The 57,671-nt window shown below is 63.5% G+C and carries 48 protein-coding genes and 4 tRNA genes (2 of these 52 running past the window's edge); 14 read left to right on the forward strand and 38 right to left on the reverse strand.

Annotated features, from left to right (window positions below):
* The 6 genes from pstC to L0U84_RS14240 all read right to left on the reverse strand — a co-directional run.
* Positions 1–215 carry the beginning of a phosphate ABC transporter permease PstC gene (gene pstC / locus L0U84_RS14215; protein ID WP_233850653.1) on the reverse strand. It extends 787 nt beyond the left edge of the window, so 215 of the gene's 1,002 nt are visible here — the first part of the coding sequence; its start codon is at positions 213–215; its stop codon lies beyond the left edge, outside the window.
* 158 nt (positions 216–373) lie between these two features.
* Positions 374–1,405, reverse strand: a complete 1,032-nt coding sequence (gene pstS / locus L0U84_RS14220; protein ID WP_233850655.1) for a phosphate ABC transporter substrate-binding protein PstS — start codon at positions 1,403–1,405, stop codon at positions 374–376.
* A 709-nt stretch (positions 1,406–2,114) separates the two neighbouring features.
* Positions 2,115–3,473, reverse strand: a complete 1,359-nt coding sequence (gene glmM / locus L0U84_RS14225; RefSeq protein WP_233850657.1) for a phosphoglucosamine mutase — start codon at positions 3,471–3,473, stop codon at positions 2,115–2,117.
* A 29-nt stretch (positions 3,474–3,502) separates the two neighbouring features.
* Positions 3,503–4,402 (reverse strand): dihydropteroate synthase, encoded by a 900-nt coding sequence (gene folP / locus L0U84_RS14230; protein ID WP_442794004.1) that lies wholly within the window; start codon positions 4,400–4,402, stop codon positions 3,503–3,505.
* An 83-nt stretch (positions 4,403–4,485) separates the two neighbouring features.
* Entirely contained in the window at positions 4,486–6,375 is a 1,890-nt protein-coding gene (ftsH, locus tag L0U84_RS14235; protein ID WP_129958219.1) for an ATP-dependent zinc metalloprotease FtsH, read from the reverse strand.
* 189 nt (positions 6,376–6,564) lie between these two features.
* The gene (locus L0U84_RS14240; RefSeq protein WP_233850659.1) at positions 6,565–7,227 is read right to left on the reverse strand and encodes an RlmE family RNA methyltransferase; all 663 of its coding nucleotides are present in this window, start codon (positions 7,225–7,227) and stop codon (positions 6,565–6,567) included.
* A 197-nt stretch (positions 7,228–7,424) separates the two neighbouring features.
* On the opposite strand from L0U84_RS14240, the gene L0U84_RS14245 reads away from it, so the two are divergent.
* Positions 7,425–7,952, forward strand: coding sequence for a YhbY family RNA-binding protein (locus tag L0U84_RS14245; protein WP_233850661.1), 528 nt, complete (start codon positions 7,425–7,427; stop codon positions 7,950–7,952).
* 205 nt (positions 7,953–8,157) lie between these two features.
* Here L0U84_RS14245 and L0U84_RS14250 read toward each other — a convergent pair whose 3' ends face one another.
* From L0U84_RS14250 to gloB, 7 genes are all read right to left on the reverse strand, one after another.
* Positions 8,158–8,667 carry a DUF4149 domain-containing protein gene (locus tag L0U84_RS14250; RefSeq protein ID WP_233850663.1) on the reverse strand — a complete coding sequence of 170 codons (510 nt, stop codon included), beginning with the start codon at positions 8,665–8,667 and terminating at the stop codon, positions 8,158–8,160.
* A gap of 20 nt (positions 8,668–8,687) precedes the next feature.
* Entirely contained in the window at positions 8,688–9,164 is a 477-nt protein-coding gene (gene greA, locus L0U84_RS14255; RefSeq protein ID WP_233850665.1) for a transcription elongation factor GreA, read from the reverse strand.
* Positions 9,165–9,317: 153 nt separating this feature from the next.
* On the reverse strand, positions 9,318–12,572 hold the full coding sequence (gene carB, locus L0U84_RS14260) for a carbamoyl-phosphate synthase large subunit (RefSeq protein WP_233850667.1): 3,255 nt from the start codon (positions 12,570–12,572) through the stop codon (positions 9,318–9,320).
* 169 nt (positions 12,573–12,741) lie between these two features.
* Entirely contained in the window at positions 12,742–13,896 is a 1,155-nt protein-coding gene (gene carA / locus L0U84_RS14265; protein WP_233850668.1) for a glutamine-hydrolyzing carbamoyl-phosphate synthase small subunit, read from the reverse strand.
* Between the two features lie 456 nt (positions 13,897–14,352).
* Positions 14,353–15,594 (reverse strand): MFS transporter, encoded by a 1,242-nt coding sequence (locus tag L0U84_RS14270; RefSeq protein WP_233850669.1) that lies wholly within the window; start codon positions 15,592–15,594, stop codon positions 14,353–14,355.
* Positions 15,595–15,857: 263 nt separating this feature from the next.
* Positions 15,858–17,537, reverse strand: a complete 1,680-nt coding sequence (locus L0U84_RS14275; protein ID WP_233850670.1) for a transglycosylase SLT domain-containing protein — start codon at positions 17,535–17,537, stop codon at positions 15,858–15,860.
* Between the two features lie 157 nt (positions 17,538–17,694).
* Positions 17,695–18,486: a hydroxyacylglutathione hydrolase gene (gloB, locus tag L0U84_RS14280; protein ID WP_233850671.1), complete on the reverse strand. Its 792-nt coding sequence runs from the start codon at positions 18,484–18,486 to the stop codon at positions 17,695–17,697.
* A gap of 18 nt (positions 18,487–18,504) precedes the next feature.
* Between gloB and L0U84_RS14285 the strand changes: the two genes are divergently transcribed.
* From L0U84_RS14285 to L0U84_RS14305, 5 genes are all read left to right on the forward strand, one after another.
* Positions 18,505–19,386 (forward strand): class I SAM-dependent methyltransferase, encoded by an 882-nt coding sequence (locus tag L0U84_RS14285; protein ID WP_233850672.1) that lies wholly within the window; start codon positions 18,505–18,507, stop codon positions 19,384–19,386.
* Entirely contained in the window at positions 19,383–19,829 is a 447-nt protein-coding gene (gene rnhA, locus L0U84_RS14290; RefSeq protein WP_184028269.1) for a ribonuclease HI, read from the forward strand. Before L0U84_RS14285 ends, rnhA begins: the two co-directional genes overlap by 4 nt.
* A gap of 82 nt (positions 19,830–19,911) precedes the next feature.
* On the forward strand, positions 19,912–20,646 hold the full coding sequence (gene dnaQ, locus L0U84_RS14295) for a DNA polymerase III subunit epsilon (protein WP_233850674.1): 735 nt from the start codon (positions 19,912–19,914) through the stop codon (positions 20,644–20,646).
* A 48-nt stretch (positions 20,647–20,694) separates the two neighbouring features.
* Positions 20,695–20,769: transfer RNA gene (locus tag L0U84_RS14300), tRNA-Val, on the forward strand.
* 518 nt (positions 20,770–21,287) lie between these two features.
* Positions 21,288–23,162: an ABC transporter ATP-binding protein gene (locus L0U84_RS14305; protein ID WP_233850676.1), complete on the forward strand. Its 1,875-nt coding sequence runs from the start codon at positions 21,288–21,290 to the stop codon at positions 23,160–23,162.
* Positions 23,163–23,246: 84 nt separating this feature from the next.
* On the opposite strand, the gene L0U84_RS14310 is transcribed toward L0U84_RS14305, so the two are convergent.
* The 3 genes from L0U84_RS14310 to L0U84_RS14320 all read right to left on the reverse strand — a co-directional run bounded on the left by L0U84_RS14310 (position 23,247) and on the right by L0U84_RS14320 (position 26,055).
* Positions 23,247–23,711 carry a DUF2214 family protein gene (locus L0U84_RS14310; protein ID WP_233850678.1) on the reverse strand — a complete coding sequence of 155 codons (465 nt, stop codon included), beginning with the start codon at positions 23,709–23,711 and terminating at the stop codon, positions 23,247–23,249.
* Between the two features lie 150 nt (positions 23,712–23,861).
* A complete protein-coding gene (locus L0U84_RS14315) occupies positions 23,862–24,716 on the reverse strand; it encodes a hypothetical protein (protein WP_233850680.1) in 855 nt (284 codons plus the stop codon).
* A 274-nt stretch (positions 24,717–24,990) separates the two neighbouring features.
* A complete protein-coding gene (locus L0U84_RS14320) occupies positions 24,991–26,055 on the reverse strand; it encodes a glycosyltransferase family 4 protein (RefSeq protein WP_233850682.1) in 1,065 nt (354 codons plus the stop codon).
* A gap of 696 nt (positions 26,056–26,751) precedes the next feature.
* Here L0U84_RS14320 and L0U84_RS14325 point away from each other — a divergent pair.
* Positions 26,752–28,587 carry an ABC transporter ATP-binding protein gene (locus L0U84_RS14325; protein ID WP_233850684.1) on the forward strand — a complete coding sequence of 612 codons (1,836 nt, stop codon included), beginning with the start codon at positions 26,752–26,754 and terminating at the stop codon, positions 28,585–28,587.
* Between the two features lie 84 nt (positions 28,588–28,671).
* On the opposite strand, the gene otsA is transcribed toward L0U84_RS14325, so the two are convergent.
* Positions 28,672–30,150: an alpha,alpha-trehalose-phosphate synthase (UDP-forming) gene (gene otsA / locus L0U84_RS14330; RefSeq protein WP_233850686.1), complete on the reverse strand. Its 1,479-nt coding sequence runs from the start codon at positions 30,148–30,150 to the stop codon at positions 28,672–28,674.
* Between the two features lie 52 nt (positions 30,151–30,202).
* The gene (gene otsB / locus L0U84_RS14335) at positions 30,203–30,952 is read right to left on the reverse strand and encodes a trehalose-phosphatase (protein WP_184006249.1); all 750 of its coding nucleotides are present in this window, start codon (positions 30,950–30,952) and stop codon (positions 30,203–30,205) included.
* Between the two features lie 489 nt (positions 30,953–31,441).
* Between otsB and L0U84_RS14340 the strand changes: the two genes are divergently transcribed.
* The 3 genes from L0U84_RS14340 to L0U84_RS14350 are packed head-to-tail and all read left to right on the forward strand — an operon-like array spanning position 31,442 to position 33,470.
* Complete coding sequence (locus L0U84_RS14340) at positions 31,442–32,056, forward strand: SCO family protein (RefSeq protein ID WP_233852026.1); 615 nt, start codon at positions 31,442–31,444, stop codon at positions 32,054–32,056.
* Between the two features lie 28 nt (positions 32,057–32,084).
* Positions 32,085–32,546, forward strand: coding sequence for a copper chaperone PCu(A)C (locus L0U84_RS14345; RefSeq protein WP_233850688.1), 462 nt, complete (start codon positions 32,085–32,087; stop codon positions 32,544–32,546).
* Between the two features lie 39 nt (positions 32,547–32,585).
* A complete protein-coding gene (locus tag L0U84_RS14350; RefSeq protein ID WP_233850690.1) occupies positions 32,586–33,470 on the forward strand; it encodes a cytochrome c oxidase assembly protein in 885 nt (294 codons plus the stop codon).
* 5 nt (positions 33,471–33,475) lie between these two features.
* On the opposite strand, the gene L0U84_RS14355 is transcribed toward L0U84_RS14350, so the two are convergent.
* From L0U84_RS14355 to ltrA, 10 genes are all read right to left on the reverse strand, one after another.
* Entirely contained in the window at positions 33,476–33,991 is a 516-nt protein-coding gene (locus L0U84_RS14355; protein ID WP_233850692.1) for a GNAT family N-acetyltransferase, read from the reverse strand.
* A 136-nt stretch (positions 33,992–34,127) separates the two neighbouring features.
* A complete protein-coding gene (locus L0U84_RS14360; protein WP_233850693.1) occupies positions 34,128–35,108 on the reverse strand; it encodes a GGDEF domain-containing protein in 981 nt (326 codons plus the stop codon).
* 140 nt (positions 35,109–35,248) lie between these two features.
* A complete protein-coding gene (locus tag L0U84_RS14365) occupies positions 35,249–35,998 on the reverse strand; it encodes a TraB/GumN family protein (RefSeq protein WP_233850695.1) in 750 nt (249 codons plus the stop codon).
* A gap of 327 nt (positions 35,999–36,325) precedes the next feature.
* The gene (locus L0U84_RS14370; RefSeq protein WP_233850697.1) at positions 36,326–36,655 is read right to left on the reverse strand and encodes a hypothetical protein; all 330 of its coding nucleotides are present in this window, start codon (positions 36,653–36,655) and stop codon (positions 36,326–36,328) included.
* Between the two features lie 93 nt (positions 36,656–36,748).
* Positions 36,749–36,822, reverse strand: a tRNA-Cys gene (locus L0U84_RS14375).
* 129 nt (positions 36,823–36,951) lie between these two features.
* A tRNA-Gly gene (locus tag L0U84_RS14380) sits at positions 36,952–37,027 on the reverse strand.
* A 63-nt stretch (positions 37,028–37,090) separates the two neighbouring features.
* A tRNA-Gly gene (locus tag L0U84_RS14385) sits at positions 37,091–37,166 on the reverse strand.
* Between the two features lie 197 nt (positions 37,167–37,363).
* Positions 37,364–37,957 (reverse strand): CDP-diacylglycerol--glycerol-3-phosphate 3-phosphatidyltransferase, encoded by a 594-nt coding sequence (gene pgsA / locus L0U84_RS14390; protein WP_233850699.1) that lies wholly within the window; start codon positions 37,955–37,957, stop codon positions 37,364–37,366.
* 204 nt (positions 37,958–38,161) lie between these two features.
* On the reverse strand, positions 38,162–40,375 hold the full coding sequence (uvrC, locus tag L0U84_RS14395; RefSeq protein ID WP_233850701.1) for an excinuclease ABC subunit UvrC: 2,214 nt from the start codon (positions 40,373–40,375) through the stop codon (positions 38,162–38,164).
* 267 nt (positions 40,376–40,642) lie between these two features.
* On the reverse strand, positions 40,643–42,343 hold the full coding sequence (gene ltrA, locus L0U84_RS14400; protein WP_233850703.1) for a group II intron reverse transcriptase/maturase: 1,701 nt from the start codon (positions 42,341–42,343) through the stop codon (positions 40,643–40,645).
* A gap of 1,222 nt (positions 42,344–43,565) precedes the next feature.
* Between ltrA and earP the strand changes: the two genes are divergently transcribed.
* The 4 genes from earP to L0U84_RS14420 all read left to right on the forward strand — a co-directional run bounded on the left by earP (position 43,566) and on the right by L0U84_RS14420 (position 47,763).
* Positions 43,566–44,759 carry an elongation factor P maturation arginine rhamnosyltransferase EarP gene (gene earP, locus L0U84_RS14405; protein WP_233850705.1) on the forward strand — a complete coding sequence of 398 codons (1,194 nt, stop codon included), beginning with the start codon at positions 43,566–43,568 and terminating at the stop codon, positions 44,757–44,759.
* 393 nt (positions 44,760–45,152) lie between these two features.
* Positions 45,153–45,710 carry an elongation factor P gene (efp, locus tag L0U84_RS14410; RefSeq protein WP_233850707.1) on the forward strand — a complete coding sequence of 186 codons (558 nt, stop codon included), beginning with the start codon at positions 45,153–45,155 and terminating at the stop codon, positions 45,708–45,710.
* 276 nt (positions 45,711–45,986) lie between these two features.
* Positions 45,987–46,193: a CsbD family protein gene (locus L0U84_RS14415; protein ID WP_233850709.1), complete on the forward strand. Its 207-nt coding sequence runs from the start codon at positions 45,987–45,989 to the stop codon at positions 46,191–46,193.
* Positions 46,194–46,380: 187 nt separating this feature from the next.
* A complete protein-coding gene (locus L0U84_RS14420; protein ID WP_233850711.1) occupies positions 46,381–47,763 on the forward strand; it encodes a sigma-54-dependent transcriptional regulator in 1,383 nt (460 codons plus the stop codon).
* Positions 47,764–47,873: 110 nt separating this feature from the next.
* On the opposite strand, the gene nagZ is transcribed toward L0U84_RS14420, so the two are convergent.
* The 10 genes from nagZ to L0U84_RS14470 all read right to left on the reverse strand — a co-directional run.
* Positions 47,874–48,902 (reverse strand): beta-N-acetylhexosaminidase, encoded by a 1,029-nt coding sequence (gene nagZ / locus L0U84_RS14425; RefSeq protein WP_233850712.1) that lies wholly within the window; start codon positions 48,900–48,902, stop codon positions 47,874–47,876.
* Between the two features lie 67 nt (positions 48,903–48,969).
* Positions 48,970–49,437 (reverse strand): holo-ACP synthase, encoded by a 468-nt coding sequence (gene acpS, locus L0U84_RS14430; protein WP_233850714.1) that lies wholly within the window; start codon positions 49,435–49,437, stop codon positions 48,970–48,972.
* A gap of 24 nt (positions 49,438–49,461) precedes the next feature.
* Positions 49,462–50,226 (reverse strand): pyridoxine 5'-phosphate synthase, encoded by a 765-nt coding sequence (gene pdxJ / locus L0U84_RS14435; RefSeq protein ID WP_233850716.1) that lies wholly within the window; start codon positions 50,224–50,226, stop codon positions 49,462–49,464.
* Positions 50,223–51,128 carry a DNA repair protein RecO gene (gene recO, locus L0U84_RS14440; protein ID WP_233850718.1) on the reverse strand — a complete coding sequence of 302 codons (906 nt, stop codon included), beginning with the start codon at positions 51,126–51,128 and terminating at the stop codon, positions 50,223–50,225. Before recO ends, pdxJ begins: the two co-directional genes overlap by 4 nt.
* Positions 51,115–52,014 (reverse strand): GTPase Era, encoded by a 900-nt coding sequence (gene era, locus L0U84_RS14445; protein ID WP_233850720.1) that lies wholly within the window; start codon positions 52,012–52,014, stop codon positions 51,115–51,117. The genes recO and era overlap by 14 nt, the downstream gene beginning before the upstream one ends.
* A gap of 54 nt (positions 52,015–52,068) precedes the next feature.
* Positions 52,069–53,352: a ribonuclease III gene (gene rnc, locus L0U84_RS14450; protein WP_233850722.1), complete on the reverse strand. Its 1,284-nt coding sequence runs from the start codon at positions 53,350–53,352 to the stop codon at positions 52,069–52,071.
* A gap of 196 nt (positions 53,353–53,548) precedes the next feature.
* Positions 53,549–54,442, reverse strand: a complete 894-nt coding sequence (gene lepB / locus L0U84_RS14455; RefSeq protein ID WP_233850724.1) for a signal peptidase I — start codon at positions 54,440–54,442, stop codon at positions 53,549–53,551.
* Positions 54,443–54,460: 18 nt separating this feature from the next.
* Positions 54,461–56,254, reverse strand: coding sequence for a translation elongation factor 4 (lepA, locus tag L0U84_RS14460; protein WP_233850726.1), 1,794 nt, complete (start codon positions 56,252–56,254; stop codon positions 54,461–54,463).
* A gap of 210 nt (positions 56,255–56,464) precedes the next feature.
* Complete coding sequence (locus L0U84_RS14465) at positions 56,465–56,737, reverse strand: glutaredoxin family protein (RefSeq protein WP_233850727.1); 273 nt, start codon at positions 56,735–56,737, stop codon at positions 56,465–56,467.
* Positions 56,734–57,671, reverse strand: partial view of a DegQ family serine endoprotease gene (locus L0U84_RS14470; protein ID WP_233850728.1) — the 3' portion only. Its footprint extends 586 nt past the window's final position; only the last 938 of its 1,524 coding nucleotides appear in the window; its start codon lies off the right edge, out of view — the gene reads right to left on this strand; the stop codon is at positions 56,734–56,736. The genes L0U84_RS14465 and L0U84_RS14470 overlap by 4 nt, the downstream gene beginning before the upstream one ends.

Raw genomic sequence — 57,671 nt, forward strand, 5'->3', positions numbered from 1 at the left:
CACAGGAACGCGAGACCGAACTCGCGAATCGACGGCATCGAGGCGACGATCAGAGACACGATGATGCCGCCGAGCAGCAACAGCGTGACGATGGCGGAAAGGCGTGCGAGGCCGCCGAAGATCACATCGCCGGAGCGGCCAGGCGCCTTTTGCTGCGACGCGCTGCCAGGCGGAGTGGCCCGGCTCGTGCCGGACGCTAAATGAATATCGGACATGAGAGCCTGAGGGACCTGTTTCCAGTTGCCGGACGACACATGTCGGGCGGTCGGGGTGATGCATGCGGCGCATGCCGCGTGAAAGTCACAGGCCGTCCTCGCACGAGGACGGCCGGGGTGCTACAGGGCGCGGTCCGGACCGCGCCAGCATACGCCTGTTACTCGGCGAGCGTCTTGCCTGCCGAATCCTTCACCTTCTGCTTCCACTGCGTCTTGATTTCCGAAACGACCGACTGCGGCAGCGAGATGTAGTCCAGATCGTTCGCAGCCTGACCGCCGTTCTTGAACGCCCAGTCGAAGAACTTCAGCGTTTCCGTGCCTTGCGGTGCCTTGTCCTGCGTCGTGTGCAGCAGCACGAACGTCGCGCCGACGATCGGCCATGCGTTCTTGCCCGGCTCGTTCGTCAGGATCTGGTAGAACGACTTCGACCAGTCGGCGCCAGCAGCCGCTGCCTTGAACGTGTCGGTCTCCGGCTGAACCACGGCGCCCGATTCGTTCTTCATCGCGACATAGTTCATGTGGTTCTGCTTGGCGTACGCCCATTCGACGTAGCCGATCGCGCCCGGCAGACGCTGCACGAATGCCGCAACGCCGTCGTTACCCTTGCCGCCCGTACCGGTCGGCCAGTTGACCGTCGCGCCTTCGCCGACCTTCGTCTTCCATTCCGGGTTGACCTTCGACAGGTAGTTCGTCCAGATGAAGCTGGTGCCCGAACCGTCAGCGCGGCGCACCACGGCGATGTCCAGATCCGGCAGCTTGGCCTTCGGGTTCAGCGCGACGATGGCCGGGTCGTTCCACTTCTTGATCTTGCCCAGATAGATGTCGCCGAGCACTTCACCCGACAGCACCAGTTCGCCCGGCTTCACGCCCGGCACGTTGACTGCCGGCACCACGCCGCCGACCACCGTCGGGAACTGGAACAGGCCTGCCTTCGCGAGTTCGTCGTCCTTCAGCGGAGCGTCCGAACCAGCGAAATCGACCGTCTTCGCCTCGATCTGCTTGATGCCGCCCGACGAACCGATACCTTGGTAGTTAACCTTGCCGCCGCCGGTCTTCTGATAAGCGTCGGCCCACTTCGTGTAAATCGGTGCCGCGAACGTGCTGCCCGCGCCGGTGATGTCTGCGGCTTGCGCTGCGATTGCGAAGAGCGCGCCAGCGACGCCAGCGAACACGGTTTGCATCAATTTCATGAGACCTCCAAGAGGGGTGTGAGCGTGTGGTGTGAGCGTGAAACTCGAACACCGCGAAGCTTAGGGTCTCTTTATGACAAAAACGTGACTAATCATGAATCAGATGTGACAGTAATATTACCCAGTGAAAGGTGCCGGAGCCGGTGAATTGGCGCACTCGCGATGCACGTTGCATCGCCTTTTTCAAGGTAGACGAAAATGATGGGGCGCTAACGTTTGCGCTCAGCGTGGAGGGTCGTTTTTGTGCGGGACGTGCCGACCTTTTGGCGGATTCGGCGAGGGGAGTTTGTTGGGGTGAAGAAGGAGCCTTCGTTGGGGATGAAACCCGGCCACGCAGTCCGTGAGGCCCACCGACACTTCTGGTGGCGACGCTCAGGCAGGCGGTGGGCGGTGGGCGGTGGGCGGTGGGCGGTGGGCGGTGGGCGGTGGGCGGTGGGCGGTGGGCGGTGGGCGGTGGGCGGTGGGCGGTGGGCGGTGGGCGGTGGGCGGTGGGCGGTGGGCGGTGGGCGGGGCCCCCCGCCCCCCCCCCCCCCCCCCCCCCCCCCCCCCCCCCCCCCCCCCCCCCCCCCCCCCCCCCCCCCCCCCCCCCCCCCCCCCCCCCCCCCCCCCCCCCCCCCCCCCCCCCCCCCCGCCCCCCCCCCCCCCCCCCCCCCCCCCCCCCCCCCCCCCCCCCCCCCCCCCCCCCCCCCACCGCCTGCTCGGGAAGCGATCAGGCCGTCGCTACCCGCACGGCTTCGGCAATCGCTTCCGAATGTGCGACCGCGTCCGCAGCGTTCTGCGCCTCTACCATCACGCGTAGTACCGGCTCGGTGCCCGACGCGCGGATCAGCACGCGACCACGGCCGTCGAGCGCGCCTTCAGCCATCTTGATCGCGCTACGAATCGTCTCGCTACCCTTCCAGTCCGCGCCGGGCTTCATGCGCACGTTGATCAGCTTCTGCGGGAACAGCGTGACACCGTCGAGCAGATTCGCGAGCGACTTGCCGCTTCGCTGCATCGCCGCCAGCACGAGCAGAGCGGAGACGATGCCGTCGCCGGTCGAATGGCGATCGAGTGACAGAATGTGGCCCGAGCCTTCCGCGCCAAGCTGCCAACCGTGCTCGCGAAGCTGTTCGAGCACATAGCGGTCGCCGACCGCGGCGCGCACGAACTTGACGCCGGCTTTCTGCAGCGCGACTTCCACGGCCATGTTGGTCATCAGCGTACCGACCGCACCTTCCACTTGGCCGGCAGTCGCGATCCGGTCTTTGACCAGCACGTACAGCAGCTCGTCGCCGTTGAACAGGCGGCCGGATGCGTCGACGACCTGCAGACGGTCGGCGTCGCCATCGAGCGCGATACCGAGGTCCGCGTGATTTGCCCGCACCGCGCGAACCAGCGCATCCGGCGCGGTTGCGCCGACGCCGTCGTTGATATTGAAGCCGTTCGGCGAGACGCCGATCGGGATCACTTCCGCGCCGAGCTCATGGAACACATGCGGCGCGACGTCGTACGCGGCGCCATGCGCGCAATCGACGACAAGCTTCATGCCGCGCAGGTCGTAAGCGGCCGGGAACGTGCTCTTGCAGAACTCGATGTAGCGGCCGGCCGCGTCGTCCAGACGGCGTGCCTTGCCCAAACGCTCGGAGGGCGCGCACGCGAGCGGCAACTCGAGCTGCTCCTCGATCAGCGCTTCGACATCGTCCGGCAGCTTGTTGCCGTCGGCCGAGAAGAATTTGATGCCGTTGTCGTAGTACGGGTTGTGCGACGCGCTGATCACGACGCCGGCGGCAAGCCGCAGCGCGCGCGTCAGATAGGCGATGCCGGGTGTCGGCATCGGGCCGGCCAGCATCACGTCGACGCCGGCCGCTGAAAAGCCCGATTCGAGCGCGGCTTCGAGCATGTAGCCCGAGACCCGCGTGTCCTTGCCGATCAGCACGGTCGGGCGGGTGCCTGTTTTCGCCCATCGATCGGCGCCCGCGAGCACCTTGCCGGCCGCGTAGCCGAGACGCAACACGAATTCCGGCGTGATCGGACCTTCGCCGACCTTGCCTCGAATGCCGTCCGTTCCGAAGTAACGACGTGCCATATTTGTTCTCCCTGTATGTGGCTGCGGGTTCAACCCTGCGCGCGGCTCTGATTGGCTGCGTCGCGCAGAGTTGCCCATACTTTTAATGCATCGACTGTTTGTGCGACGTCGTGTACGCGCAGGATCGCGGCGCCCCGCTCGGCCGCGCACACCGCCGCGGCGATGCTGCCGGCCACGCGCTCGGGCGCCGGCCGCCCCGTCACCGCGCCAATCATCGATTTGCGCGACATGCCCGCAAGAATTGGATATGGCGATGCGGCGCGCGGTGCCGTGTCGCGCAGATGCGCGAGCAACGCGTAGTTGTGCTCGACGACGACCTTGCCGAAGCCGAAACCGGGATCGACGCTAATGCGTTCGCGCGCAATCCCCGCCTGCTGCAACGTCGCGACACGCTCCTCGAGGAATTGACGCACCTCGCTGATGACGTCGGCGTAGTGCGGCTCGCCCAATTGCATGGTCTGCGGCTCGCCGAGCATATGCATCACACAAAGGCCGCAGTCGCTGTCGCGCACTGCGTCGATCGCGCCGGGCATGCGGAAGCCCCAGATGTCGTTGATCAGGTCGGCGCCCGCGCTCAACGCATGACGCATGACTTCCGGCTTGTACGTATCAACCGACAACGGCACGTTCGCACCACGCAGTTGCTCGACGAGCGGTATCACCCGCTCGAGTTCTTCGTCGAGCGGCACCGGCGGCGCGCCCGGACGCGTCGATTCCCCGCCGATATCGATGATGTCCGCGCCTTCGAGCATCATGCGCTCGGCCTGGCGCAGCGCATCGCCGCGCATGGCGAACTTGCCGCCGTCGGAGAAGGAATCGGGCGTGACGTTCAGGATGCCCATGATCAACGGGCGTTCGAACGTCAGCTTGAAGCGGCCGCATTGCAGCGGTTCTGGAAGGGGTGCGGAAGAAGAATCGACTTTCGACACGTAACAATGCTTCACTTGAAACGGATAAATGCAAAACGGGCCGGTGTGTAGCACACCGGCCCGCACTTTCTATCGACTACCGATCAGGCCGGCGCGGTTGCGCTGCCCGGCTTGACTTCGGTGCCCGGGCTGCCGCCCGACGAGGCGTCGCTTGCCGACGGCGGCGAGCTCTTCGGCGAACGCGGCGGACGGCCTGCCATGATGTCGTTGATCTGATCGGCGTCGATCGTCTCCCACTCCATCAGTGCGGCGGTCATCGCTTCGACCTTGTCGCGGTTCTCATCGAGCAGGCGCCGTGCGAGATTGTACTGCTCGTCAAGCACTCGACGGATTTCCGAGTCGACCTTCTGTTGCGTCGCTTCCGAAATGGTCCGCGTAAAACCACGGCCGAACGGCGAAGCGTCGTTCTCGTCGTCGACATAGACCATCGGTCCGAGCGCATCCGTCATGCCGAAACGGGCGACCATCGCGCGAGCCGTCTGCGTCGCCTTGTTGAAGTCGTCCGACGCGCCGGTGCTGATCAGGTTCAGGAACAGTTCTTCCGCGACGCGGCCACCGAACAGGATTGCAAGCCGGTCGAGCAGGTAGTCCTTCGAGTACGTTTCGTTGTCGTGCTCCGGCAACTGCCACGTGACGCCCAGCGCACGGCCGCGCGGAATGATCGTGACCTTGTGCACCGGATCGGCCTTCGGCAGCAGCTTCGCGATCACCGCGTGACCCGATTCGTGATACGCGGTTGCGCGCTTCGATTCTTCGCGGATCACGGCCGACTTGCGTTCCGGACCCATGAAGATCTTGTCCTTCGCGTCCTCGAAGTCCGTCATTTCGACGATGCGCTTGCCGCGGCGCGCCGCGAACAGTGCTGCTTCGTTGACCAGGTTCGCGAGATCGGCGCCCGAGAAGCCCGGAGTGCCGCGCGCGATCACTGCCGCGTCGACGTCGTTCGAGATCGGCACCTTGCGCAGGTGCACCTTCATGATGTGCTCGCGGCCGCGGATATCGGGCAGACCGACGTACACCTGACGGTCGAAACGGCCCGGACGCAACAGCGCTTTGTCGAGCACGTCCGAACGGTTCGTCGCGGCGATCACGATGACGCCCGAGTTCGCCTCGAAGCCGTCCATTTCGACGAGCATCTGGTTCAGCGTTTGTTCGCGCTCGTCGTTACCGCCGCCCATGCCGGCGCCGCGATGACGGCCGACCGCGTCGATTTCGTCGATGAACACGATACACGGCGCGTGCTTCTTGGCCTGCTCGAACATGTCGCGCACGCGAGCCGCGCCGACACCGACGAACATTTCCACGAAGTCCGAACCCGAAATGCTGAAGAATGGCACCTTCGCCTCGCCGGCGATGGCACGCGCGAGCAGCGTCTTACCTGTTCCCGGCGGGCCAACGAGCAACACACCGCGCGGAATACGTCCACCCAGCTTCTGGAATTTTTGCGGATCGCGCAGGAAGTCGACGAGTTCCGACACTTCTTCCTTGGCTTCGTCGCAACCGGCGACGTCGGTGAAATTGATTGCGTTGTTGTTCTCGTCGATCAGCCGCGCACGCGACTTGCCAAACGAGAAGGCCCCGCCTTTGCCACCCCCCTGCATCTGTCGCATCATGTAGAACCAGAAGCCGATGATCAGGATCGTCGGCCCGAGGTAATACAGCACGGACATCAGTGCATTGGGTTCGTCGTCAGCCTTGCCGCTCACCTGTACGCCATACTTCATCAGATCGCCGACCATCCAGATGTCGCCGGGCGACACGATCTGGTACTTCTGGCCGTCTGCTGGAGTGACCGTGAGGTTCCGCCCCTGGACAATGACGTTCTTGACTTTGCCGTTCTTCGCGTCGTCCATGAACTGCGAATAGGAAACGCCTTCCTGGACACGGGGCTTGTCGAACTGCTTGAACACCGTAAACAGCACCAGTGCGATTACCAGCCACACTGCTGCTTTCGAAAACATATTGTTGTTCAAAGCACCACTCCTTCACTTAGACGGGCGCCTACATTTGCCTTGCGGCACCACGAAAGCATTCTAATCCAGTCCGCAGACCCCTGCCATAACGTTTCACTACCACGGAAATAGGGTAGCGGGCCAGCTTGACGCCGGTCTCCGACGCATCCAGCTCATTATTGGCAGAGGTGTAACTGACTCGCCGCATCCCTATGTGGGACGCTTCAGATGCTTACCCAAAATAAATGTTTCTGACGATTTATCACGCGATGCCTTCGGCTTGCGGGCCGCCACCACCTTGAATTGGCGCTTGAACTTTTCGACAATCTGACTATATCCGCTGCCGTGAAAGCATTTGACTAAAAGGGCACCATCCGGTTTCAGGTGATTTTGCGAAAATTCGAGCGCGAGATCGCATAAATGCTCGATCCGCGCCGCATCCGCGATCGCCACGCCCGACAGGTTGGGCGCCATATCCGAAATTACAAGGTCCACCTGGCGCGCACCGACCAATTCTTCGAGCTGGACCAGCACCGAGTCTTCGCGGAAATCGCCCTGGATGAAGTGCACGTCGGCCACGGGCTCCATCGGCAGGATGTCCAAAGCGATGATCGTGCCGTCGATGCCACCTTCGCGTTCCGCGTTCCGTTGCGAGCCGCCCGCGAGCTTATTGCGCGCGTACTGGCTCCAGCTGCCTGGCGAGGAACCCAGATCGACGATCACCTGCCCCGGACGGATCAGCTTGTCCTGCTCATCGATTTCCTTGAGCTTGTAGGCCGCGCGGGCACGATAGCCTTCCCGCTGCGCCATTTTGACGTACGGGTCGTTGATGTGGTCGTGCAGCCACGCGGTATTGAACTTGTTTTTTGCCATTAAAGATTGAACTATTGCTGCGTAGGGTCGCGCTTTAGGGGATAATACGCGGTTAATTCACGCGGTCACCGCCAGACTGGCGACCATCCGCGATTCTGTTGTTCTCACGCGCGCCCTGCCGAATCAATCCGCCCGAATCGCTCGGCGATCGGACGAAAACGCAGGAGCCGCCATTTTAGTCGAGTCTTCCACTTTCCATGCCAGCCCTCAAAGTCTCTTCCGACCAACGCGCCGAGTTGCGCTCCCAGGCACATGCGCTCAAACCGGTCGTGCTCGTCGGGGCCGAAGGCTTGACCGACGCTGTGCTCGCCGAAATCAAGGTGCACCTCGCCGCGCATCAACTGATCAAAATCCGCGTGTTCGGCGATGAGCGCGAGGAGCGCATCGCCATCTACGAAGAAATCTGCGACACCCTGAACGCGGCGCCGATCCAGCATATCGGCAAGCTGCTCGTGATCTGGAAGCCCGAATCGGCACAGCCGGCGGCAAAAGCGAAGCGCGGTGCGTTGCCGAGCGCCCGCGAAGCGGCAGCTGAAGAAGCCCGGCCGGCCAAGGGACGCGCACCGCGCGTCGTCAAAGTCGTCAAACCGACCGACGTGCCGATGCGCAAGCCGCGAGCCAAAGCGGTGCTGGTACGCGGCAATGAACGCGTGACGCAGGGCGGCAACATCAAGCGCGCGAAGAAGCGTCAAACCAGCGCGAAGCGTTCGCATCAGTCGAAGTAAGAGAGCACGCGGCCGGGTGCGGATCGACCCCGCACCGTGCCACCGTGCATCGGTGACCTTGAGCGAAAGGCCGAAGCAAGTTCGCAAATGAACCGCAATCGGCACTGGAATCGCAACGATTCGTCGCAACGTGAGGTTGATCGCGGGCATCGGAATCCGACCGGCGGCAATAGCGCCGCGTCACACCACACGCCAGCCGCAAGCTTCAGCCTGCCACCTTCCCTGTGACTTCGCGCGCGCCCTCCTCCTCGGCCGCAGCGCCGACTCGCGCCGGCAGCAACCAAACGAGCGCAACACCTAGCAGGCTCTCGATCAGATAAAACAGACTCGACACGCCATGCAGAATGCCAAAGCGCGTCGCATAGACGGAGTGCCCGACGTCGCTGCCCGCCTCGAGCGCGGCCACGCGCATCGCATTCATGAACGGCTGCAACGCGAAATAGCCAACCAGCACGCATACGAGCATGCCGGCGAGTAGCCAGCGCAGACGGCGATACAGGCCACTTCCGCGCCGTACGAGCAGATTGGCGAGACCGAGCAGCAAAATGCCGCACACGACGCCAATCAAACCCTGAATACGAAACAGCTGAGCGGCAACAGCACCCGCCGTGGTCCGGTCGAGCGTCGTGAACAGCACGGGCGCCACCGCATAGCCGATAGTCAGCAGACTACCGACCCACACCACCGTCAACAGGCGGAAAAAACGATGGGGCATCAGAGACACCGGCGCCATCCTCAGACGTAGCTGACCGCGATGATTTCGTATTCGCGGATGCCGCCCGGTGCCTGCACCGACGCGACGTCGCCTTCCGACTTGCCGATCAGCGCACGCGCGATCGGCGAGCTGATCGAGATCAGGCCGTGGTCGATGTCCGCTTCGTCGTCGCCGACGATCTGGTATTTGACCGACGCACCCGACTCGAGGTCTTCGAGCTCGAGCGTCGCGCCGAACACCACGCGGCCGTCCGCGTCCACTTGCGACGGATCGATCACCTGCGCGCCCGCGAGCTTCGACTCGATTTCGGCGATGCGGCCTTCAATGAAGCCCTGCTTTTCCTTCGCAGCGTCGTATTCCGCGTTTTCCGACAGATCGCCCTGGGCGCGCGCTTCCGCGATCGAGTTGATCACGGCCGGACGTTCAACCGATTTCAGGCGCTGCAATTCATCGCGCAGCATGTCTGCGCCGCGCTTCGTCAATGGAATAGTGCTCATAAACAACTCTGGAGGCAAAAAACGGCCATAAAAAAAATCACCGCGGTTAAGTGCATTCCGCGAAAGCCGCCGCCCGTGGACAGACCCGGGCCGCAGCACCTGCGGAACGCCGCTTAACCGCGGCACTTACATCTTGGACAGGTAGTCGAAGCCTTAGTTTAGGCGAGCATGGAGTCCTTGTAAATCATAGACTTCCAGGTTCTTCAGATAACGAAGACCCTCCACCGCGGCACGTGCGCCCGACATCGTCGTGTAGTAAGTCACCTTGTTCGCCTGCGCACTCATGCGGATCGAACGTGAATCGGCGATCGCCGCGCGCGTTTCGTCGACCGTCGTGAAGACCAGCGCAATCTCGCCGTTCTTGATCATGTCGACGATGTGCGGACGGCCATCCTTCACCTTGTTGACGACCTTGACCGGCACGCCGGCCGCTTCGATCGCGGCAGCCGTGCCCTTGGTCGCGACGATCGGGTAGCCGAGTTCGTGCAGCATGCGCGCGACTTCAACCGCCTTCGGCTTGTCGGCGTCCATCACGGTCAGCAGCACCGTGCCCGATTCCGGCAGACGCGAACCCGCCGCGAGTTGCGACTTGAACAATGCCTCGCCGAAGGTCTGGCCGACGCCCATCACTTCGCCGGTCGAACGCATTTCAGGTCCGAGCACCGGATCGACCGCCGGGAACTTGACGAACGGGAACACCGCTTCCTTCACGCTGAAGTACGGCGGCTCGACTTCCTTCGTCACGCCTTGCGCAGCGAGCTTCTGGCCGACCATCGCACGCGCCGCGATCTTCGCGAGCGGCAGGCTGGTCGCCTTCGACACGTACGGCACCGTGCGCGACGCGCGCGGGTTCACTTCGAGCACGTAGATGATGTCTTCCTTCGAGCCGTCAGCCTGCGGCACTTGCTGGATCGCAAACTGCACGTTCATCAGGCCGACCACGTTCAGCGCCTTCGCCATCGCGGCGGTCTGGCGCTTCAGTTCGGCGACGGTCGCCTTCGACAGCGAATACGGCGGCAGCGAGCAGGCCGAGTCGCCCGAGTGCACGCCCGCCTGTTCGATGTGCTCCATCACGCCGCCGATAAACACGGCTTCGCCATCCGAGATGCAATCCACGTCGCATTCGATCGCGTCGTTCAGGAAGCGGTCGAGCAGCACCGGCGAATCGTTCGACACCTTCACGGCCTCGCGCATATAGCGTTCGAGGTCGCGCGGCTCGTGGACGATCTCCATCGCCCGACCGCCCAGCACGTACGACGGACGCACGACGAGCGGATAGCCGATTTCGTCCGCGAGCTTCAGCGCTTCATCTTCGGCGCGCGCGGTGCGGTTCGGCGGCTGACGCAGACCGAGGTCTTGCAGCAGCTTCTGGAAGCGCTCACGGTCTTCGGCCGCGTCGATCATGTCCGGCGACGTGCCGATGATCGGCACACCGTTCGCTTCGAGATCGAGTGCGAGCTTCAGCGGCGTCTGGCCGCCGTACTGCACGATCACGCCGACCGGCTTTTCCTTGTCGACGATTTCGAGCACGTCTTCGAGCGTCAGCGATTCGAAGTACAGACGGTCGGAGGTGTCATAGTCGGTCGACACGGTTTCCGGGTTGCAGTTGACCATGATCGTTTCATAGCCGTCCTCGCGCATCGCGAGTGCGGCATGCACGCAGCAGTAGTCGAACTCGATACCCTGGCCGATCCGGTTCGGGCCGCCGCCCAGCACCATGATCTTCTTGTTGTTCGTCGGGTTCGCTTCGCACTCTTCCTCGTAGGTCGAGTACATGTATGCGGTCTTGGTCGCGAACTCCGCCGCGCAGGTGTCGACGCGCTTGTACACCGGACGCACGTTCAGCTCGATACGGCGCGCGCGCACTTCCGCCGGCTTCGCGCCGAGCAGCTTGGCCAGACGCCGGTCCGAGAAGCCGCTCTGCTTCAGATACTTCAACTCTTCCTTCGTGAGGCTCGCGAGCGTGCGGCCGGCCAGCGCCTTTTCCTTCAGCACGATCTGCTCGATCTGCGCGAGGAACCACGGGTCGATCGCGGTCTCTTCGAAGATTTCCTGCGCGCTCATGCCGACGCGGAACGCGTCGCCCACATACCAGATGCGATCCGGACCGGCTTCGCCGATCTCGCGGATGATTTCGTCGCGATTCGCGGTCTTTTCGTCGAGGCCGTCGACGCCGACTTCGAGGCCGCGCAGCGCTTTCTGGAACGACTCCTGGAACGTGCGACCGATCGCCATCACTTCGCCGACCGACTTCATCTGGGTCGTCAGACGCGAATCGGCTTCGCGGAATTTCTCGAACGCGAAACGCGGGATCTTCGTGACGACGTAGTCGATCGTCGGTTCGAACGACGCCGGGGTCTGGCCGCCGGTAATTTCGTTCCTGAGTTCATCCAGCGTGTAGCCGACTGCGAGCTTTGCCGCGACCTTCGCGATCGGGAAGCCGGTGGCCTTCGACGCCAGCGCCGACGAGCGCGACACGCGCGGGTTCATTTCGATCACGATCATCCGGCCGTCTTGCGGATTGATCGAGAACTGCACGTTCGAGCCGCCCGTGTCGACGCCGATCTCGCGCAGCACCGCGAGCGACGCGTTACGCAGGATCTGGTATTCCTTGTCGGTGAGCGTCTGCGCCGGCGCAACCGTGATCGAGTCGCCGGTGTGGATGCCCATCGGGTCGAGGTTTTCGATCGAGCAAACGATGATGCAGTTGTCCGCCTTGTCGCGGACCACTTCCATCTCGTACTCTTTCCAGCCGAGCAGCGACTCTTCGATCAGCAGTTCGCGCGTCGGCGACAGGTCGAGACCGCGCTTGCAGATCTCTTCGAACTCGTCGCGGTTGTAGGCGATGCCGCCGCCCGAACCGCCCAGCGTGAACGACGGACGGATCACGACCGGATAGCCGCCCGAGCCGGTTTCCGCGGCGATCTTCGCCTGCACCTGCAGCGCTTCTTCCATCGAATGCGCGGTGCCCGACTTGGCCGAACCGAGGCCGATCTTGGTCATCGCGTCCTTGAACTTCTGGCGGTCTTCCGCCTTGTCGATCGCTTCCGGCGACGCGCCGATCAGCTCGACGTCGTACTTCGCCAGCACGCCGTGCGCGTGCAGATCGAGCGCGCAGTTCAGCGCGGTCTGGCCGCCCATCGTCGGCAGGATCGCGTCCGGGCGCTCCTTCGCGATGATGCGCTCGACCACTTCCCACGTAATCGGTTCGATGTAGGTCACGTCGGCCGTGTTCGGGTCGGTCATGATCGTCGCCGGATTGCTGTTGACGAGAATGACCTTGTAGCCTTCCTCACGCAACGCCTTGCATGCCTGCGCGCCCGAATAGTCGAACTCGCACGCCTGGCCGATGATGATCGGACCCGCGCCGATGATGAGGATGCTCTTGATGTCTGTCCGCTTGGGCATAACGCTCTCGCTAATGTATTCCTGAATTCTTTCCGTCGGCGCGCGCCGGTTTCACGTTGCACGCGCTGTTTCGCGGCGCGCCCGCCGACTCGTGCAGCGGGCCGCCGCGGCCGCCGCGAGCCGCTTTCGTTTCCGTCTGCGGCTGACTTGTGCGGCCGGCCTTACTGCGTCAAGCCGCTGCGCTCTTGCCGTTCTTCTGCGCGTCCATCAACGCGGTGAAGCGGTCGAACAGGTACGCGACATCGTTCGGGCCGGGCGATGCTTCCGGGTGGCCCTGGAAGCAGAACGCCGGCTTGTCGGTCAGCGCGAAGCCCTGCAGCGTGCCGTCGAACAGCGACACGTGGGTCACGCGCGTGTTGGCGGGCAGCGTGTCGGCATCGACCGCGAAGCCGTGGTTCTGCGACGTGATCACCACGCGGCCGTCTTCGAGATCCTTGACCGGATGATTCGCGCCGTGGTGGCCGGTCTTCATCTTCATCGTCTTCGCGCCGACCGCGAGGCCCATGATCTGATGGCCAAGGCAAATGCCGAAGGTCGGAATGCCGCGCTCGATGAACTCCTTCGTCGCCGCGATCGCGTAGTCGCACGGTTCCGGATCGCCAGGGCCGTTCGAGAGGAACACGCCGTCCGGGTTGAGCGCGAGCGCGTCAGCCGCGCTCGCCTGCGCCGGCAGCACGGTGACGTGGCAACCGCGCTCGGCCAGCATGCGCAGGATGTTCTGCTTGACACCGTAGTCGAATGCAACGACGCGGTACTTCGGCGCCTTCTGCTCGCCGTAGCCGGTGCCCAGTTGCCATTCGGTTTTGGTCCATTCGTAGGCTTCCTTCGTCGACACGACCTTCGCGAGGTCCATGCCGGCGAGGCCCGGGAACGAGCGCGCGAGTTCAATGGCCTTGGCTTCGTCGTCGGACCCGGCGAGGATCGCGCCGTTTTGCGCGCCCTTGTCGCGCAGCACGCGGGTCAGCTTGCGGGTGTCGATGCCGGCGATGGCGACCACGCCTTCGTCCTGCAGGTATTGCGGGAGCGTGCGCTCCATGCGGAAGTTCGACGCGAGAACCGGCAGATCACGGATGATCAGGCCGGCGGCATGGACTTTCGTCGCTTCGACGTCTTCGGCGTTCACGCCGACGTTGCCGATATGCGGGTACGTGAGGGTCACGATCTGGCGCGCGTAGCTCGGGTCAGTCAGGATTTCCTGATAGCCGGTGATGGCGGTGTTGAACACGACTTCACCGATGGTATGCCCGGGGGCGCCGATCGAATAACCACGAAAGACCGTGCCGTCGGCGAGCGCGAGTAGAGCGGGAGAAAATGACGGCAACACGGGAGACTCCTTGGGGGAACACCCTGTTGCCACCTGTCTATCCGATTGCAAGCCGCAGCGAAACACATCGTGGATGCGCGCGCAGACTCGCTCGCGAGCTGCCGGTGACGCTGCAAGGGGCGCGATGGGTCCATTGTGTGGACGACTCGGCTGGGTGCGGGCCCCTTCTTGCTACGCCAATGGCGCGCGGCGGATGAACGGTATGGGGGAGGTAGGCGCTAGGGTGCGGGTTGATAAGCTCAAACCTTGAAATTATAGCCTGAAACGGCCCTTCCCTCCAAATCTGAGATAGGACGCGGACTTGGGGCGACATGCATGGCGCAGGGTCAAAGCCTTGCCAAGCGGCGTCGCGAGGGACTTGCCTGGCTAACTTATGCGGTCAGTGCGCACGATGTTGACGGGGACGGATCACCCGTGACGCCCCGCCCTCCGAAGCGAAACCCACCGCGCGGCCGCTCACGCCTCCTGTTCCGCACCCATCTCGGCCGACCGGGCAAGCTGGCGCCCCGGCAATACGTACCAGATCGCACTCAGCACCTGCAACGCGACGAGGATTTCCCACGCGGTCAGATGCGCGAGCGCCGGATAATGCCCGCCGCTCGCCGGCCAGTGCGACAGCACCGCGCCAACGCCGATCTGAAAACCGAAGATCAGCAGAAAAATAATCAGCGTCAGTGTCGTGTTGACCCGGCCGATCATCTGCGGCGGGAAATGCCGCGCCATCACCGCGTAGCTCAGAATGCCAGTGCCGCCGAAGATCCCATAGGCGGCCCACAACAGGCTCGCCGGCAACGGCGCGTTGAACATGATCAGCATCTGCGTCAGCACGTACAGCGCCATGCCGATGCCGCAGAACGCGTACAGCGAGATGCCGCGCCGCTCGAGGCTGCGCGCCGCCGCGCCGAAACCGACGCAGCCGGCCATCATCGCGAAGCCGAGGATCGACACGAGCGCCGCCGCCTCGTGCGGCTCGAAGCCTTGTACATCGCGTAGCCATGCTCCGACCCACAACGACTGCATCGCGTAAAAGACGCCTTGCGTGACGACCGAGAACGACGCGATTTTCCAGAACGCCGCGCTGCGCAGGATGTGCCACGTGCCCTTGAATTGGGCGACGAGGCTCGCCTGGCGATGCGTTTCGCGCGCGTCGGGCGCGAGCGTCCATTGCGCGAGAGCGACCACCACCGTCAGCACACCGAGCCCGACGCAGACCGAACGCCAACTGGAGAAACCGAGCACCCACGTGAGCGGCGAGCCGACCATCACGCCGCCGAAACCGCCGATCGCCATGACCAGCCCGTTCATCAACGGCAGACGCGCGACCGGAAAATGCTGCGCGAGCGCCTTGAACGCGGCGCCGAGGCACACCGACACGCCAACCCCGATCAGTAGTCGCCCGACCATCATCATGCCGAGACTGTGCGCGGCGCCGAATACCAAGATGCCGAGCGCGGCAAAGAGCAGCGTGGCGGCCGTCACGCGACGCGCGCCGAAGTGGTCGAGCAGTACGCCGGCGGGGATCTGCGCGCCCGCGAAACCGAGGAAATACAGACTCGTCAGCACACCCAGATCGGCGGCGGACAACCCGAGATCGCGCGTGATGAACGGCGCGAAACCAAGATTGACGCCGCGAAACACATAGGAAACGAAGTAGCCGGCGGAGAAAAGCAGAAAGACGCGCAGTTGGGTCGACGACATAAATCAGGAAGTAAGCCTGGAAATGGCCTCAAGAACCTGGTCTGAGGGTCGGACGGTTCGGGACACGACGGCTCCCCACGGCCAACGCGACCGCAGCACGAACAATAAAGTAAATACCGCAAACGCGCAGGAATCGTCGGCGCAATGAAAAACGCCGTCACCCTGAGGTGACGGCGTTGGATGAACACGGTGTGTGATCGGAGCGCAATCCATGCGCTGCCCCCGCAACGCATGTGGTCACTACCGTGGGAGCCGCTATTGGTCTATTTACCCTTCTTCTTCGCGTTGGTCACGGTCTTCGGGCGGCTCTCTGCCGTGGCCTTCGACGCCTTGCCGGGCACCGAGGCCGACACCTTCTCGACCTTCCCCTTGCTGGCAACGGGCGCCGCCGGCTTGTCACTCTTGCCGCCCGGCTCGGACACCTTGACGATGGCAGAGTGGCCGCGCCCCTTCTTTTTATCGTAGCGCGAATCGGCACGTGTGTCTGCGACATGGACGCCGATCTTCTGCACACTGCCGCCTTGCACGTCGGCGGCGATCTTTTCCGGACCTGGCTCGCTCGGAACCGGCTTGCCGACCGGCACGTGCAGCACGATCACCTGACCGCGCGAAACCTGATCGCGATGGGTCTTGTTCCATGCCTTCAATTGACCGACCGACACGCCGTAGCGCAGCGCGATGGCGGCCATCGACTGATTGCGGCGCACGCGGATCAGCATCTTGCGCGTGTCGGGAACATCGGGCTCCATCGCGAGCACCGCGCTTTCGGCGACGTCGGCGCTGATGTCCTCGTCGTCGTCCGAGCCGCGCGGCACGACGATCGTCGAGCCCGGCTTCAGCCGCATGCCGACCGGAATCTTGTTCACTTCCATCAGCGTGTCGGGGTCGACGCCGATCTTCTGTGCGATCGCAGCCGGCGTCGCGCGTTCGTCGACCGTGTAGGTGGTCCAGGACGATAGCGAGCCGGAGTACGCTTTCAGATTGCGCTCGAACGCGGACGCGTTGTCGAAGGGCAACAGAATCTGCGGCTGCGTTGCGCCGAGAATCACCGGCTTCCTGAACGACGGGTTCAGCGAACGGAACTCGTCCGTCGACATGTTGGCGAGCCGCGCGGCGACATCGACGTCGATGTCGTGCGAGGTCGTGACCGTCACGAAGTACGGGTGGTTCGGAATGGCCGGCAGCGTGAGCCCATACATCTGCGGGTTCATCACGAGGTTCTTGACCGCCTGCAGCTTCGGTACGTAGTTGCGCGTTTCGTTCGGCAGACGCAGGCTCATGTAGTCGGTCGGCAAACCCGCCGCCTCGTTGCGCGCGATCGCGCGCTGCACGTTGCCCTCGCCCCAGTTGTACGCGGCGAGCGCGAGTTGCCAGTCGCCGAACATGTCGTGCAGGTTCGACAGGTAGTCGAGCGCGGCACTGGTCGACGCGAGCACGTCGCGGCGCTCGTCCTGCCACATGTTCTGCTTCAGGTTATAGGTTCGGCCCGTACCCGGCATGAACTGCCACATACCCGCAGCCTTGGCGACCGACAAAGCCTGCGGGCTATATGCGGACTCGATGAACGGCAGGAGCGCGAGCTCGGTCGGCATATGGCGCGACTCGAGCTCCTCGACGATGTGATACAGGTATTTCTGCGAGCGCTCGGTCATGCGCTGTACATAATCGGGACGCTGCAGATACCAGTTGAGCTGCATGTCGACGAGGTCGCTCTGCAGGTCCGGCATCTGGAAGCCGCGGCGAATGCGGCCCCACAGATCGGCGTCCTGGCTCGTCAACTGATTGACGGAGCCCTGATCGACGTTGATGGTTTCTTTAGCGGTGGCGTTCTTGCGAAGGGCGTCGGCTACGGCTTGCTGGCTGGTGGCGTTATTCGTCATCGGTCCCTGACTCGCGCACGCGGCGAGTGTCAGGACCAATAACGCACTTAAGATAAATCGCATGAACGTCTCGGTTTCCACAAGGGCTGGAATTTGCAGCCGATAGTACGAAACGTCAACGTTTCCGTCAATTGGAATATTGCGAAAAAAATCAACCAAATCTGGGGCTTGGCGAATTTTTCCGATTCATCGCGTGAAGAACCGCCGAATGCGCTCCGGATCAACGGAAACGGTTCTTCCATTCACGCATCAATGTGAAGGCCTTCAGCCGATCAGACACCGTTTCGTGCAATTGTGCTTCGAGGTTCGACTGGATCGCCGGCTCGCCTGCGCGCAGAAATGGATTGACCGCGCGCTCGTGCGCGATCGTGGTCGGAAGCGTCGGCTGGTGGCGGGCACGCAGTTCGTTCGCCTTGTCACGCCATGCCTGCAACGCGACGTTGTGTGGCTCGCAAGCGAGCGCAAAGCGAATGTTCGACAGCGTATATTCGTGCGCGCAATGCACTTCGGTTGCGCCGGGCAGCGCGGCGAGCGCATCGAGCGAGTTCAGCATCTGCTGCGCCGTGCCTTCGAAGAGGCGCCCGCAACCGCACGCGAACAGCGTGTCGCCGCAAAACACGTGCGGCGTGCCGCGTGAATCGCCCGCCTGGAAATAGGCGATGTGTCCGCTGGTATGACCTGGCACCTCGAGCACGCTGAATTCGAGCGCGGGTGCCGCGATCGTCACGTGATCGCCGCTTTTGAGACGATGTGTCAGACGCGCGATCGCTTCGCCGGCGGGGCCGTAGACCGGAACGTCCTGGCCGTTCAGCAGATCGGCCACCCCGCCGACGTGGTCTTGATGATGGTGCGTGAGTAAAATAGCGCTCAGCCGCCAGCCTCGTTGGGCCAGACAGGCGCGCACAGGGGCGGCTTCGCCCGGATCGACGACGACCGCGTGATGTCCGTCGGCAATGACCCAGATGTAATTGTCTTCAAACGCCGGGACCGGTACGTACTCGAGCGCATTCATAGGCGACGCATTTTTAATATGACTGACCGAGCGATTATAGACTGGCCCGCCTGGACCGATTCGCCGCCAGGCCGCTACGTGCTCGACTGGGAGCAAACCCAGCTCGATCGCGTGGTGTCGGACGTGTTCGGCTATCATGCGCTGCAACTCGGCCTGCCGCAGCTCGACGCGCTGCGCGAGAACCGCATGCCGTGCCGCGGCCTCTTGCTCGACGCAGCGAGCGGCGCGAGCGCACCGTACACCTATCCGCGATCGGCACGTCGTGGCAGCGTGAGCGACATTAGCGGCGCGGGCAACGCTGGCGGCGAGATTCCAGCCAACGCCGCGCCAGCCGCCCCCGGCCTGCACGCGCCAGCCGGACGCAGCGCGGTCTGGTGCGATTTGCTCGATCTACCGATCGAAGCGCAGAGCGTCGACCTGCTCGTGATGCCGCACACGCTCGAATTCACCAGCGACCCGCATCGGCTGCTGCGCGAAGCCGAACGCGTGCTGGTTCCCGAAGGCCAATTGATCATCCTCGGCTTCAACTCGTTGTCGCTGTGGGGCGTGAGGCAGTCGATCGGCAAGATGACGGGACGCCCGTTCGTACCCTCGGCCGTCGACCTGATCGCGTTCACGCGTCTGAAGGACTGGATCAAGCTGCTCGGCTTCGACCTTGAACGCGGGCGCTTCGGCTGCTATCGTCCGCCGCTCGCGAGCGATCAATGGCTCGCGCGCTATGGCTTCATGGAAGCCGCCGGCGACCGCTGGTGGCCGATTTTCGGCGCCACCTACATGATCAAGGCGATCAAGCGCGTGCGCGGCATGCGTCTCGTCGGGCCGCTCAAAGTGAAAAAACCCGTGCTAGCGGCAGGCCTCACGCCCGCCGCCACCCCGAACACACGTAACCATACCGAATGACTCCGGATCACATCGACATCTATACCGACGGCGCCTGCAAGGGCAATCCCGGCCCCGGCGGCTGGGGCGCGTTGCTGCGCTTCGGCAGCCAGGAAAAAGAACTGTTCGGCGGCGAAGCCAACACGACCAACAATCGCATGGAGCTGATGGGCGTGATTTCCGCGCTCGAGGCGTTGAAGCGCCCGTGCAAGGCGATCGTCCACACCGATTCGCAATACGTGCAGAAGGGCATCAGCGAGTGGATTCACGGCTGGAAGAAAAAAGGCTGGGTCACCGCGGCGAAGCAGCCGGTCAAGAACGCCGATCTGTGGAAGCGGCTCGACGCGCTCGTCGCGCAACACGAGATCGAATGGCGCTGGGTGCGCGGCCACAACGGCCACCCGGAAAACGAACGCGCCGATCAGTTGGCCAACCGCGGCGTGGCGTCGCTCGCCGAAATGTAAACGGCCTGCGCGCATCGGCAACGACGCGCGCCGCCCTCTTCGCTTCCTTTCTGCAATATTTTTCGAAGCAGGCTAATCCGACATGCGTCAACTGATCCTCGATACCGAAACTACCGGCCTGAACCCGCGCGGCGGCGACCGGATTCTCGAACTCGGGTGCGTCGAGCTGGTGAACCGCCGGCTGACCGGCAACAACCTGCACTTCTATATCAATCCCGAGCGCGACAGCGATCCGGGCGCGCTCGCAGTGCACGGGCTGACCACGGAGTTTTTGAGCGACAAGCCGAAGTTCGGCGAGATCGTCGACCAGTTCCGCGACTTCATCCAGGACGCGGACCTGATCATCCACAACGCGCCGTTCGACATCGGCTTTCTCGACGCCGAGTTCGCGCTGCTCGGTCTGCCGCCGGTGAGCACGCACTGCGGCGAGATCATCGACACGCTCGCGCAAGCCAAGCAGATGTTCCCCGGCAAACGCAATTCGCTCGATGCGCTGTGCGACCGCTTCGGCATCAGCAATGCGCACCGTACGCTGCACGGCGCGCTGCTCGACTCGGAACTGCTCGCCGAAGTCTATCTGTCGATGACGCGCGGCCAGGAAAGCCTCGTCATCGACATGCTCGGCGAAGCGCAGGCCGGCGGCGATACGCATGCGCCGCGAGTGGCGCTCGACTCGCTGGAGCTGGTCGTGATCGCCGCGAGCGACGATGAAAGCGCCGCGCACGAAGCCGTGCTCGACACTCTCGACAAAGAGATCAAAGGCGCGAGCGTGTGGCGCCTTGAACCCGCACCAGCAACTGATGAGCAAACTGCTTAAAAAAGACTAGACGAACCCTATATTCCCTGACATAATCTCAATCTCTTCGGGTGGTTAGCTCAGCGGTAGAGCACTGCCTTCACACGGCAGGGGTCACTGGTTCGATCCCAGTACTACCCACCAGATTCTTGGTGTGTCGATCACCGAAGACAAAAGGGCTTACGCAGCAATGCGTAAGCCCTTTTTCTATTGTCCGGCGCTACATCGCGCGTGCCCATGCAGGGTACCGCTGGCTGTAGAACCACGTCGTTCCGTAGGTTGGCGAGCCCCCCGCTCTGTTGCTATATTCGGCAGACGGGTATTCGCCCGGTCCGGCTCCGTCCGGTTTCTCCATCTTGAACCATCTCAGGGAGGCGCCACATGTTCGCTGTGCAGCGCGCGTTCCCTCGCATGGTCCCACGACCGCAGGCCCGTCCGCCACGAACGATGCGACCTTGAAAGCCGCAGCGTCGTAGCTGGTGCAACGCCGCCTCGACAGGCGCGCCGCATTCATCCCCGACAGTCCGTTGTTCCGTTGCCGTTGTTTGCTGTCGCATTTTTTCGCGCGGTCCCGCGCGCGTTCCGGCATTCGCTGGCTGTCTACTCTTTTTCGCTTCTGACTGGAACCTCGGCGCGCTCGTGCGTCGCCGGGTCGAAAGCAAATGGCTAACAGAAAACTCGACTTTCGCGGACAAGCCTTCAAGGATGTCCTCGGCTTCACCTTCCGTCACTGGGCACAACAGCCGTGGCGCATCGTCGTGATTGCGGCACTCGCGCTGTTCACGGCGGGCGCGGACATCCTGACGCCGGTCTTCGCCGGACGTCTCGTCGACGCCATCGCGTCCGGTCCGGCGTCGTCGGCGCCCGTCTGGCATCACGCGCTCGAAGCCTTCGGCGCGCTCGCCGCGCTCGGGCTCACCGCGACACTGCTGCGCCAGGGTGTGTACTTCAACATCATCCGTTTCACGCTGAAGATGATGAGCGAGATCGCCGTGCGCGCGTTTCATCGAGTGCAGCGCTTTTCGACCGACTGGCACGCCAACAGCTTCGCCGGCTCAACCGTGCGCAAGATCACGCGCGGCATGTGGGCGCTCGACCTGCTGAACGACACGCTGCTGATCGCGCTGCTGCCATCGCTCGTGATGCTGGTCGGCGCGACCACGTTGCTCGGCTGGCGCTGGCCGATGATGGGCGTCGTCGTCGGCATCGGCTCGCTGCTGTACATCGGTGTGACCGTAACGGTGTCGCTCGGCTTCGTCGCACCGTCCGCGCGTCTCGCGAACGCGTGGGATACGCGCATGGGCGGTGCGCTCGCCGATGCGGTCAGCTGCAACGGCGTCGTCAAGGCTTTCGGCGCGGAGGCGCGCGAGGAAGCGCGGCTCGCGCACGTGATCGGCAGGTGGCGGCAGCGCACGCGCCGCACGTGGGTGCGCGGCACGCTCAACGGCGGACTCCAGGGCGGCATGCTGGCCGCGATCCAGGCCGCGATTCTCGGCGTGGCGCTGCTGCTGTGGGCGCGCGGCGAAGCGAGCGTGGGCGACATCACGTTCGCGCTGACGATGTTCTTCATGCTGCAAGGCTATCTGCGCGACATCGGCATGCACATCCGCAACCTGCAGCGCTCGGTCAACGACATGGAGGAGCTGGTGTCGCTCGAGAGCCAGCCGCTTGGCATCGAGGATCGTCCCGGCGCCGGCCCGATCGCGATCCGCAACGGCGAGATCCGCTTCGAGCACGTGTCGTTTCACTATGGCGCGCACAGCCGGCCCCTCTACGACGACTTCTCGATACGCATCGCGCCGGGCGAGCGCGTCGGGCTGGTCGGTCATTCCGGCTCGGGCAAGACGACCTTCATCAAGCTGATCCAGCGCCTTCACGACATTTCGGGCGGCCGGATCACGATCGACGGTCAGGACATTGCGCAGGTCCAGCAGACGTCGCTGCGCAGCCAGATCGCGATCGTGCAGCAGGAACCGGTGCTGTTTCACCGCTCGCTTGCCGAGAACATCGCGTATGGACGGCCCGGCGCGAGCCGCGCCGACATCGAGCGGGCCGCGCGGCTCGCGAGCGCGCACGACTTCATCTCCGCGCTGCCGAACGGCTACGACACGCTGGTCGGCGAACGCGGCATCAAGCTATCGGGCGGCGAGCGCCAACGTGTCGCGATCGCGCGGGCGTTTCTCGCCGACGCGCCGATCCTGATTCTCGACGAAGCGACGTCGAGCCTCGACAGCGAAAGCGAAGTGCTGATCCAGCGCGCGATGGAGCGGTTGATGCAGGGGCGCACGACGCTGGTGGTCGCGCATCGGCTGTCGACGGTTCGCGCGCTCGACCGGCTGCTGGTGCTCGACAAGGGCAAGGTGATCGAGGAAGGTAGCCACGACGCGCTGATCAAACGCGACAACGGACTGTACCGTCGCCTGTTCGAGCGTCAGGCGCTGGAGTTGATCAAGGGTCTCGGCGAACCGGAACTCGCGCGCGAAACGGCAAAGGTCAAAGCCGACCGGGTCGACGATTCCGGCTTGCTGGTCGGCTAGCGCGACACAGGGGTGCACTGGCCGACGTGGCCAGCGGCGCCACATCTGAGGCCACCCATCCGCGGGAATAGAACGTCCGCCGCCCTACACCACGCCGGCGGGCAGCCCGATGCCGCGCGCCATACCGGTCGCGGCAAACACCATCAGAACCAGCAGCACGGTCTGGATCACATTGAAATGCGCGTAGGAACGCGCCTTCTTCAGATTCGGCGGCGCGCCGCTGCGGATCGACGCGCGCCAGCGCATCAGGCCGAGCATCGTCGGCACTTCGAGGATCAGGATCAACACCAGCAAAGCCATCTTCACGTGAAAGAGCGGCTCGTGCAGGTAGTAGTCGGCGCCCTTGTCATAGCTGCCGAACACGCGCATCAGGCCGGTCACGATCAGCACCAGTCCGGCGATGCCCCAGCGTGAATCGGCGCGGAACACCGAACGCAATGCGGCGGGCACCGACGCGCGACGCAGCGACCACGTGCGTCTGAGAATCGACGCGAGCGCAAAGCCATAAGCGAGCAGATGAAGGGCGGCAAGCAACCAGCGAACCAGCATGGCGACTCCTGCGAAAGACGCGATACGATCGATGAGTGTCCCACTCGCCCGCCTGCAGGCCGGGCGCCTTGATTGCATTATCGACGAAGCTTCGCTTCGGGATGCGTGCATCGGCCACGCGATTTGAGCGATAGCACAAAACGTGCAGCGTCAGACCTGGCGCAGCGTCGTGTCGAGCGCGCGGGCGGCGACGCGATCGCCTTCGGTCGTCAGCGCGGCGCGGAAAACGGTCTGCCGGTTATGACCCGCGGCGGCCGGCGAATCCCACAGCAGCTCGACCTTCGGACGGACGCCGAACGCGCTGCGCGCAAGCGAGGGCGCCGCGACCGACGCCATCGGCGCCGCTGATGCGCCGGCCTCGCCCGCCGCACCGAACGCAACCGCGGGCGTGGGCGCCGGTGTCGCGCGCACGTCCGGTCCATTAGCCCAGCGCACCGACAATTCGCGCGCATCGTATTGCCCGACCTTGCGGCGCTCAGCCCAGACAACCACGGTGCGCGTCACCGGATCGAGCGACACCGCGTAGCGGCCGATGGCAAAGCGCCGCGCCGCCACATTGGTGCGCCACAGCGGCAGCGGCCGGCAGATCCACAGGACGATCGCATACAGCACCGGCGCCGCAACGAGCCAGCCGTTGGTGGCCGCGACCGCCTGCATCGCGCGACGCCAGCCGGCGCTCGCGACGAACGCACCGACCGACCAAAGCGCAAACAGAAAACCGAGGAACGCGAACAGGCGCAACGCCTGACGCAGCCATTGCGGCAGCGGATGAAACGGACGCTCGGCGACGGCGCGCGCGCCCGGCAGGAAGATCAGCAGGAACAGGAAGACGAGGTTGATACACGCCCAAGGTGACGACGCCATCGCGGTCAGCGCGGTGCTCAGGTTCATCTGGGACATCGAAAAAAACCAGCGGGCGGCGAGCACGAGACCGATGGCGCGTAACGTAAAAATCGTTCCGGCGCCGGGCGCCGCGTTCGCACGCGTCTCTTTCGTTCTCGGCAAGGCATCCTCCTGTCGTCGGCGGCGCCGCAGCCCATTTTGCGGCACGGCCATTATAGGGATATTACCGAGACTGGCTCGTTCGCGCCGCGCGGAATCCCGTATTTTCCGTTGCGCGCCGACGAAAAATGCGGCGCGCATGCAACAACGCCCCGCCGGCGACGTGCCAACGGGGCGTCAAGAGCAGCGAAGGAAGCGTACAACGCGCTCCTGCTGCCAGCTTTTTATTTACTGCGGATCAGCTGAGGCGAATCACGTTCGGCGAATCAACCTTCGATCAGCCTGCGTTGACTTCGCGCAGCACCGTGCGATGCTTGCGGCGCAGCAGTTCTTCGTAGGTGGCGACGTAGTTCTGCGCCATCACCTTCGACGAGAAACGTGCTTCGAACGCCTTGCGCACGCCAGCGCGCGGCAGCGTGTGCAGACGCTTGATGGCCGCGACCGCGCTGATTTCGTCTTCGACGACGAAACCCGACACGCCGTTTTCGATCACTTCCGGCACCGAACCGCGGTTGAACGCGATCACCGGCGTACCGCAAGCCATTGCTTCGATCATCACGAGGCCGAACGGCTCCGGCCAGTCGATCGGGAACACCAGCGCATGCGCGTTGCCGAGGAACTCACGCTTTTCGGCTTCGCCGATTTCGCCGATGTACTCGACGTGCGGGAGCGCCATCAGCGGCTTGATCACTTCTTCGTAGTAAGCACGGTCGGCCTTGTCGATCTTGGCGGCGACCTTGAGCTTCATGCCTGCCTGGCCGGCGATGCGGATCGCGCGGTCGAGACCCTTCTCCGGCGAGACACGGCCGAGGAATGCGAGGTAGCCCGGTTCGACGTCGGGGATCGGCGTGAGCACGTTTTCCGGCAGACCGTGGTAGACGGTTTGCAGCCAGTTCGCCTGTTGCAGCGGGATGCGCTGGTTGTCGGAAATCGATACGACCGGCACGTCCTTGAACGTATTGAAGATGGGCTGCAGTTCCGGCAGATCGAGACGACCGTGCATCGTGGTCAGGAACGGCACCGGCTGACGCGCGAACAGCGAGAACGGGTAGTAGTCGATGTGGAAGTGCAGCACATCGAATTCGTCCGCGCGGCGGCGCACTTCTTCGAGCAGCAGCATGTGCGGCGCCATCACGTCGCGGATCGTCGGGTCGAGGCGCAGCGCCTGCGGCCAGAAAGCTTCGAGCTTCGCCGAGGTTTGCGAATCACCGCTTGCAAACAGCGTGACGTCGTGGCCCAGCTCGACCAGCGCCTCGGTCAGATTGGACACCACGCGTTCCGTACCACCGTACAGCTTGGGAGGAACCGCCTCGTGCAGCGGAGCGATTTGAGCGATTCGCATATTGACGAACTCCTAGTAAAAAATCAGGCAAAAGTACTGCATTTGGAAAAAGCGACTCGCTTGCTCGCCAGGGCAGTCTGGCCGGAGATGCCGGCGCGGGCCTGATTCTTTCGAGAAATCCTGCGATGGATCGCTTGGGTAACGAGCCCAGACAAGTGGATCAGTGTCTGCGCATGTGCGAGTAAACGCGCACCGTGCACCTACGTTGACAAACTGTCAGAAATTTTGCCGGGCTAACGAGCACGCATTATCGGTGCCCGAATTGTTGCCGCACCACGGCATTTCAAAGTCTTTACGTTGTTACAAACGCGAAACACTTTGCAAACCCTTGTTTTCAAAGACAGTTCTACAGTGTCCACGAGGTTGCGCGAGGCACGGCGTTACCGTGTCCGTGAGCTCTCGTGCATCGACCTTGCCGGTAGGAATTGCAAAATTGCCGCGGCGCGGTTGAATGCAATTTGTAATTATATCTCGAAATTTTCCGCAATCTGCCTGAATCGCCCGCCGGTTGGTGCGTCGAGACGACGCAGATCGCGGAGGTCCATCGCGAAATCAATCGCGTCAAAGCCCGGATACACAGGGCGCAATCGTCATTGCATGTTTACAATGCGAAGCATCGGCTTCGCGGAGAGACATGCTTGTCCGTGTGGTCCGCGCCTTGCATGCACAACCCGAAACACATCGATCTCAGCTCAATTGGAACACTTGACCATCGCCCAGCGTAACGCCCAGAACGCAAAGCTCGCGAGCTATGCGCACCGGCCGCTTGCGTTTCTCTTCCGCTTTATCCGCCGCCATCCGGTCGCGCATGCGATCGTGTTGTGCAGCGTGTTTGCGGCCGTGGGCTGTGCACTCGCTTCGCAATACGCGATCAAACATCTGATCGACGTGCTCAGCGGCGGCCGCCATCATCCGGGGCCGCTGTGGGGCGCATTCGCGATCCTCGTCGGCCTGATCGCGGCCGACAACCTGTTGTGGCGGGTCGGCGGCTGGTTCGCCGCGCACACGTTCGTCGCCGTGACAGGCGATTTGCGGCGCGACCTGTTCCAGTACCTGAGCGGCCACTCGCCGACGTACTACGCCGAAAAGCAGCCCGGCATGCTGGCAAGCCGCATCACCGCGACCTCGAACGCCGTCTACACCGCCGAAAACACCACCGCGTGGAACGTGCTGCCGCCGTGCATCGCGGTGCTCGGCGCGATCGTGATGATCATCTCGGTGAACCCGCTGATGGCCGCCGGCCTGATGCTGTGCTCGGCGATCCTGTCGGTCGTGCTGTACAAGCTGGCGGGCCGCGGCTCCGCGCGCCACCATAATTTCGCGACCAAGGCGGCATCGGTCGACGGCGAGCTCGTCGACGTGATCAGCAACATGGGCCTCGTGCGCGCGTTCGGCATGACGTTTCGCGAGCAGGGGCGCTTCGCGTCGACGGTCAAGTCGGAGATGGACGCCCGCCAGCAAAGCCTGCTGTATCTGGAAAAGCTGCGGCTGCTGCATGCCGTGATCACCGCGATGCTGTCGGCCGGCCTGCTCGGCTGGGCGCTGTGGCTGTGGGACCAGGGCCGCGCGACCTCGGGCGACATCGTGCTCGTCAGCTCGCTCGGCTTCACGATCCTCCACGGCACGCGCGATCTGGCGGTCGCACTCGTCGACGTCACCCAGCACGTCGCGCGACTCGCCGAAGCCGTGCGCACGCTGCTGGAACCGCACGGCATGCCCGATCGCGACGACGCGACCGAACTCGTGCCGCAGGGCGGCCGCGTCGCGTTCGATGGCGTCACGTTCGCCTATCCGCGCCGTCGGCCGATTCTCGATCACTTCGACCTCAATATCGAACCGGGACAACGCGTCGGCCTGATCGGCAAGTCGGGCGCCGGCAAATCGACCGTCCTCGCGCTGTTGCAGCGCTTCTACGAGACCCAGGGTGGCGCGATCAAGATCGACGGCCAGGACATCGCGTCGATTACCCAGGACAGCCTGCGCCACGCGATCGCGCTGGTGCCCCAGGACATTTCGCTGTTCCATCGCACGGTGTACGAAAACATCGCCTACGGCCGCCCGGACGCGAGCCGCGAGGAAGTGCTCGCCGCCGCGCGCGAGGCACGTTGCGCGGACTTCATCGAAGCGATGCCGGAAGGCTACGACACGATCGTCGGCGACCGCGGTGTGAAGCTATCGGGCGGCCAACGCCAACGCATCGCGATCGCGCGCGCGATTCTGAAAAACGCGCCGATCCTGCTGCTCGACGAAGCCACCTCCGCGCTAGACAGCGCGTCCGAAGAAGCGATCCAGAAGGCGCTCGACCGGCTGATGGTCGGCCGTACCGTGATCGCGATCGCGCACCGTCTGTCGACCTTGAACAACTTCGACCGGATCATCGTGATGAGCGCCGGCAAGGTGATCGACGACGGCTCGCCGGAAGAACTCCGCCAGCGCCCGGGCCTCTATCGCGACCTGCTCGCGAAGCAATATGGCAAGGGCCAGACGCTGCATGTCGGCGGTAAGAAGGTCGACGAACAGCACGTGGCCTGAGTCACGCAGCGTCCACGCGCTGCCCATCGCACGAAAAAAAGCCGCTCCCCGGAGCGGCTTTTTGCTGTCCGGCTTGCGGCTGGCTTAGCCGGTCACACTCTCGCGCGCCGCCCTCTTCCTCGCGGTACCCGCCGCACCCGCAGCCGCGCGCGCCTTCCCGCTTCTGGCGCGCTTCGCGCCATCGACGCTCTGCAGATCGCGCATGAAGTTATCGCGCCACACCGACACGTTGTTCTCGCGCAGCTGCGCCATCATGTCGCGATAGCGCGCCTGGCGCTCGGCGAGCGGCATACCGAGCGCCCGCGCGAGCGCTTCGGCCATGCCGTCGATATCGACCGGGTTGACGATCAGCGCGCCATCGAGCTCCTGCGCCGCGCCCGCGAAGCGCGACAGCACGAGCACGCCCGGATTGTCCGGATCCTGCGCCGACACATATTCCTTCGCGACGAGGTTCATGCCGTCGCGCAACGGCGTCACATAGCCGACGTGCGCGGTGCGGAACAGCGCCGCCAGCACCGAGCGCTCGTACTGCTTATGGATGTACAGAATCGGCGTCCAGTCCAGCTCGGCGAAACGTCCGTTGATCCGTCCCGATTCGCCTTCGAGCTGCAGCCGGATGTCCTGATACGCGTGCAAGTCGGCGCGCGTCGGCGGTGCGATCTGAAGGAACGACACCTTGTTGCGTTGCGCGGCCGAATGTTCGAGCAGGCGCTCGAACGCGCGGAATCGCTCGACCAGCCCCTTCGAATAATCGAGCCGGTCGACGCTCATGATCAGCTTGCGCGAATGCAGCGTCGCCTTCATCGTGCGCACCGGCTTGCCGCGCTCGCCCGCTTTGGCGAGCTCGGCGATCTCGTCCGGGTAGACGCCGATCGGATACGCCGACGCGCGCAGCGTGCGGCCGAACGCATGCACGGTGAGCGGCCCTTTCGCCGACGCGTCGATCGTGCCGCCGCCTTCGTTGATCACGTAATCGCAGAACGCGCGCAGATCGGGGCCGGTCTGGAAACCGAGCAGGTCGAACGAACACAGCGCCTCGACGAGCTCGCGATGCGGCGGCACCGTCAGCAGCACCTGTGAGGCCGGAAACGGAATGTGCAGAAAAAAACCGATGCGGTTCTTCACGCCTGCCGAGCGCAGCGCCTGCGCGAACGGGATCAGGTGATAGTCGTGCACCCAGATCACATCGTCTTCGCGCAACAGCGGCACCAGTTGCTGCGCGAGCCACGCGTTGACGCGGCCGTAGCCTTCGAAGTCGTGCCGGTCGTAATGCAGCAGGTCGGTTCGATAGTGGAACGCGGGCCACAGCGTCGCGTTCGAGAAACCGCGGTAGTACTGGTCGTAATCGCGACGCATCAAGGCGACGGTCGCGAAGGTCACCGGACCGCGCTCCTCGACCTTGATCTGCGGGTGGCCGGAGGTGAGCACATCGCCGCTCCAGCCGAACCACATGCCGCCGGTCTCCTTCAGCGCGTCGTACACGCCGACCGCCAGACCGCCCGCAGCCGGGCCGCCCTCCGAAATAGGCGCCACCCGATTCGAAACAATGATCAGTCGGCTCATGAGGCGCGATTCCCGATGCAGTATGTTGTTTTCGTCGAACTGGGCGCCGGCGTCATGCGCCGCGTGCCGCCGCGACAATCGTCTCGAGCCAGTCGAGCAGTGACGACACCGATTCGACACGGGTGCGCGCCATCGTTTCGCCCGCGCCGACCTTGATCGACAGACCACCACGCTCGTTGACGACCGCGAAGCCCTTCTCGTCGGTCAGATCGTCGCCTGCGAATATCGGCGTGCGGCCGGTGAACGGCAGTTCGTCGAGGAACGCGCGCGTCGCGCGGCCCTTGTCGACGTCCTTCGGCTTGATCTCGTAGACCATCTTGCCGGGCTGCAGCACGTATGACGCGGGGTAATCGGCGACGAGCCGCTCGGTCGCCTCGCGCGCGACCGGCTCGCGGTCCGGCGCATTGCGGTAGTGCAGCGCGAGCGCCGCGCCCTTGATCTCGAGCAGCATGCCCGGATGTTCGTTGACGACCTGCGCGAGCACCTGCTCCATGCGCAACAGGCGCTCGTCGTGAAAGCCGATGCGCTGCGTGTCGCCATTGGCATCGCGACGCTCCGCGCCGTGCAGACCGGCGACCGGCAGATCGGGCATGCCGAGAAAGCTGTCGATGCTGTCGATGCCGCGCCCCGACACCACCGCGACCGCGCCATTCGTCAGGCTGCGCAGTTCGCGCAGCAGGTCGATCACGCGCGGCTGCACCAGCACGCCGTCCGGCGTGGGGGCGAGTTCGACGAGCGTGCCGTCGAAATCGAAGAAAAATGCCGTCTCGCTCGGAGACAGAACAGCCGGAAGTGCTTGCATCGCCTGGGTTCGCCTTTCAGCCTTCTATGGCCGGAAAAGTGTGCGCATCTTACCGCGCATCCGTCAATTTTTCGAGAAAGTAAGCCTGGACTCAAGCCCGATGGGCGGTCTGTCCGCCCGCTTGGGTCGATTGCGTTCAAAAGCGCAACGATCGGGCTTCACCGAGCTTTCAGCCAGCTGCGTCAAATTGACTCGCAAATCGTGCGCCCGGCGCGCCGCGCGACGCTGGCGCCAATTTTGCGCTACAGTCGCTGCCACGCGGACCGTCGGCACGATGGACATCGTTGCATGCTGTCGCTCAATCGCGTGTCGCGCGCGAATCTTGCGCGGCATGATCGGGCGACGGTGCGGCCCCCCCCTGCTCCATCGATTCGTGCCGCCTGCTCTTCAATCGAGTCATTGAACCCTGCTTTGTTCCCGATCCTCCCGCCACTACCCCCCAAGTCGAACCTGTCCCGCTCACGACCCGAGCGACACGTGCATCGGTTGATGCACGGGGTGGCACGCCGGTTTGCGGCCACAGCGGCGCTGGGTACGCTGGTCGCGCTCGCCGCGCTGAGCGGCTGCACGCAACGCGCCGAGCCGTGGCAATTGACCAACGTGACCGGTCACCTGCCGGATCTGGACTTCACGTTGACCGACGACACCGGCAGTCCCGTGAACGCCGCCTCGTTCAAGGGCCGCACGTCGCTGGTCTACTTCGGCTACACGCATTGCCCAGACGTCTGTCCCGAAACGATGGGCCGCCTGATGCAGGTGCTCGGCAAGCTCGGCCCCGATGCGCAGAAAGTGCGCATCCTGTTCATCACCGTCGATCCCGCGCGCGACACGCCGCGGGCGTTGCACGACTACGTCGGCGCGTTCGACGCACAGCACGCCGAAGGGCTGACCGGCACAGACTGGCAGATCGAGTCGCTGGCGAAGCGCTATCGTGTCGCTTATCAGATGGAAAAGCGCGACCCGAACGGCAACTACGAGGTCACACACAGCTCCGCCGTCTATGTGTTCGACGCCTTGGGCCACGCTCGCCTGCTCGCCACCGATCACGACACCCCCGATGCGATCGCGCAGGACCTGCGCCGCATCATCGACGACCAATCCTGATTCTTATCCGATCCCAATCGATCCCATCATGACGATCAAGCTCAAAACGTTCGCTTCATTGGCCGGCGCCTTCGCGCTGTCGTTCGGTATCGCCTCGGCCGCGCAGGCGGCTGACGCTCATGCGATCAGCGTCAAGGACGCGTGGGTGCGCTGGCTGCCGAACAACCTGCCCGCGGCCGGCTACGCGACGCTCGTCAACGCGAGCGACAAACCGATCGACCTCGTCGATATCTCAAGCGACGACTACGGCGACGCGATGCTGCATCAAACGGTGTCGAACGGTTCGACGCAGAAGATGGTGATGGTCGACAAGCTGACGGTGCCCGCGCATGGCCAGGTCGCGATCGCGCCGGGCGGCTATCACGTGATGCTCGAGGACGCGAAGCACAAGGTCGCGCCGGGCGACACCGTGCATCTGACGCTGAAGTTCTCCGATGGCGAAACGCTGAGCGCGCCGTTCGCGGTCAAGTCGCCGGGCCAGACCAAGTAAGCGGCACCACGGACCGCCGCCACCGCACACGCCATCGCCATGAACCTGCTCTACTGGCTCGATCCCTGGGAGTTTTCGCCGACCGTCGTGATCGCGCTGCTGATCCCCGCGATCCTGTTCGTGCGCGGCGCGCGCAAGGCGCGGTTGTCGTTCGCGCGGCGACTGTCGTTCTGGTTCGGGCTGGTCGCGCTGTATGTCGTACTGCATACGCGGCTCGATTATTTCTTCGAGCATGAGTTCTTCATGCATCGCTTGCAGCATCTGGTGCTGCATCATCTCGGGCCGTTCTTCATTGCGCTGTCGTATCCGGGCACGGCGTTGCGCGCGGGCATTCCGTTGCGCTGGCGACGGCGCTTCGTGCGGCCCGCACTGCAAACACCGCTCGTGCGCAAGGTGCTTGATGTCGTCATGCATCCGGTCGTCGCGGTCACGCTGTTCGTCGGGCTGATCTACTTCTGGCTGCTGTCGCCGATCCATTTCGTCGCGATGCTCGACTGGCGGCTGTATCGCGTGATGAACTGGAGCATGGCGATCGACGGCCTGCTGTTCTGGTGGCTCGTGCTCGACCCGCGTCCGGCGCCACCCGCGCGTCTGTCGCCGGGCAAGCGCGTGCTCGTGGTGATCGCGGCGATTCCGCCGCAGATCATCCTCGGCGCGTTCATCTTCTTTACGCCGCACGAGCTGTATCCGATCTATTCGATCTGCGGCCGCGCATTCACGTGGCTGAGCCCGATGCGCGATCAGCAGATCGGCGGGCTGCTGTTATGGATTCCGGGTTCGATGATGAGCGTGATCGGCGCGCTGATCGCGCTGCGTCACTGGATGCGGCTATCGGCGCGCGGACGCCTGCGCGCCGAGCGGCGTGTGAAAGCGGCGCGCGGGCTCACGCATGCGGCATCGACGACCGCCAACGGGCCCCGCTGACCCGTTCAAGCTCGGAGCGAGCGCATCCACACATGCGGGATGCCGTCTTCCTCGTGAATCTCCGAGACCGGCTCGAAGCCGAACGCGCCGTAAAAGCCTTGCAGATGCGCCTGCGCGTGCAGACGGATCGGCGTATCGGGCCACTGCGTCCGGATATGCGCGAGCGAGCGTTCGAGCATCGCATTGCCGAGACCGATGCCGCGAAACGACGCGGTCGTCAATACCCGGCCGATGCGCACGTCGGCATCCGCCGCATCGGGCAACAACACGCGCAGATAGCCGGCCAGGAGGGGCGCAGCCGCATCGTCGCCGGTGCCATACGTGCCATACGCGAGCAGATGCCAGGCGTCGACGTCGAGCCCGTCGATATCGCCATACAAACAATTCTGTTCGATGACGAACACCCCGCTGCGGGCGGCCAGCATCTCATAGACTTCGACGCCCGTCAGGTCCACGAACGGCTTCCAGCGCCATTCGAGTTGGGCGAGCCGCGCGGCGGCGGTGTGCTGCAAATCAGTCATCGGGAGCTTTCAGGGTCAATGCGCGACAGCGCGGAACAATCCGCAATTATGCCGCGCGTGCCAGCCTCGGGCTATCGCGCGGGTCGGCTTGGGACTGGTTGAAAAGTGGCCGGTAATCGGCTGAAATCGGAGCCCGTCAGCGCCGTTGCGACGAGCGCGCCTTCGAAGCCTGCTTGTGGCTGTACATCGCCGCATCGGCCGCCGCGAGCAGTTCGGCGACCGTGCCGTGACTGGTCGGCTCGTACGTCACCTGGCCCACGCTGAAGTGGATCTGGTAGCCACGCAGCCGCTCGGCATTGCGCTGCTCGAGCAGGTGGCCGAGACGCTGCGTCACCTCATGCGTCTCCGAGTTCGTCGCGCCGGTCAGCAGCGCGACGAACTCGTCGCCGCCGAGCCGCCCGATCACGTCGCTTTCGCGCAGCGCGGTGCGCAGCACCTCGGCGAACGCTTGCAGTGCGCGGTCGCCTTCGGCGTGCCCGAGCGTATCGTTGATCTGCTTGAAGTCGTTCAGATCGAAGAACAGCAGCGACGCCGGCTTATCCATCCGCCTACAGACGTTCAGCGCGTGTTGCGCGAGCACTTCGAAACCGCGCCGGTTCGACAGATGCGTGAGGTCGTCGAGCGTAGCAAGCTGGATCGCGACGAGTTCCTGCTCGGCCATGCGCGCGAGATCGCGCAGCAACGCGCGATCCTCGTCATCGAGCGTGCGCGGCTTCGTGTCGATCAGACACAGCGTGCCGACCTTGCTGCCGCTCGAAACCGTCAGCGGGCAGCCTGCGTAGAAACGGATTTTCGGCTCGTCGATGACGAACGGATTGTCGCTGAAGCGCGGGTCGGCGAGCGCGTCGGGCACCGTGAGAATATCGTCGCCGAGAATCGCGTGCGCGCAGAACGACACGTCGCGCGAGGTCTCGCTCGCCTCGAGGCCAATGCACGATTTGAACCACTGCCGGTTCGCATCGACGAGACTCACTACGGCTATCGGCACACCGAAAAGCCGCCGCGCGAGGCGAGTCAGGCGATCGAAGCGCTCTTCCGGCGCGGTGTCGAGAATATGCAGTGCGTGCAATCCGTCGAGACGGGCGCTTTCATTGCTAGGCGTCGGTGGAACAAGCATGGAGTGAGCTCAGCGGGCGTCGGATGATCCAAATGATAACGGTTAGTGTATAGCGGCATTCGGGAGCGTGGAATGGCGGAAACAGCCAGTCGTGCGGGTGGTCGACCGGCTGCGTTCGGCAGCGAAAGCCTCGCACGAGTTCAGAACACCGCTTGCAGGGGTCGCGCGAGACAGTCGGGCAGATTGTCGGGACCACACAGATGCAGCGCGCCGACGACCACCAGCGTACGCTCGCGCGCGTCCAGCAATTCGTTCAGCCGCACGGCCCACGCGCGATTGCGCACGTCGAGGATGGCCTGACGGATGCCGGGCAGATTGAACATCGGCGATTCGACCGCGATTTGCTGTATCGCGTGCAGATCGCCCTCAAGCCACGCCGCGTGCATCCGTTCGAGCGTGCGCTGCGGTTCGCCTCGATCGGCCATTAGCATATCGAGCGCGGCGGCAATGGCTTCGAGCGGAATCGATTCGAGCGCGACTGCGACGTCGTGCGCAGACTCGAGATAGCGATACGGCTTCGACTGCGCAAGCGCCGAGCGCAGCAGGCGCGGCTCAACACCCTCGACGACCTGCTGCAGCAGTGTCGGCGCGACGATCAGCGCGGCCCACGGACACAGTGTTTCAAGCGGCGCGAGCAGACCATCGGTCGGCCATAGCGCCTGCAGTTGCGTCCAGGCTTCGTCGCGCATCAGGGGCCGCAATTGCGCGGCGTCGGAGTGCGCGTCGGCTTTGAGAAATGGCAGGATCGTCGCTGGGTCGGACTCGAATACGAGCGCGTCAGCCCAGTCATAGGCTTCGGCGACCCAAGGCGGGGTTCGACGGCTCGTCGCGGGAAACAGATGCATCGAGCCGAGCAGGCGCACCTGGGTGCCGGTGAGTTGGAAATACATGCGGCTTCAAGGAAAACGGGCGATGACGGTGCCGCAATTCTATCGCCCGATTTCGATACGGCGCGCCAGCGTGCGTTGCCATTCTGCCAAGCGTGCCACACGCGCCATTTATCGGAACGCGCTGGCCAGGCGTGAGCCGAAAATCAAACGCGATAATTAGCGATGCGCCAATGAATGCATCAAACGGCTGACCGCCGACTATCGACCGCCTTTTTTAAACGACTCGAGTTCGGTCGTATAGCGCTCGTTTCTCACGCCATTGCTGCCGTAATACTCTTCCACCTATTTCACCCGACGGCCTACTTGCCGCACATACCAGAGCGCTTTCTATGTGCGCCCGGTCGCCTGAACAGGACCGATTTTCTGCGCATGCGTGATCATCGCGGTATCGCCCTGCTCGACCTGGGTGGCTTGCGTGACCGTCTGGCGCGGCTCGAATTGCGCGACCCAGTCGCCTTCGGCTGCGATTTTGATCGGCTGGAACTTGCCGGCGGGCACTTCGACGGTTTCCGTTCCGACCACCCGATACTGCGAGTTCCATTTCTGCAATGCGAAGACCCGGTTCGGATGCTGACCGGCGTATTCAACGGTCCAGCTCTTGCCCGGCGACAATGGAAACCCGAAGGGCCGGTTCACGCCCGTATCCGTGCCGTTCACGCTGCACTCGACCTCACCGGCCACGACAGCAAAAAAATGAGCGGAAAAAAGAAAAGCCCCGACAAGTCGGGGCTTTTGCTTTACATCAAAGACTGGAGGCGCGAGCCGGAGTCGAACCGGCCTAAACGGCTTTGCAGGCCGCTGCATAACCGCTTTGCTATCGCGCCGCAAGCGGACTGGAACCTAGACACGGGTTCGCAGATTTATCTGGTGGTCACCAGAAGAACCGAAGCTCTGGAAAGTTCAGAACGACCGGTCTTCCAAACAAAAAGGGAAGCGTTGCTTCCCCTGATGTATGGAGCGGGAGACGAGGCTCGAACTCGCGACCTCAACCTTGGCAAGGTTGCGCTCTACCAACTGAGCTACTCCCGCATTGAACTGCTTCACACCGCGCTGCGTTTTTTACTTCGCCAAACAACGCGATGCTTCGAAAACTGGAGCGGGAAACGAGGCTCGAACTCGCGACCTCAACCTTGGCAAGGTTGCGCTCTACCAACTGAGCTATTCCCGCGTCGTACTGCATTTACTGCTACTGCTTTACTGCGTCTCCGGTGTTTCGCGCTGCGTGCATCGGAGAAACGAGATTATGGAGAATCGACTGAAACGTGTCAACCCCTTTTGCCCATCTGTTTTAAAGAAAATATTTCGCTCGTAGTAGCGCGGGTTCGAACACACTTTTGCGCCCGCGCGCCCCTTCTGTTCACACCGTCACGCGATGCCGCCGCGCTCGCGAATCTGCGGCCACGCGAGCTTCATGTAGTACAGCATCGACCAGATCGTCAGGAACGCGGCCAGATAGATCAGCCACAGGCCCCACACGCGCGTGTCGACCGTCACGCCGCCACCGAGCGGCAGTGGGCCATAGAACAGCAGCATCGGAATCGCGACCATCTGACAAGCGGTCTTGAACTTGCCGAGCGAGTTCACCGCGACGCTCTTCGACGCGCCGATCTGCGCCATCCATTCGCGCAGCGCCGAGATCGCGATTTCGCGTCCGACGATCACGAGCGCGATCGCCGAATCGATCCGCGTGAGCTGCACGAGCACGAGCAACGCCGCGGTCACCATCAGCTTGTCGGCGACCGGATCGAGAAACGCGCCGAATGCCGAGGTCTGATTCCATTTGCGGGCCAGATAGCCGTCGAACCAGTCGGTAAGCGCCGCCAGGATGAAGATCGTCGCGGCCGCGAGATTGCGGTGCGCGGGGCTCATCATCATGTCGGGCAAATAAAACACACCGACGACGAGCGGAATCAGCACGATCCGCAACCAGGTCAGGAATATCGGGAAATTAAACGGCATGGGGCAGGCGCAGCGTCTGACGAGTGAGTTGCAATTGTGCCGTGTCGCAAGGACTGCCACAAGCAAGCGGCCCGGGGATGGCCACACGGGGGCGGCAAACGGGCCGCGCCCGGCGCGTAGTTCGCGCGACCGGCGCATCCGCAGCGCGACGCCGCGGTCCTTGCGACCGGTCGGGCCGGAAACAGCTCGACGCGGTCCGCCAATTCAATGCAGTTGCCGATAGATCTGCTCGGCGAGCGCCTGCGAAATGCCTTCGACGCTCGCGAGATCCTCGACGCTCGCGGCCACCACCCCGCGCAAGCCGCCAAAGCGCGCCAGCAGACGCTGCCGCCGCTTAGCCCCAACGCCTTCGAGTTCTTCGAGCCGCGAAGTCTGCCGCGTCTTGCCGCGTTTGGCGCGCATGCCGGTGATCGCGAAGCGGTGCGCCTCGTCGCGGATCTGCGCGACCAGCATCAGCGCGGCGCTTTCCTTGCCGAGTTCGAGCGGCGTACGGCCGTCCGCGAAAATCAGCGTCTCGAGGCCGACCTTGCGCCCCTCGCCCTTCGCGACGCCGACTAGCATGCCGGTATCGAGCCCCAGCTCCGTAAACACCTGCCGCGCGATCTCCACCTGCCCCTTGCCGCCGTCGATCAGCACGATGGTCGGCAGCATGCCGCCGGCCGCGGCCGGCTCGGCGGCATCGGCGGCGAGCGAGGGATCGGCGGCCGCGTCGCTTTGCGACTCGGCGGCTTCGTCGCTGGCATTCGCGGCCGCTTGCGCGACCATCTTCTCGTAGCGGCGCGTGAGCACCTGGCGCATCGCCGCATAATCGTCGCCGGGCGTGATGCCGGTGATGTTGTAGCGGCGATACTCGGACGACTGCATCTTGTGATGGTGATAGACGACGCACGACGCCTGCGTCGCCTCGCCCATCGTGTGACTGATGTCGAAGCATTCGATGCGCAGATGCGCGAGGTCGTCGCACTCCATACTCAGCGTGTCGGTCAGCGCGCGCGTGCGCGCCTGCTGCGAGCCCTGCTCCGAGAGCAGCCGCGCGAGCGCGAGCCGCGCGTTCTGCTCGGCCATCGCGAGCCATGCGCGCCGCTGTCCTTGCGGTTGACGCAGCACACTCACCTTGTGGCCCGCCTGCTCGATCAGCACGTCGACGAGTTCTCGCGCCGGCGCGTGGCTGACCACCAGCACCGGCGGCACACGATTGCCGAGGTAATGCTGCGCGACGAACGCTTCGAGCACTTCGGATTCGATGGCGCCGGGCGCGCGGCCTTTGCGCCGTTTCGCCGCCGGGGCGGATTCCGTGTTCCCATCGGCGTCTTCGTCGCTGACGATGTCCGCGGTCGCGGCGACCGCCTCGTCGAGCGCGTCTTCGTCACCGGCATCTTCGTGTTCCGACGGCATGTCCTGCGCGATCGCCAAAGCATCGGCCGTGGCGCTCGCCGCTTCGGCCGACGGCGCAAGCTCACGTGTATCCGCCGATGCGTCGTCCAGCTCGCCGTCTTCTTCGAGCCCGCCTTCCTCCGCCGTCAACGCGCTCTCCACGTGCGTGGGGAAGTACGCCTTGTCGCCGAGATGCCGGCCACCGCGCACCATAGCGAGATTCACGCACACGCGACCGCCGAGCGCGACCACCGCGAGAATGTCGACGTCGCTATCGCTGCCGACTTCGATCGCCTGCTGATGCAGCACCGTCGACAGCGAGCTCATCTGGTTGCGCACCGCCGCGGCCTGCTCGAACTTCAGCTCGCTCGCGAACGCATGCATCTTCTGCTCGAGTTCCTTCATCACCTCGCCCTGGCGGCCGAGCAGAAAGCGCGACGCGTTGGCGACGTCGCGCGCGTAATCCTCCTCGCTGATGTTCGCGACGCACGGCGCCGTGCAACGGCCGATCTGATGCAGCAGACACGGCCGCGTGCGGTTGTTGAACACCGAGTCTTCGCAGGTGCGCAGCTGGAACACGCGCTGCAGGATCTGGATGCTCTCGCGCACCGCCCACGCGCTCGGGAACGGACCGAAGTACTGGTTCTTCCGATCGACCGAGCCGCGGTAATAGGCCATGCGCGGAAACTTGTGGCCGGTCAGTTTCAGATAGGGATACGACTTGTCGTCGCGAAACAGGATGTTGTACCGCGGCGTGAGCGCCTTGATCAGATTGTTTTCGAGCAGCAGTGCCTCGGCCTCGGAACGCGTGACCGTCGTCTCGATGCGCGCGATGCGCGTGACCATCATCGCGATACGCGGCGACAGTTGCGTCTTCGTGAAGTAGCTCGATACGCGCTTCTTCAGATCGCGCGCCTTGCCGACGTAGAGCACCGCGCCACTCGTGTCGTAATAGCGGTAGACGCCGGGCAGATGCGGCAGTTGGGCGAGCACTTTTTTCGGCTCGAAGGTGTCGGGGGCGTCGGTTGCTTCGGGTTCGGTCATGCGGGATCGATTGGGGTGGGACTGTCTCGTGCTGCCTCGTCGCTTGCACCGATTGCACCGTCTGGTGCCCGGCGTCGTGTACCGGAGGTCGTGTCGCGCGTCGCGCCATGTGCCACGCCATGGGGCCCGCGCGTCGGGCAAATGGCGCGCGCGATCGCTAGCGAGGCTTGTCGGGTAGCCCGACTTTCTTGCGAAAGCCGGGCCCCCCGAGAACCGTACGTGCGAGTTGTCCCCGCATACGGCTCAAATCTACAAACAAAGTCCTGTCTATGACCGAACCGGCTTAGTTACAACCAGCTTACCAGCATGCACTTGCTGGTGGCAGGCCGGGTGGAGCAGCACCCGGTTGGACAGAGCGTCAGTACCACCATGCATCCGATATTCCAGATGATGGTCGTGCCAGCCCGTTTCATCCGTTAGCGCACAGCCACAATGCGCGCATAGCCCGCTTTGTGACATATACAGCGTCGCCCACTGCTTTCGGTAGCGCATTTGTTCCCACATGCGCCCCTGCCGCAAGGTTTCGCCATATTGCTCCCATGTCGGATCAAAAGGATTGAACTCGCCCTTGATCCTCGTGTGCCGTTTGATAACCATACCGCTAAGCTGGTATAGCTCATTCAGCCCCCAACTGCCGTCTTCACGTTCCGTGCGAACCGCAAACACCCAGTGCCGGGCACCGAGAGAGTGAAAATACTTCTGTTTCACCCACACAGCGCTCTTTTGCGGGTGCCTCCGCTTCGACCACCGCCAGAGCTTCCGAAAAATCAGATGATCCATGCGGCTGTACGTCTGCTTGGCCGAGACCGGACGGTGATACTGCGCCCATCCGCGCAACATCGGGTTCAGCAGTTGGATCAGATCCCCCTGCTTTGCCGTTTTGTTGCCGCTGATCGTTTCCGCCACCTTGCGATAGAACGCTTGCGCGTTTTTCTTACTCGGCTTGATGAGCAGTTTTCCCGAGTACTTCCGGAAATTCCACCCAAGGAAATCGAAGCCGTCATCAATGTGAGTGACGCGCGTTTTTGCCTCTGACAGTTGCAAGCCTCGAACAGCGAGGAACGCTTCCACCCAAGGCCTGACGACGCTTTCCAGCAGCTCTCGCGAGTCGCCGGTAATCACGAAGTCATCCGCGTATCGCACCACATTGACCTTCAACTTCTTGGCCTTCACGATCCCGAATTTCGCACCGAGGTGCGCAACCAGTTCTCGCTCCAGCCCGTTCAGCGTCACATTCGCCAGCGTCGGGGAGATGATCCCTCCCTGCGGCGTACCGGCCTCAGTCGCCTGTAGCTGGCCCTTGTAAATCAGGCCAGCCTTCAACCACTTCCGGAGAATTTCCCTGTCCATGGGGACACGGTTTTCCAGCCAGTCGTGGTTGATGTGGTCAAAGCAGCCTTTGATATCCGCTTCCAGTACCCATCGGGACGAATCCTTCCGGGACGTGCAAGCGCGTACCTGTCCCATAGCATCAGCCGTCGAACGGTTTATCCTGAACCCATAAGAGTTCGGGTCGCTCGTCGATTCCGACACCGGCTCCAACGCCAGCAGATACAGGGCCTGCATCGCCCTGTCCCGCATGGTCGGGATGCCCAGTGGGCGCTCCTTTCCATTGGCTTTGGGGATAAAGACTCTCCGTAATGGCAGAGGCCTGTATCCGCGCCGCTTCAACCCGCCGATGGCCTCCCACCGGCTCTCAGGCGAGTCCCACAGTTCGCGATCGACTCCTGCCGTTCGCGCACCCTGGTTCTGCGTAACACGTCGTACCGCATACAGCTTCGCGGACAACGTGCGAGTCAGCATCCGTTGCAGCGCTTTCACCCTGCGCCAGTCACTTTCCCGCGTCGCCTTCGCAATTCGAATCTGCATCCCTCTCACGTTCCGTTCAACCCGACGCCAATCGACGGCGTTCCAGTTGTCCGGCGCATGGGAAAGCGCAGACCCGGTCTTTCGACCAGATACTTTCATGCTGCTCTCCTACTTGGAAGAAGTCCCCAGGTAGAAGGCGCATCTCCCCCAGAGGGGCAGATACACCCCTCTGGGGAACAACAGACACCTCAATAGGAGCGCATGCGCCCCCATCTCGGACAAACACCTCAGTACGAGCGCATGCACTCGTACCTAACCAAGTTACAGAGGGTAGTCAGCCGCCCTGCGACGGTAGACCAGACGGAAGTCTGCCCGCTTTCGCGTGGAGTAATGTCTCAACTCCTATCCGGGCCATTACAGCCCGACATTCGCTTTTTCCGTCCTCCCATACCTGCACAATCAACAGCGTCCCTTACGGTTCGCCTGCCAGCCAAACGACGGCTGGCAACCATACAGGCTTACCACGTTCCCGGCATGTCACACGACTGACGTAGGTTCCGCCTATCCCCCGGTGGCTTGACAACGACGTAGCCCAAATTCTAAGTGGGCTAACCAGCCACGTACCTTTTGGTTAGAGCCCGATGTTCAAGCAGCTTTGGCTCCTTACTGGTAACGAGGTTTATCAGCAGTTCACATACGTTAACCCTATCAGCCAGCCTAGCTCCTCGACCCCATTGCTGCTAGGAGTGTCCAGACCAATCCCTCACGGGAGCGGCCTGCCCGAAACATCCGGGGGCTACATTGTCAGAAGAGCTTCACACCCCACCGTTGCCAGTGACGCATGTCTTCCTAGGCTACTGCTGGTCGTACAGCAGGTTCACTATCCTCGCCGAGCAGCTGACGAGGCCAAACAATGACATGCCGAGCTTTACGCTCGTATCGGTTCGCGAATCCGTTGCCGATGACGGCGCAGGAATTGCATACATCACTCCGCCCAGTCGGCGGAGATGAAGCCGCTGACTGAGCGGGACCTGACGGTAATCAGGTCAATACAATGCGAGCTCTCGGAGAATGTGCTTCACCGAGACTCGTACGGACGAGACCCGGCAGACCTCTACCGGCTCTCGCTTCGCTACAAAGAGATACCCCACTTCTGAGCAGTTGCGTCGAGGGACTCGCGTCCCTTCCCGATGCTCCGCGTGATATCTTCGCGACTGGTTTGGCTCATCTAGACGCCTCCTTTGCCGCTAGTCGATGCCCCTTACGTTGGGGCTACCCGGACACGAGCGTGCGTGTCGCACTAGAATCGCCAGTTTAGAACATTCCGCGTTCGTTCGAACCCGCTCCGCGTCGACGGAGTCACCGAGCCAGCCGAGCCGCCATGTCCTCCGTCGCACCCGATTCCGGATCACCCGCCGTCCCTGCCAACCCGACCGCCTGCGATATCTTCTGCGCGGTGATCGACAACTTCGGCGACATCGGCGTGTGCTGGCGCCTCGCGCGCCAACTCGCGCGCGAGCACGGCTGGCAGGTGCGCGTGTTCGTCGACGATCTGCATGCGTTCAGGAGGCTGTGCCCGTCGCTCGCGCTCGAGCGTGCGCGGCAAACGATCGACGACATCGTCATCGAGCATTGGCACGAGCCGTCCCATGCGGGCGATACGCTCGAAGTCGCCGATGTCGTGATCGAGGCGTTTGCCTGCGAGCTGCCGCCCGTCTATATCGCGGCAATGGCCGGACGCGCGCGCGCGCCGTTGTGGCTCAACCTCGAATATCTGAGCGCCGAGGACTGGATCGCCGATTTTCATTTGCGGCCGTCGCCTCACCCGCGCTACGCGCTCAGCAAGACCTTCTTTTTTCCCGGTCTCGGCCCCAGCACTGGTGGCGTTCTGAAAGAGCGCGATCTCGACGCCGCGCGCGCCGCATTCGAAGGCTCGCCGGCCGCGCGCACCGACTGGTGGCGCAACGCCACCGGCCACCCGCCGCCGCCCGCCGACGCGACCGTCGTGTCGCTGTTCGCCTATGAAAACCCGGCGGTCGACAGCCTGCTCGAACAATGGCGCGATAGCGCAAGCCCGATCGTGCTGCTGGTGCCCGAAGGACGCATTTCCGGCGCACTCGCGCGCTTTTTCGGCCTACCGTCGTTTGCAGCGGGCACCTACGCGACGCGCGGCAACCTCACCGCGCACGCGCTCGCATTCACCGAACAGCCTTGCTACGACGCGCTGCTATGGGCGAGCGACGTCAATTTCGTACGCGGCGAGGACTCGTTCGTGCGCGCGCAGTGGGCCGCGAAGCCGTTCGTCTGGCACATCTACCCGCAGGCCGACGACGCCCATCTGCCAAAGCTGGACGCCGCGCTCGCGCACTACACCCGCACGCTGCCCGCGGACGCGCGTGCCGCGCTCGAGCGCTTCTGGCACGCGTGGAACGGCGCGGGTCAGCCGGACTGGGCGGAATTCCAGCGCCACTATGCGGCCCTGAAGCAGCGCGCCGTCGCCTGGGCGGTCGAACTCTCGCGAGTCGGCGATCTCGCCGGAAATCTGACCTCGTTCGCAAAAACTCAGTTAAAATAAGCGGTTATCCAACGGCCGACGACGCAAGCGCGGCCCGATTCGAGCAACAACCCCGTGGTCAGCCCGTCTGACCGGTCCCCTCGAAAAACACGGCACGCATCCCAATCTTCTGGTCGGGCACGCGAATGTCAAAAAAGGGACGTATGTTTGGGCGTATTGCAGATCGGCGCCACTCGTGTACACGCCCGAACAGGGTAAAAATCAGGTAACGGACAGGCGAAAACGCCGGGGTATCACACCTCGGGTCTTCGCTGCGAGCCGGTCCCGTTTCACGCATCCGGGCTGTGGCCGCTTCAAGCGGCGCGCGGCAGACGGTGGGCGAAACGCCGAAGCCGCTTGGCGCCTATGCCGTTGAGCAACAGTTAAGCTATTTATCTCGTACAGGACAGTTTTATGAAGACCGCACAGGAACTCCGCACCGGCAACGTCGTGATGATCGGCGCAGACGCAATGGTCGTGCAAAAGGCCGAATACAACAAATCGGGCCGTAACTCCGCCGTCGTCAAGATGAAGTTCAAGAACCTGCTGTCCGGCGCAGGCATGGAAACCGTGTACAAGGCGGACGACAAGTTCGACGTCGTCGTGCTCGAGCGCAAGGAAGTGACGTATTCGTACTTCGCCGACCCGATGTATGTGTTCATGGACGCCGACTACAACCAGTACGAAGTCGAAGCCGAAATGATGGGCGATGCGATGCACTACCTCGAAGACGGCATGGCTTGCGAAGTCGTGTTCTACAACGAGAAGGCAATCTCGGTCGAACTGCCGACCACGCTGGTTCGCGAAATCATCTACACGGAACCGGCAGTCAAGGGCGACACGTCGTCGGGCAAGGTGCTGAAGAACGCCAAGCTGAACACCGGCTTCGAACTGCAAGTGCCGCTCTTCTGCAACATCGGCGACAAGATCGAAATCGACACGCGTACGCACGAATACCGCAGCCGCGCCTAAGCGCCGTCCGCGTCACCCCGCCTGCGCCGGCGCTCTGCCGGCCTGCACAGAAAGCGCTCAATTTTGTTGGGCGCTTTTTCTTTTCTGTCGCGCCGTGTATGGTTTAGGAAAACTTTACCGGCAAATTTCTCAAAATTGCCATCGCGACATCCCAATTTCGCGTCGCGCGTGCGGCAAGCCCTTGATCCATTTCATCCAAAGTCTTTGGCACGATCCCTGCTTGATGGAGAGAGTTACGCGATTACCGCTCATTTTCCATCCTGGGAGAGAGGCACCATGAACAACGACATCGCTGAAGGCAAATGGAAACAGATGGTCGGCAAGGCAAAAGCCGCATGGGGCGAACTGACGGACGACCAGTTGATCAAGGCCGAAGGCCGGGCCGATAAGCTCGCTGGTCTGATTCAGGAACGCTATGGCAAAACCCGTGAACAGGCGGAACTCGAAGTGCGCCGGTTTTTCGATAGCAACCGGGATTTCTGACAGGACCGGTGAAGGAACTACAGGCGCCGGCTCGCGCGACTCAAGGCGCAGTGCCGGCGGCTGTCGTTTTTCCACCGCCCAAGGACCGTTCGTTTAGCCCTGTCATCGAGCCCCCAGAGCCCGCGTCCGCGCCATCAGCGTTGGCGGCGCGCCGGGCATTCAACCCATTCATAAAATTGCGCTCGCCATGCCACACGCTCTGATTGTTGAAGACGATCCCAATAGCCTGTCCGGTCTGTCGGCAATCCTCGCCGCCGACGGCTTTTCAGTCGACACCGCGACCACCCTCGCCGAGGCCCGCGGCGCATTGACGCGCTTCATCCCCGATGTCGTGCTCGTCGACCTGAATCTGCCGGACGGCAGCGGCCTCGACCTGTTGCAGCATCTGCCCGCGCATCCGCCAGGCGGTGCGCTTCCGGTGATCGTGATGACCGGCAATGCGACGGTCGAGAGCGCGATCGAGGGCTTGCGGCACGGCATCTGGGACTATCTGCTGAAGCCGGTCAACATCCCGCGTCTGCGCAGCCTGCTCGCGCGCATTCCGCGGCCTTATGAGCTGACCGAGGAAGTCCAGGCGTTGCGCGCGTCGCTACGTCAGCTTGGACACTTCGGTTCGATGCTCGGCCGCAGCGGCGCCATTCAGCACGTGTACGACACGATCGAGCGTCTCGCGCCGACCGAAGCCGCGGTGCTGATCTCCGGCGAGGCCGGCACCGGCAAGCAGATCGCCGCGCGTACGCTGCACGACATGAGTCGCCGCCGCAAAGGCCCATTCGTCACCTTCGATTGCCGCGGCGCGACGGCCGGCGGCCTCAATCGCTCGCTCGACAGCATGCTGTTCGGCCACGAACGCGGCGCGTTCGGCGGCGCCGAGCAGCGCGAGCCGGGCCTCTTCGAACAGGCGAGCGGCGGCACGCTGTTCATCGACGAAATCACCGAGTTGCCGCGCCCGCAACAGGAAGCGCTGTTGCGCGCGCTCGATTCGCAGACCTTCATGCGCGTGGGCGGCACCAACCAGATCGTCACCGACTTCCGGCTGATCGCGTCGACGCGCATGCCGCCGCGGGCGGCGGTCGCGGACGGCTCGCTGCATCAGGAACTCGCGCTGCGCCTCGAGGCCGCCGCGGTCATGCTGCCGCCGCTGCGCGAGCGCGGCGAGGATCCGGTGCTGATCGCGCAGGCAGTCATCGACGAACTGAATGTGGAAGCGACCGCGCGCGGCACCTCCGAAGTCACGAAGCAGGCGGGGCCGAACTTCCTGCGCGAATGCCTCGCGTACGACTGGCCGGGCAACGTGCGAGAGCTGCAGGAACGCGTGCGGCGCGCCTATCAGGCCTCAGGCGATGTGATCGAGTCGTTGCGCGCCGACGAGTCTGGCACGGCCAACGGCCGCGATCTGAATGGCAGCCGCGTGCAGGTCACGGTCGGCACGCCGCTCGCGGACGTCGAAGAAATGCTGATTCGCGCGACGCTCGACGCCGTCGGCGGCACGCGGCATCGCGCGGCATCGTTGCTGGGAATCAGCCCGAAGACGCTGTACAACAAGTTGCAGCGTATGCGCCTGAACTGAGAAATCGAATCGCGCGTGCCGCGCATGCCTGTCGAAACTCGACGGGCGTTCGCACCGTTCGGAGCCGATAAAAAATGGCGCCTTGAATTGCTTCAAGGCGCCATTTCCGTTTAGGCGAACGTACTGCGCACCAGCCTCTGCGCTTGGGCGTACCGTGGCTCGGCCATCAGCTTGCTCCACGTGAGCGCCTCGCCGCGCGGCCGCATGCGCTTCAGCCGCCGCCGCGATTCCTTCGACGGTGTGACGCGCAGCGCGTCGAGCACCTTCTCCGCTTCGTCCGGCTGGTTGCAGATCAGCACCATGTCGCAGCCGGCTTCCAGGGCGGCTTGCGCGCCTTCGGTCAGCGTGCCGCCCTGGCGCGCGGCTTCCATCGACAGATCGTCGCTGAAGATCGCGCCTTCGAAGCCGAGCTTGCCGCGCAGGATGTCCTGCAACCAGATGCGCGAGAAGCCGGCCGGCTTCAAGTCGACCTGTGGATACACGACGTGCGCGGGCAACACCGCGCCAAGCGACAGACCGAGCCAATCGTACGGCGCGACATCGTTGCCGAGGATCTCGTCGAGCGGGCGTTCGTCGACAGGCATCGCGACGTGCGAATCCGCCTGCGCGAAACCATGCCCGGGGAAATGCTTGCCGCAATTGCTCATGCCGGCCAACGCCAGACCGTGATTCAGATTCTTCGCGAGCAGCGCGACCACGCGCGGATCGCGATGGAACGCGCGATCGCCAATCACCTGCGAGTGCCCGTAATCGAGGTCGAGCACCGGCGTGAAGCTCATGTCGATACCGCACGCGCGCAACTCCGCGGCGAGGATATAGCCGACCGCGGTCGTCACCTTGGTCGCATGCAGCACGTCCTGGTCCCACAGCGCGCCGAGCTTGCCCATCGACGGCAGCACCGTGAAGCCGTCGGTGCGAAAGCGCTGCACGCGGCCGCCTTCGTGATCGACGGCGATCAGCAAATCCGGGCGGATCGCGCGGATTGCATCGGTCAGCGCTACCAGTTGCGCGCGGCTCTCGTAGTGGCGCGCGAACAGGATCACGCCGCCGGTCATCGGGTGAGCGAGACGCCTTTTGTCGTCGCGGTTCAGCGTTTTGCCGGTCACATCGAGCATCACCGGTCCGGGTGTGGTTTTCATCGAATTCCGCTGGAAAGGAGCCTGAGGCAAAGACAAACGCGACCGCCTGCGGTCGCGTTCAACGTTTTTATTCGGTGGCGGACTGAGCGGACGAAGCCCGCGACGCCGACGCGCCAGACGAGGCTTGCGCCTCGCCCTCCCGCTGCGTCTCGGCGATCACGAACGACACCGCGTAGTCGCGTTCGTCGCTGATCGTCACGCGCGCCGTGATGCGGCGCGCGGCGAGCCAGTCGGCCAGCTCGCCGGAGGCGACCACCATCGGCTCGCCGCTCGGCCGGTTCAGCGTCTGCAGCGCGCGCCAGGTCATCGGCCAGTGCATGCCGAGGCCGATCGCCTTCGAGAACGCCTCTTTCGCCGAGAAGCGCGTCGCGAGAAACGCGAGGCCGCGCGCCGCCGAACGGGCCTGGCGCGCGTGGTAGACGCGTAGTTCGTCGGGGCCGAGCACCTTCTCGGCGAAACGGCCGTTGGTGCGAGTCATCACCGCCGCTACGCGGCTCACCTGAACGATGTCGGTGCCGATGCCGTAGATTGCCATGCGTGCGTCCGTCGCGAGATTGCGTTACGCGCGCGCGCCGAGACGCGCGGCGACCATGATCGCCTTCATCTCGCGCACCGCGTTGTCCCAGCCCGCGAAGATCGCGTGCGCGACGATCGCATGGCCGATGTTGAGTTCGACGATGCCGTCGATCGCCGCGATCTGCTGCACGTTCGTGTAGTGCAGACCGTGGCCCGCGTTCACTTTGAGGCCGAGCGTCGCGCCGAATTCGACCGCGCGCACGATGCGCTCGTATTCGCGCTGCTGCTCCGCGGGATCGTGCGCTTCTGCATAACGGCCGGTGTGCAACTCGATCACCGGCGCACCGGCTTCGTGTGCGGCGCGAATCTGCGTTTCGTCGGGGTCGATGAAGAGCGACACGCGCGAGTTCGCGTCCGCCAGTTGCTTGCACGCGGCGCGCACCGCCTCGAACTGTCCGGCGACGTCGAGGCCGCCTTCGGTCGTCAGTTCCTCACGCTTTTCCGGCACGAGGCACACGTCATGCGGTTGCACTTCGCACGCGATGTCGAGCATTTCAGGCGTGACCGCACATTCGAGATTCATGCGCGTTTTCAGCAGCGGTCGCAGCTTGTGGACGTCGGCGTCGACGATATGCCGACGGTCCTCGCGCAGATGCAGCGTGATCGCGTCGGCGCCCGCTTCTTCGGCCATCAGTGCGGCGCGGATCGGATCGGGATAGGACGTGCCGCGCGCGTTGCGCAGCGTGGCGACGTGGTCGATGTTCACGCCGAGGTCGATCACGGTCGGCGAAGTCAGGAAGAAGCTCATAAGTTCTGCAGGTCGATCAGGATCTGGCGGGTCGCAAGCGGCGCGCCGCCGAGATAGGTGTTGAGCAGGAAGCGCATCAGCGTTTTGCTTTGCGCGACGGTCTGCGCTCGATGGTAATCGTCCTTTTCCATATCGAGCAAGGTTTGTCCCGACACCACCGGCCACTGCGCGGGCCATTCCTCCGATGCCTCGCGCACGCCGCGCTCGGGATCGAACACGTAGCGGCCGTCGGCGAGCACCGCTTTGCGGGCGACCGTGCGATCGAGCGCCATCGCGTACCCGGTCTCGCGCAGCAGCACGCGTTCGAATGAGCGCAGCACCTGCACCGGCGGCTCATCGTGCGCGAGCCGCGTGAGCGTGACGACGTAGTGATGGAACAACTGCGGATGCGGGTCCTCGCGCGCGCAGAAGCGCACCAGCAATTCGTTGACGTAGAAGCCGCACAAGAGCGCGTCGCCGGTCAGCGGCAGCATCCCGCCGACCCACTCAGCGCCGGTCAGCGTGCGCATTTCGGACTTGCCCGACCAGGCGAGCGACAGCGGCTGGAAGGTTTGCAGCACACCGCGCAGCGCGGAGTGTGGGCGCTTGGCGCCCTTTGCGACGAGCGCGAGACGGCCGTGATCGCGCGACAGCACGTCGATGATCAGGCTGGTCTCGCGATACGGGTAGCTATGCAGCACGAACGCCGGCTGCTCGGCGATCCGGTAGTCGGATGTAGAGGCGCGCGGCGAGCGACGCGCCGGCGTCTTGCGTGGCTCGCCGTCGTCGGCGGGCGCACTTTTCGCGGTTTTTGCAGGGGCCGAGGATTTCCTCGCGCTACGCGAGGGCCGCGACGGCTCGTGCTCCGGTTGGTCCGGAACCTCGTCTGAATTCAGCGTCATCCACGCGTCATTCGTACCCATACGCACGAAGCCCGGCTTCGTTGTCGGCCCAGCCGCTCTTCACCTTGACGAAGGTTTCCAGGTACACCGGCCCGTCGAACAGCTTCGCCATGTCGAGGCGCGCCTCGGTACTGATCTGCTTCAGCTTCGCGCCCTTCTGGCCGATGATCATCGCCTTGTGCATGTCGCGATCGACGAGAATCGTCGCGAAGATACGGCGCAGCCGCCCTTCGGTTTCGAACTTGTCGATCAGCACGGTGCTGGTGTACGGCAGTTCGTCGCCGGTCCAGCGGAAGACTTTCTCGCGCAGGATTTCGGCGGCGAGAAAGCGCTCGCTGCGATCGGTCAGGTCGTCCTCGCCGTAGATCGGCGCGCCTTCCGGCAGGAACGGCTTGATGGTCGCCATCAAACGCTTGATGTCGTCGGTATTTTTCGCCGACAGAGGCACGATCTCGTTGAACTCGCGCAGCGTGCTCATCTGCTGCATGAACGGGAACAGCGAGTCTTTATCCGACACACGATCGAGCTTGTTCGCGATCAGCAGCGTCGGCGCCTTCGGCGGGATCAGGTCGAGCACCCTCTGGTCGTCAGGGCCGAAGCGGCCCGCCTCGATGACGAACAGGATCGCGTCGACCGAGGTCAGCGTCGACGTGACGGCGCGATTCAGCGAGCGGTTCAGCGCGCCGCTATGTTTGGTCTGGAAACCGGGCGTGTCGACGAAGATGTACTGGGCATCTTCGAGCGTATTGATGCCGGTAATGCGATGGCGCGTGGTCTGCGCCTTGCGCGATGTGATGCTGACTTTCTGGCCGACCAGCGCGTTCATCAGCGTGGACTTGCCGACATTCGGGCGGCCGACGATCGCGACCATGCCGCAGCGAAAACCAGTGGGAGTGGGAGCGTTCATATTCGGACTACGGCAGGTTCGGTTCGGCACGCGCGAAGCACGCGCCGATGGCAATCAATGGCCAGCATCGGCGACGCGCGTGTGCACCGCGTCGGCGACGCCGGGTTCGTGTTCGGCAGGGGCCTGAGCCGGCGGCACAACCGGCACGGACGCGGCGGTTACGCTCGATGCGGCGGTGCCCGGCGCGGTTTCGCGGCTGCGCTGACGCTCAGCGCCGCGAGCGTGTGACGGTGCGTCGGTCTTGAGGTCGGGGGGTTTGTCCGCTGCGGGTTTTTCGGCCGGCTTGTCGACAGGTTTCTCGCCCGCGTGGACCGAAACCTTGTCGGCCCTCTCCGCCTTGTCGGGCTTCTCGGCGCGTTCCGGCCTGTCCTGTCCGCTGTACTCCACATGCGCGGCACGGATCATGGCCAGCGGCGCCCCGGCCGCACCCGGCGCGGCACGCTCGGTTGCGGGTCTTTCAGCGGCTGATTTGTCCACCGCGGACCTGTCCGGATGGGCTTCCGCCGCGGCGGTCGCTCGCCCTTCGCCGCGCGGCGCCGCCTTGCGATCCGGTGTGCGCAAATCCAGTGCGGCCTGCACGCCGGTCACGCCCGGCACGATTTCCTGCTCGGCGTTTTTCGCGGCGCGCGCACCCTTCGAACGCTTCGACTTCGCGACCACTGCGGGCGCCGCGGCCATCACTTCGTCGAGCGCTTTCTTTGCGGCCGCCTGCTCCGCCGCGCGTCGGCTCGCGCCCGAGCCGGACACCTTGACGTCCAGCTTTGGCACCGTGCATTCGACTTCGAACTGCTGATTGTGCGCCGCACCATGGGTGGCGACGACCGTATAGGTGGGCAACGCAATCTTGTGACCCTGCAGATATTCCTGCAGCAGCGTCTTCGCGTCCTTGCCGAGCGTACGCGGGTCGATATGATCGAGGATCGGCACGTAAAGGCGCTTGATGACCGTTTGGGCAGCCTCGAAGCCACCGTCGAGGAAGATCGCACCGAGCACCGCTTCTAGCGTATCCGCGAGGATCGACGGCCGGCGGAAGCCGCCGCTACGCAACTCGCCCTCGCCGAGGCGCAGGCCCTCCGAAATATTGAGTGCCTGAGCAATCTCGTAGAGGGACTGCTGTTTGACCAGATTGGCGCGCACGCGCGACAGGTCGCCTTCGTCGAGTTTGCCGAAACGTTGGAACAAAAGCGCAGCCACCGCGCAATTCAGAACGGAATCGCCGAGAAACTCGAGCCGTTCGTTGTGCGTGGAGCTATGACTGCGGTGTGTTAAAGCCTGGCGCAGCAATTCCGCATTGCGAAATTCGTAGCGCAAACGGCTTTCCAACGGAGATAGGGGCATGGGCAGAGTATAACGCGGGCGCCTGACCCGGCGGAAACGCGGGGCGCCAGCGGAAAAAGCGTGGTGAGGCGACGTTACCGCGAGTTCTTAAAGTAGCATGACAACACGCCGCGACCGAGATAACCGGGTGCCGGTTATTCGCGCGGCGTGTGTGAAGCGCTCATGCAGCGCTCATGCAGCGATCAATGCTTGCGACTCACTGGAAAGAGCCGATGCGTCGCAGATCGCTGAAGTTCATCCAGATGAAAAATGCGCGACCGACGATATTGCGTTCAGGCGCAAAACCCCAGTACCGGCTATCTGCGCTGTTGTCGCGGTTATCGCCCATCATGAAGAAATTGCCCGGCGGCACTTTGCAGATCACGCCGCGCGCGTTGTACTGGCAGTTGTCGCGATAGGGATAATCTTCCGCACCAACGATGAACGGCGGCACCGCCGGGTTATTCAGAATCGCGTTCTTGCGGCCGTCGATATCTTCCTGGAACTGCTTCGCATAACCGAGTCGCTCTTCGTCGAGATAATCGGGCAGCGGCGTTTCGGCCACCGGCTTGCCATTGATCGTGAGCTTCTTGTCCTGATACTCGATCACGTCGCCCGGCAGGCCGATCACGCGCTTGATGTAATCGACCGATTCGTCCTTCGGATAACGGAACACCACCACGTCGCCGCGCTGGACCGGACGGCCCTGCGTGATCTTCGTGTTAGTGATCGGCAAACGAAGACCGTATTCGAATTTGTTGACGAGGATGAAGTCGCCCACCACCAGCGTCGGCACCATGGAGCCCGACGGGATCTTGAACGGCTCGACCACGAACGAGCGCACGACGAACACCACCAGAATCACCGGGAAAAAGCTCGCCGTATATTCGAGCCACCACGGCTGACGCAGCTTGTCGTCACGCAGACGCGCGCGCGTTTGCGCGGCGTTTTCATCGGCGAAACGCTCGCCGATGCGTGCCTGCTGACGATCGAATTCGGCAACCGCGGCTTCCGCATCGCGGCGCCGCTTCGGCAGGAAAACCAGTTTGTCCGCGACCCATGCGACACCCGTCAAAACGACGAGCACAAAAAGAATCAGCGCAAAATTCATAGGGTTCCGTTATTCAACTTATTTGTCTTCGACACGCAGAATAGCGAGGAAAGCCTCTTGCGGGATTTCGACCGAGCCCACCTGCTTCATTCGCTTCTTGCCTGCCTTCTGCTTTTCCAGCAGCTTCTTCTTCCGCGTAATATCACCGCCGTAGCATTTTGCCAGCACGTTCTTACGCAACGCTTTAATGTTTTCGCGCGCAATAATGTTCGAACCGATCGTGGCCTGAACCGCTACGTCGTACATCTGACGCGGAATCAGCTCGCGCATTTTCGCTGCCACTTCGCGGCCGCGGTACTGGCTTTGCGAGCGATGCACGATAACCGACAGCGCATCGACCTTGTCGCCGTTGATCAGCATGTCGACCTTCACGACGTCGGAGGCGCGATATTCCTTGAACTCGTAATCCATCGATGCATAACCGCGCGAAATCGACTTCAGACGGTCGAAGAAATCGAGCACGACCTCGCCCATCGGGATTTCGTACGTGAGCTGGACCTGACGACCGTGATACTGCATGTTGATCTGGTTGCCGCGCTTCTGCGTACACAACGTGATCACCGCGCCGACGTAGTCTTGCGGCATGTACAGGTTCACGGTAACGATCGGCTCGCGCACTTCCTCGATCTTCGGTGGCTCCGGCATCTTGGCCGGATTCTCGACCATCAGGGTCGTGCCGTCGCGCTGCAGGACTTCGTAGACCACGGTCGGCGCCGTCGTGATCAGGTCCATGTCGAACTCACGTTCGAGACGTTCCTGCACGATTTCCATGTGCAACAGACCGAGGAAGCCGCAGCGGAAACCGAAGCCGAGCGCCTGCGACACTTCCGGTTCGTACTGCAGCGACGCGTCGTTCAGCTTGAGCTTTTCGAGCGAGTCGCGCAGCGCGTCGTACTGGTTCGCTTCGACTGGATAGAGGCCCGCGAACACCTGCGGCTTCACTTCCTTGAAGCCCGGCAGCGGCGCGGCCGCCGGCTGGCTCACCAGCGTAACCGTGTCGCCGACCTTCGCCGCGGCGAGTTCCTTGATGCCGGCGATGATGAAGCCCACCTGCCCCGCCGACAGCGATTCGAGATTCTTCGATTTCGGCGTGAACACGCCGATATGTTCGACCGGATACTGCGCGCCGGTTGCCATCAGCCGGATCTTGTCCTTCGGACGCAGCGTGCCGTTGACGATGCGCACGAGCATCACGACGCCGACGTAGTTGTCGAACCACGAGTCGATGATCAGCGCCTGCAGCGGTGCTTCCGGATCGCCCTTCGGCGGCGGCACTTTCGCGATCAGCGCTTCGAGCACGTCTTCGACGCCGAGGCCGGTCTTCGCGCTGCAGTGCGTCGCGTCGGTCGCGTCGATGCCGATCACGTCCTCGATCTCGGCGATCGCGTTTTCGGGGTTCGCCGCCGGCAGATCGATCTTGTTCAGCACCGGCACCACTTCGACGCCGAGTTCGATGGCCGTGTAGCAATTGGCGACGGTTTGCGCCTCCACGCCCTGGCTCGCGTCGACGACGAGCAGCGCGCCTTCGCACGCGGACAGCGAGCGGCTGACTTCGTACGAGAAGTCGACGTGCCCCGGTGTGTCGATCATGTTCAGGTTGTAGACCTGCCCGTCGCGCGCGCGATATGACAACGCGGCGGTCTGCGCCTTGATGGTAATACCGCGCTCACGCTCGAGATCCATCGAGTCGAGCACCTGGGCTTCCATCTCGCGGTCGGACAGACCGCCACAAATCTGGATGATGCGATCGGCGAGCGTCGACTTGCCATGGTCGATGTGCGCAATGATCGAGAAGTTACGAATATGATCCATTCAGTGCCGATCAAGCGAAAAGGCGCGCCCGGACAATAGCGGAGCACGCCTTGTAAGTAGGTGAAAATCCTATCTATTTTAGCCGAAAAGGCCATCGGCCGGCGCATCTTGCTAAGTGCGGCCAGAAACACGGCCTAGAGGATGCGAGAATTTACCGCGTGCGTTGCGGTGAACCACCGCAAAATCACGCCTGGATTGCGCGGATACGTATCAGGATGCCGCCGCTACACGCGATGCATGCGCGGCCAATGCCGCCCGCACGCGCGTTTCGTCGAGATGGTAGTGGCACAACTCGACGCCATCGCAAACCAGCACCGGTACCAACTCGTTGTAACGTGCTTCGAGCGACGAATCGCTGTCGACGTCGATCACCGTCAGTTGCACGCCGAACTCGGCCAGCAACGGCTCGAGCGCGGCGCGCATGTCCTCGCACAGATGGCACCACGCGCGCCCATAAAGCGTGAGCGATGCCGTCTTCGTCATTTCTGCGCGCTGCGCGGGCGGATCGGCACAAACTGCGTGTTGTCGCCGCGACGAACCAGCAACGCGACCATCTTCTGCGAATCGAGGTGCGACGTCACTTCGTCGAACTGCTTCGCGCTCGTCACATCCGTATCCCCGACCCGCAGGATAATGTCGCCCTTTTGAAGCCCGACACGCGCGGCCGGACCGTCGACCGCGTCGATCTGCACGCCGTTCTGAATCTTCAGCGCTTTCTGCTGATCGGCGGGAATGTCGCTGACCGCGATGCCGAGCGCGTTAGTCGCGCGCTGCTTCGGCGGCTGCGGTTTCTTCTGATCCGCCTTCGCGACCTTATCCGGCTGCATTTCGGCGATCGTGATCGACAGATCGCGCGTTTGACCCTTGCGCCAGATCGTGATCGATGTCTTCGTGCCCGGCTTCGTATCGCCGACCATGCGCGGCAGGTCCGTCGCGGTGTCGACCGAATGACCGTTGAACTTCAGGATGATGTCGCCCGGCTGCACGCCGGCCTTGTCGGCCGGGCCGCCCGGCTCGACGCTGCTGACGAGCGCGCCCTGCGCCTTCGGCAAACCGAGCGAATCGGCGACGTCCTTCGTCACTTCGCCGATCGCCACCGCGATGCGGCCGCGCACCACCTTGCCCGAACTCTTCAGCTGGTCGGCCACGCGCATCGCTTCGTCGATCGGAATCGCGAACGAAATGCCCATGAAACCGCCGGTGCGGCTATAGATCTGTGAATTGATGCCGATCACTTCGCCCTGCATGTTGATCAGCGGACCGCCCGAGTTGCCGGGATTGACGGCGACGTCGGTCTGGATGAACGGCAGGTAGTCGCCGGTGTCGCGCCCCTTCGCGCTGACGATACCGGCCGTTACGGTGTTTTCGAGACCGAATGGAGAACCGATCGCGACGACCCATTCGCCGACGCGCACCT

This window comes from Paraburkholderia sp. HD33-4, from assembly GCF_021390635.1.
GTDB lineage: Bacteria > Pseudomonadota > Gammaproteobacteria > Burkholderiales > Burkholderiaceae > Paraburkholderia.

What these genes read in the sequence shown, in the direction of transcription:
- pstS (WP_233850655.1), bottom strand. Translation starts at nt 1,405, where the DNA reads ATGAAATTGATGCAAACCGTGTTCGCTGGCGTCGCTGGCGCGCTCTTC.
- glmM (WP_233850657.1), bottom strand. Translation starts at nt 3,473, where the DNA reads ATGGCACGTCGTTACTTCGGAACGGACGGCATTCGAGGCAAGGTCGGC.
- L0U84_RS14240 (WP_233850659.1), bottom strand. Translation starts at nt 7,227, where the DNA reads ATGGCAAAAAACAAGTTCAATACCGCGTGGCTGCACGACCACATCAAC.
- L0U84_RS14245 (WP_233850661.1), top strand. Translation starts at nt 7,425, where the DNA reads ATGCCAGCCCTCAAAGTCTCTTCCGACCAACGCGCCGAGTTGCGCTCC.
- L0U84_RS14250 (WP_233850663.1), bottom strand. Translation starts at nt 8,667, where the DNA reads ATGCCCCATCGTTTTTTCCGCCTGTTGACGGTGGTGTGGGTCGGTAGT.
- greA (WP_233850665.1), bottom strand. Translation starts at nt 9,164, where the DNA reads ATGAGCACTATTCCATTGACGAAGCGCGGCGCAGACATGCTGCGCGAT.
- carB (WP_233850667.1), bottom strand. Translation starts at nt 12,572, where the DNA reads ATGCCCAAGCGGACAGACATCAAGAGCATCCTCATCATCGGCGCGGGT.
- L0U84_RS14270 (WP_233850669.1), bottom strand. Translation starts at nt 15,594, where the DNA reads ATGTCGTCGACCCAACTGCGCGTCTTTCTGCTTTTCTCCGCCGGCTAC.
- L0U84_RS14275 (WP_233850670.1), bottom strand. Translation starts at nt 17,537, where the DNA reads ATGCGATTTATCTTAAGTGCGTTATTGGTCCTGACACTCGCCGCGTGC.
- gloB (WP_233850671.1), bottom strand. Translation starts at nt 18,486, where the DNA reads ATGAATGCGCTCGAGTACGTACCGGTCCCGGCGTTTGAAGACAATTAC.
- L0U84_RS14285 (WP_233850672.1), top strand. Translation starts at nt 18,505, where the DNA reads ATGACTGACCGAGCGATTATAGACTGGCCCGCCTGGACCGATTCGCCG.
- rnhA (WP_184028269.1), top strand. Translation starts at nt 19,383, where the DNA reads ATGACTCCGGATCACATCGACATCTATACCGACGGCGCCTGCAAGGGC.
- dnaQ (WP_233850674.1), top strand. Translation starts at nt 19,912, where the DNA reads ATGCGTCAACTGATCCTCGATACCGAAACTACCGGCCTGAACCCGCGC.
- L0U84_RS14305 (WP_233850676.1), top strand. Translation starts at nt 21,288, where the DNA reads ATGGCTAACAGAAAACTCGACTTTCGCGGACAAGCCTTCAAGGATGTC.
- L0U84_RS14310 (WP_233850678.1), bottom strand. Translation starts at nt 23,711, where the DNA reads ATGCTGGTTCGCTGGTTGCTTGCCGCCCTTCATCTGCTCGCTTATGGC.
- L0U84_RS14320 (WP_233850682.1), bottom strand. Translation starts at nt 26,055, where the DNA reads ATGCGAATCGCTCAAATCGCTCCGCTGCACGAGGCGGTTCCTCCCAAG.
- otsA (WP_233850686.1), bottom strand. Translation starts at nt 30,150, where the DNA reads ATGAGCCGACTGATCATTGTTTCGAATCGGGTGGCGCCTATTTCGGAG.
- otsB (WP_184006249.1), bottom strand. Translation starts at nt 30,952, where the DNA reads ATGCAAGCACTTCCGGCTGTTCTGTCTCCGAGCGAGACGGCATTTTTC.
- L0U84_RS14340 (WP_233852026.1), top strand. Translation starts at nt 31,442, where the DNA reads ATGCACGGGGTGGCACGCCGGTTTGCGGCCACAGCGGCGCTGGGTACG.
- L0U84_RS14345 (WP_233850688.1), top strand. Translation starts at nt 32,085, where the DNA reads ATGACGATCAAGCTCAAAACGTTCGCTTCATTGGCCGGCGCCTTCGCG.
- L0U84_RS14350 (WP_233850690.1), top strand. Translation starts at nt 32,586, where the DNA reads ATGAACCTGCTCTACTGGCTCGATCCCTGGGAGTTTTCGCCGACCGTC.
- L0U84_RS14355 (WP_233850692.1), bottom strand. Translation starts at nt 33,991, where the DNA reads ATGACTGATTTGCAGCACACCGCCGCCGCGCGGCTCGCCCAACTCGAA.
- L0U84_RS14360 (WP_233850693.1), bottom strand. Translation starts at nt 35,108, where the DNA reads ATGCTTGTTCCACCGACGCCTAGCAATGAAAGCGCCCGTCTCGACGGA.
- L0U84_RS14365 (WP_233850695.1), bottom strand. Translation starts at nt 35,998, where the DNA reads ATGTATTTCCAACTCACCGGCACCCAGGTGCGCCTGCTCGGCTCGATG.
- pgsA (WP_233850699.1), bottom strand. Translation starts at nt 37,957, where the DNA reads ATGCCGTTTAATTTCCCGATATTCCTGACCTGGTTGCGGATCGTGCTG.
- uvrC (WP_233850701.1), bottom strand. Translation starts at nt 40,375, where the DNA reads ATGACCGAACCCGAAGCAACCGACGCCCCCGACACCTTCGAGCCGAAA.
- ltrA (WP_233850703.1), bottom strand. Translation starts at nt 42,343, where the DNA reads ATGAAAGTATCTGGTCGAAAGACCGGGTCTGCGCTTTCCCATGCGCCG.
- earP (WP_233850705.1), top strand. Translation starts at nt 43,566, where the DNA reads ATGTCCTCCGTCGCACCCGATTCCGGATCACCCGCCGTCCCTGCCAAC.
- efp (WP_233850707.1), top strand. Translation starts at nt 45,153, where the DNA reads ATGAAGACCGCACAGGAACTCCGCACCGGCAACGTCGTGATGATCGGC.
- L0U84_RS14415 (WP_233850709.1), top strand. Translation starts at nt 45,987, where the DNA reads ATGAACAACGACATCGCTGAAGGCAAATGGAAACAGATGGTCGGCAAG.
- L0U84_RS14420 (WP_233850711.1), top strand. Translation starts at nt 46,381, where the DNA reads ATGCCACACGCTCTGATTGTTGAAGACGATCCCAATAGCCTGTCCGGT.
- nagZ (WP_233850712.1), bottom strand. Translation starts at nt 48,902, where the DNA reads ATGAAAACCACACCCGGACCGGTGATGCTCGATGTGACCGGCAAAACG.
- acpS (WP_233850714.1), bottom strand. Translation starts at nt 49,437, where the DNA reads ATGGCAATCTACGGCATCGGCACCGACATCGTTCAGGTGAGCCGCGTA.
- pdxJ (WP_233850716.1), bottom strand. Translation starts at nt 50,226, where the DNA reads ATGAGCTTCTTCCTGACTTCGCCGACCGTGATCGACCTCGGCGTGAAC.
- recO (WP_233850718.1), bottom strand. Translation starts at nt 51,128, where the DNA reads ATGGGTACGAATGACGCGTGGATGACGCTGAATTCAGACGAGGTTCCG.
- era (WP_233850720.1), bottom strand. Translation starts at nt 52,014, where the DNA reads ATGAACGCTCCCACTCCCACTGGTTTTCGCTGCGGCATGGTCGCGATC.
- rnc (WP_233850722.1), bottom strand. Translation starts at nt 53,352, where the DNA reads ATGCCCCTATCTCCGTTGGAAAGCCGTTTGCGCTACGAATTTCGCAAT.
- lepB (WP_233850724.1), bottom strand. Translation starts at nt 54,442, where the DNA reads ATGAATTTTGCGCTGATTCTTTTTGTGCTCGTCGTTTTGACGGGTGTC.
- lepA (WP_233850726.1), bottom strand. Translation starts at nt 56,254, where the DNA reads ATGGATCATATTCGTAACTTCTCGATCATTGCGCACATCGACCATGGC.
- L0U84_RS14465 (WP_233850727.1), bottom strand. Translation starts at nt 56,737, where the DNA reads ATGACGAAGACGGCATCGCTCACGCTTTATGGGCGCGCGTGGTGCCAT.